Annotated in this window: 51 protein-coding genes, 1 other RNA gene and 1 pseudogene (2 of these 53 running past the window's edge); 32 read left to right on the top strand and 21 right to left on the bottom strand. The window is 62.0% G+C overall.

The window, feature by feature from the left end:
* The 8 genes from ftsA to G6N74_RS07885 all read left to right on the top strand — a co-directional run.
* Positions 1-776, top strand: the 3' portion of a protein-coding gene (gene ftsA / locus G6N74_RS07920; RefSeq protein WP_165116096.1) for a cell division protein FtsA. 535 nt of this gene lie to the left of the window's left edge; only the last 776 of its 1311 coding nucleotides appear in the window; the start codon falls outside the window, past its left edge; its stop codon occupies positions 774-776.
* A 70-nt stretch (positions 777-846) separates the two neighbouring features.
* Positions 847-2517, top strand: a complete 1671-nt coding sequence (gene ftsZ / locus G6N74_RS07915) for a cell division protein FtsZ (RefSeq protein WP_165116094.1) — start codon at positions 847-849, stop codon at positions 2515-2517.
* A gap of 283 nt (positions 2518-2800) precedes the next feature.
* A complete protein-coding gene (gene lpxC, locus G6N74_RS07910; RefSeq protein WP_165116092.1) occupies positions 2801-3751 on the top strand; it encodes a UDP-3-O-acyl-N-acetylglucosamine deacetylase in 951 nt (316 codons plus the stop codon).
* A gap of 203 nt (positions 3752-3954) precedes the next feature.
* Positions 3955-4824 carry an outer membrane protein assembly factor BamD gene (locus G6N74_RS07905; protein ID WP_165116789.1) on the top strand — a complete coding sequence of 290 codons (870 nt, stop codon included), beginning with the start codon at positions 3955-3957 and terminating at the stop codon, positions 4822-4824.
* 15 nt (positions 4825-4839) lie between these two features.
* A complete protein-coding gene (gene recN, locus G6N74_RS07900) occupies positions 4840-6516 on the top strand; it encodes a DNA repair protein RecN (RefSeq protein ID WP_165116089.1) in 1677 nt (558 codons plus the stop codon).
* A gap of 131 nt (positions 6517-6647) precedes the next feature.
* On the top strand, positions 6648-8813 hold the full coding sequence (gene ligA, locus G6N74_RS07895; protein WP_165116087.1) for an NAD-dependent DNA ligase LigA: 2166 nt from the start codon (positions 6648-6650) through the stop codon (positions 8811-8813).
* 227 nt (positions 8814-9040) lie between these two features.
* Positions 9041-9787 carry an AzlC family ABC transporter permease gene (locus G6N74_RS07890; RefSeq protein ID WP_165116085.1) on the top strand — a complete coding sequence of 249 codons (747 nt, stop codon included), beginning with the start codon at positions 9041-9043 and terminating at the stop codon, positions 9785-9787.
* Positions 9784-10080 (top strand): branched-chain amino acid transport AzlD family protein, encoded by a 297-nt coding sequence (locus G6N74_RS07885; protein ID WP_165116083.1) that lies wholly within the window; start codon positions 9784-9786, stop codon positions 10078-10080. Before G6N74_RS07890 ends, G6N74_RS07885 begins: the two co-directional genes overlap by 4 nt.
* Positions 10081-10107: 27 nt before the next feature.
* Here the strand turns inward: G6N74_RS07885 and G6N74_RS07880 are convergent, their stop codons facing one another.
* Positions 10108-11937 (bottom strand): aminopeptidase P family protein, encoded by a 1830-nt coding sequence (locus G6N74_RS07880; RefSeq protein WP_165116081.1) that lies wholly within the window; start codon positions 11935-11937, stop codon positions 10108-10110.
* A gap of 231 nt (positions 11938-12168) precedes the next feature.
* Between G6N74_RS07880 and G6N74_RS07875 the strand changes: the two genes are divergently transcribed.
* Positions 12169-12339 carry a hypothetical protein gene (locus tag G6N74_RS07875; RefSeq protein WP_165116079.1) on the top strand — a complete coding sequence of 57 codons (171 nt, stop codon included), beginning with the start codon at positions 12169-12171 and terminating at the stop codon, positions 12337-12339.
* Between the two features lies 1 nt (position 12340).
* Here G6N74_RS07875 and G6N74_RS07870 read toward each other — a convergent pair whose 3' ends face one another.
* The 3 genes from G6N74_RS07870 to G6N74_RS07860 all read right to left on the bottom strand — a co-directional run bounded on the left by G6N74_RS07870 (position 12341) and on the right by G6N74_RS07860 (position 14075).
* Positions 12341-13213, bottom strand: coding sequence for a 50S ribosomal protein L11 methyltransferase (locus G6N74_RS07870; protein ID WP_165116077.1), 873 nt, complete (start codon positions 13211-13213; stop codon positions 12341-12343).
* A gap of 48 nt (positions 13214-13261) precedes the next feature.
* Positions 13262-13840 (bottom strand): SCO family protein, encoded by a 579-nt coding sequence (locus G6N74_RS07865; protein ID WP_165116075.1) that lies wholly within the window; start codon positions 13838-13840, stop codon positions 13262-13264.
* Between the two features lie 73 nt (positions 13841-13913).
* Entirely contained in the window at positions 13914-14075 is a 162-nt protein-coding gene (locus G6N74_RS07860) for a hypothetical protein (RefSeq protein WP_165116073.1), read from the bottom strand.
* Positions 14076-14229: 154 nt separating this feature from the next.
* Between G6N74_RS07860 and G6N74_RS07855 the strand changes: the two genes are divergently transcribed.
* The 3 genes from G6N74_RS07855 to G6N74_RS07845 all read left to right on the top strand — a co-directional run bounded on the left by G6N74_RS07855 (position 14230) and on the right by G6N74_RS07845 (position 15957).
* Positions 14230-14715: a CreA family protein gene (locus tag G6N74_RS07855; RefSeq protein WP_165116071.1), complete on the top strand. Its 486-nt coding sequence runs from the start codon at positions 14230-14232 to the stop codon at positions 14713-14715.
* Positions 14716-14765: 50 nt separating this feature from the next.
* Positions 14766-15407 carry a DapH/DapD/GlmU-related protein gene (locus tag G6N74_RS07850; RefSeq protein WP_165116069.1) on the top strand — a complete coding sequence of 214 codons (642 nt, stop codon included), beginning with the start codon at positions 14766-14768 and terminating at the stop codon, positions 15405-15407.
* Positions 15408-15636: 229 nt separating this feature from the next.
* A complete protein-coding gene (locus tag G6N74_RS07845) occupies positions 15637-15957 on the top strand; it encodes a hypothetical protein (RefSeq protein WP_165116067.1) in 321 nt (106 codons plus the stop codon).
* A gap of 219 nt (positions 15958-16176) precedes the next feature.
* On the opposite strand, the gene G6N74_RS07840 is transcribed toward G6N74_RS07845, so the two are convergent.
* Positions 16177-17361: a hypothetical protein gene (locus G6N74_RS07840; protein ID WP_165116066.1), complete on the bottom strand. Its 1185-nt coding sequence runs from the start codon at positions 17359-17361 to the stop codon at positions 16177-16179.
* A gap of 256 nt (positions 17362-17617) precedes the next feature.
* Between G6N74_RS07840 and G6N74_RS07835 the strand changes: the two genes are divergently transcribed.
* Complete coding sequence (locus tag G6N74_RS07835; RefSeq protein ID WP_165116065.1) at positions 17618-17899, top strand: hypothetical protein; 282 nt, start codon at positions 17618-17620, stop codon at positions 17897-17899.
* 184 nt (positions 17900-18083) lie between these two features.
* Here the strand turns inward: G6N74_RS07835 and G6N74_RS07830 are convergent, their stop codons facing one another.
* Complete coding sequence (locus G6N74_RS07830) at positions 18084-20612, bottom strand: ATP-dependent helicase (protein ID WP_165116064.1); 2529 nt, start codon at positions 20610-20612, stop codon at positions 18084-18086.
* A gap of 275 nt (positions 20613-20887) precedes the next feature.
* Between G6N74_RS07830 and G6N74_RS07825 the strand changes: the two genes are divergently transcribed.
* The 4 genes from G6N74_RS07825 (at position 20888) to G6N74_RS07810 (ending at position 26393) form a co-directional block, all read left to right on the top strand.
* Positions 20888-23203, top strand: coding sequence for a glucose/quinate/shikimate family membrane-bound PQQ-dependent dehydrogenase (locus G6N74_RS07825; RefSeq protein WP_165116063.1), 2316 nt, complete (start codon positions 20888-20890; stop codon positions 23201-23203).
* A gap of 773 nt (positions 23204-23976) precedes the next feature.
* The gene (locus tag G6N74_RS07820; protein ID WP_165116062.1) at positions 23977-24618 is read left to right on the top strand and encodes a DUF47 domain-containing protein; all 642 of its coding nucleotides are present in this window, start codon (positions 23977-23979) and stop codon (positions 24616-24618) included.
* Positions 24619-24626: 8 nt separating this feature from the next.
* Positions 24627-25631: an inorganic phosphate transporter gene (locus G6N74_RS07815; RefSeq protein ID WP_165116061.1), complete on the top strand. Its 1005-nt coding sequence runs from the start codon at positions 24627-24629 to the stop codon at positions 25629-25631.
* Between the two features lie 204 nt (positions 25632-25835).
* Positions 25836-26393 (top strand): glyoxalase superfamily protein, encoded by a 558-nt coding sequence (locus tag G6N74_RS07810; protein WP_165116060.1) that lies wholly within the window; start codon positions 25836-25838, stop codon positions 26391-26393.
* 23 nt (positions 26394-26416) lie between these two features.
* Here G6N74_RS07810 and G6N74_RS07805 read toward each other — a convergent pair whose 3' ends face one another.
* Positions 26417-26872, bottom strand: a complete 456-nt coding sequence (locus tag G6N74_RS07805) for a hypothetical protein (protein WP_165116059.1) — start codon at positions 26870-26872, stop codon at positions 26417-26419.
* 204 nt (positions 26873-27076) lie between these two features.
* On the opposite strand from G6N74_RS07805, the gene G6N74_RS07800 reads away from it, so the two are divergent.
* Positions 27077-27952, top strand: coding sequence for a dienelactone hydrolase family protein (locus G6N74_RS07800; RefSeq protein WP_165116057.1), 876 nt, complete (start codon positions 27077-27079; stop codon positions 27950-27952).
* Between the two features lie 259 nt (positions 27953-28211).
* On the opposite strand, the gene G6N74_RS07795 is transcribed toward G6N74_RS07800, so the two are convergent.
* Together G6N74_RS07795 and G6N74_RS07790 are read right to left on the bottom strand one after the other, a co-directional pair.
* Positions 28212-28472: a hypothetical protein gene (locus G6N74_RS07795; protein ID WP_246245678.1), complete on the bottom strand. Its 261-nt coding sequence runs from the start codon at positions 28470-28472 to the stop codon at positions 28212-28214.
* Positions 28473-28689: 217 nt separating this feature from the next.
* Positions 28690-29175, bottom strand: a complete 486-nt coding sequence (locus tag G6N74_RS07790) for a thioesterase family protein (RefSeq protein WP_165116055.1) — start codon at positions 29173-29175, stop codon at positions 28690-28692.
* 87 nt (positions 29176-29262) lie between these two features.
* Here G6N74_RS07790 and G6N74_RS07785 point away from each other — a divergent pair, with 87 nt between their 5' ends.
* Positions 29263-30678 carry an FAD-binding oxidoreductase gene (locus tag G6N74_RS07785; RefSeq protein ID WP_165116053.1) on the top strand — a complete coding sequence of 472 codons (1416 nt, stop codon included), beginning with the start codon at positions 29263-29265 and terminating at the stop codon, positions 30676-30678.
* 87 nt (positions 30679-30765) lie between these two features.
* Positions 30766-31287: a hypothetical protein gene (locus G6N74_RS07780; RefSeq protein WP_165116051.1), complete on the top strand. Its 522-nt coding sequence runs from the start codon at positions 30766-30768 to the stop codon at positions 31285-31287.
* Between the two features lie 44 nt (positions 31288-31331).
* Here the strand turns inward: G6N74_RS07780 and G6N74_RS07775 are convergent, their stop codons facing one another.
* Complete coding sequence (locus G6N74_RS07775; protein WP_165116049.1) at positions 31332-32114, bottom strand: DUF2182 domain-containing protein; 783 nt, start codon at positions 32112-32114, stop codon at positions 31332-31334.
* 66 nt (positions 32115-32180) lie between these two features.
* Positions 32181-32813 (bottom strand): DUF1326 domain-containing protein, encoded by a 633-nt coding sequence (locus G6N74_RS07770; RefSeq protein ID WP_165116047.1) that lies wholly within the window; start codon positions 32811-32813, stop codon positions 32181-32183.
* A gap of 253 nt (positions 32814-33066) precedes the next feature.
* Between G6N74_RS07770 and G6N74_RS07765 the strand changes: the two genes are divergently transcribed.
* The gene (locus G6N74_RS07765) at positions 33067-36966 is read left to right on the top strand and encodes an AsmA family protein (protein ID WP_165116045.1); all 3900 of its coding nucleotides are present in this window, start codon (positions 33067-33069) and stop codon (positions 36964-36966) included.
* Positions 36967-37069: 103 nt separating this feature from the next.
* Positions 37070-37552 (top strand): SRPBCC family protein, encoded by a 483-nt coding sequence (locus G6N74_RS07760; protein ID WP_165116043.1) that lies wholly within the window; start codon positions 37070-37072, stop codon positions 37550-37552.
* A gap of 87 nt (positions 37553-37639) precedes the next feature.
* On the opposite strand, the gene G6N74_RS07755 is transcribed toward G6N74_RS07760, so the two are convergent.
* The 6 genes and pseudogenes from G6N74_RS07755 to G6N74_RS07730 form a co-directional block, all read right to left on the bottom strand.
* Positions 37640-38749, bottom strand: a complete 1110-nt coding sequence (locus tag G6N74_RS07755) for a helix-turn-helix transcriptional regulator (protein ID WP_165116041.1) — start codon at positions 38747-38749, stop codon at positions 37640-37642.
* A 103-nt stretch (positions 38750-38852) separates the two neighbouring features.
* The gene (locus tag G6N74_RS07750; RefSeq protein ID WP_165116785.1) at positions 38853-39155 is read right to left on the bottom strand and encodes a putative quinol monooxygenase; all 303 of its coding nucleotides are present in this window, start codon (positions 39153-39155) and stop codon (positions 38853-38855) included.
* Between the two features lie 27 nt (positions 39156-39182).
* A pseudogene (locus tag G6N74_RS07745) lies at positions 39183-39392 on the bottom strand (ribbon-helix-helix domain-containing protein); the annotation flags it as partial.
* Complete coding sequence (locus G6N74_RS07740; RefSeq protein ID WP_165116039.1) at positions 39389-39586, bottom strand: DUF4169 family protein; 198 nt, start codon at positions 39584-39586, stop codon at positions 39389-39391. The pseudogene G6N74_RS07745 and the gene G6N74_RS07740, both read right to left, overlap by 4 nt.
* Positions 39587-39601: 15 nt before the next feature.
* Positions 39602-40159, bottom strand: coding sequence for an SspB family protein (locus tag G6N74_RS07735; protein ID WP_165116037.1), 558 nt, complete (start codon positions 40157-40159; stop codon positions 39602-39604).
* 113 nt (positions 40160-40272) lie between these two features.
* Positions 40273-40950: a TetR/AcrR family transcriptional regulator gene (locus G6N74_RS07730; RefSeq protein WP_165116035.1), complete on the bottom strand. Its 678-nt coding sequence runs from the start codon at positions 40948-40950 to the stop codon at positions 40273-40275.
* A gap of 159 nt (positions 40951-41109) precedes the next feature.
* On the opposite strand from G6N74_RS07730, the gene G6N74_RS07725 reads away from it, so the two are divergent.
* Positions 41110-42315, top strand: a complete 1206-nt coding sequence (locus G6N74_RS07725; protein WP_165116033.1) for a multidrug effflux MFS transporter — start codon at positions 41110-41112, stop codon at positions 42313-42315.
* 166 nt (positions 42316-42481) lie between these two features.
* Positions 42482-43114, top strand: coding sequence for a LysE family translocator (locus tag G6N74_RS07720; protein ID WP_165116031.1), 633 nt, complete (start codon positions 42482-42484; stop codon positions 43112-43114).
* Between the two features lie 38 nt (positions 43115-43152).
* Here the strand turns inward: G6N74_RS07720 and G6N74_RS07715 are convergent, their stop codons facing one another.
* A complete protein-coding gene (locus G6N74_RS07715; RefSeq protein WP_165116029.1) occupies positions 43153-43701 on the bottom strand; it encodes an AAA family ATPase in 549 nt (182 codons plus the stop codon).
* 111 nt (positions 43702-43812) lie between these two features.
* Positions 43813-44172: a transfer-messenger RNA gene (gene ssrA / locus G6N74_RS07710) on the bottom strand.
* Between the two features lie 153 nt (positions 44173-44325).
* On the opposite strand from ssrA, the gene G6N74_RS07705 reads away from it, so the two are divergent.
* Positions 44326-44637 (top strand): DUF2853 family protein, encoded by a 312-nt coding sequence (locus tag G6N74_RS07705; RefSeq protein ID WP_165116027.1) that lies wholly within the window; start codon positions 44326-44328, stop codon positions 44635-44637.
* Positions 44638-44857: 220 nt separating this feature from the next.
* A complete protein-coding gene (locus tag G6N74_RS07700) occupies positions 44858-45652 on the top strand; it encodes a thymidylate synthase (RefSeq protein WP_165116025.1) in 795 nt (264 codons plus the stop codon).
* 16 nt (positions 45653-45668) lie between these two features.
* Here G6N74_RS07700 and G6N74_RS07695 read toward each other — a convergent pair whose 3' ends face one another.
* Complete coding sequence (locus G6N74_RS07695) at positions 45669-46589, bottom strand: alpha/beta fold hydrolase (protein ID WP_165116023.1); 921 nt, start codon at positions 46587-46589, stop codon at positions 45669-45671.
* A 508-nt stretch (positions 46590-47097) separates the two neighbouring features.
* Between G6N74_RS07695 and iolG the strand changes: the two genes are divergently transcribed.
* The 3 genes from iolG (at position 47098) to G6N74_RS07680 (ending at position 50208) form a co-directional block, all read left to right on the top strand.
* Positions 47098-48099 carry an inositol 2-dehydrogenase gene (gene iolG / locus G6N74_RS07690; RefSeq protein ID WP_165116021.1) on the top strand — a complete coding sequence of 334 codons (1002 nt, stop codon included), beginning with the start codon at positions 47098-47100 and terminating at the stop codon, positions 48097-48099.
* 11 nt (positions 48100-48110) lie between these two features.
* Entirely contained in the window at positions 48111-48905 is a 795-nt protein-coding gene (locus tag G6N74_RS07685; protein WP_165116019.1) for an SDR family oxidoreductase, read from the top strand.
* 211 nt (positions 48906-49116) lie between these two features.
* Positions 49117-50208 (top strand): 3-deoxy-7-phosphoheptulonate synthase, encoded by a 1092-nt coding sequence (locus tag G6N74_RS07680; RefSeq protein WP_165116017.1) that lies wholly within the window; start codon positions 49117-49119, stop codon positions 50206-50208.
* Between the two features lie 213 nt (positions 50209-50421).
* On the opposite strand, the gene G6N74_RS07675 is transcribed toward G6N74_RS07680, so the two are convergent.
* Positions 50422-51531, bottom strand: a complete 1110-nt coding sequence (locus G6N74_RS07675; RefSeq protein WP_165116015.1) for a Gfo/Idh/MocA family protein — start codon at positions 51529-51531, stop codon at positions 50422-50424.
* A 149-nt stretch (positions 51532-51680) separates the two neighbouring features.
* On the opposite strand from G6N74_RS07675, the gene G6N74_RS07670 reads away from it, so the two are divergent.
* The 3 genes from G6N74_RS07670 to iolD form a co-directional block, all read left to right on the top strand.
* Positions 51681-52511 carry a MurR/RpiR family transcriptional regulator gene (locus G6N74_RS07670; RefSeq protein ID WP_205826573.1) on the top strand — a complete coding sequence of 277 codons (831 nt, stop codon included), beginning with the start codon at positions 51681-51683 and terminating at the stop codon, positions 52509-52511.
* A 239-nt stretch (positions 52512-52750) separates the two neighbouring features.
* A complete protein-coding gene (locus tag G6N74_RS07665; RefSeq protein ID WP_165116013.1) occupies positions 52751-54685 on the top strand; it encodes a bifunctional 5-dehydro-2-deoxygluconokinase/5-dehydro-2-deoxyphosphogluconate aldolase in 1935 nt (644 codons plus the stop codon).
* A 20-nt stretch (positions 54686-54705) separates the two neighbouring features.
* Positions 54706-55973, top strand: partial view of a 3D-(3,5/4)-trihydroxycyclohexane-1,2-dione acylhydrolase (decyclizing) gene (gene iolD / locus G6N74_RS07660; RefSeq protein ID WP_165116011.1) — the 5' portion only. Its footprint extends 583 nt past the window's final position; 1268 of the gene's 1851 nt are visible here — the first part of the coding sequence; it begins with the start codon at positions 54706-54708; the stop codon falls past the right edge of the window.

The raw sequence follows: 55973 nt of genomic DNA, 5'->3' as shown, positions 1-55973 counted from the left end.
TGACCGGCGATTCCGCGCCGCTGCGCAATCTCGAGCTTTGCATCAACCGCTCGCATCTTTCGGTCGAGCGTATGGTTGCAACGCCCTATGCAAGCGGGCTTGCCGCACTCGTCGATGACGAGCTCGAAATGGGTGCGGCCTGCATCGACATGGGCGGCGGCACGACCACCATCTCGCTCTTTGCCGATGGCAAGTTCGTTTACGCCGACGCCATCCCGGTCGGCGGCAGCCACGTCACCATGGATATGGCCAAGGGCCTCTCGACGCGCCTTGACGATGCCGAGCGGCTGAAGGTGATGCATGGTTCGGCGCTGCCCGGCAGCGCTGACGATCGCGATCTGGTCACCGTCCAGCCGATCGGCGCCGATGATACCGAAGTGCCGCTTCAGGTGCCGCGCTCGGTGATGACGCGCATCATCCGTGCCCGCATCGAAGAGACGCTGGAAATACTGCGCGACCGGCTGAACAAATCAGGCTACGGCAATGCCGCCGGCAAGCGAGTCGTGCTGACGGGTGGCGCAAGCCAGCTTGCCGGTCTGCCGGAAGCGGCGCGCCGCATTCTGGGCCGCAATGTGCGCATCGGCCGGCCGCTCGGCGTGGCCGGGTTGCCGGAGGCGGCAAAAGGACCGGCGTTCGCAACGGCGGTGGGCCTTCTGATCTACCCGCAAGTGGCGGGCTTCGAGATCAATAAGACGAGTGGGATTTCTGGACTACGCATGACCGGGACGGGCGGAAAACTGCATCGCATGAGTCAGTGGTTGAGAGACAGTTTCTAGAGTTTGACGGGGATTGCCCCATAACGGCCGCGGCGGCGAAGCGGCGGGAAAGGCGAAAAGGACAAGGACAATGACGATCAATCTGCAAAAGCCGGACATAACCGAGCTGAAGCCGCGCATCACCGTTTTCGGTGTCGGCGGCGGCGGCGGCAACGCAGTCAACAACATGATCACCGCAGGACTTCGCGGCGTCGAATTCGTCGTGGCCAACACCGATGCCCAGGCGCTTACGATGTCGAAGGCCGATCGCCTGATCCAGCTTGGCGCCCACGTTACCGAGGGTCTCGGCGCGGGTTCCCAGCCTGAGGTCGGTCGCGCCGCCGCCGAAGAGTGCATCGACGAGATCATCGATCATCTGACGAACACCCATATGTGCTTCGTCACCGCCGGCATGGGCGGTGGCACTGGTACGGGTGCTGCTCCTGTCGTTGCCCGCGCAGCGCGCGAAAAGGGCATCCTCACCGTCGGCGTCGTCACCAAGCCGTTCCATTTCGAAGGCCAGCGCCGCATGAAGACGGCGGATATGGGCATCGAGGAACTGCAGAAGTGCGTCGATACCCTGATCGTCATTCCGAACCAGAACCTGTTCCGGCTCGCCAATGACAAGACGACATTCGCCGACGCCTTCGCCATGGCCGACCAGGTGCTCTATTCGGGCGTTGCCTGCATCACCGACCTGATGGTCAAGGAAGGCCTGATCAACCTCGACTTCGCCGACGTCCGTTCGGTGATGCGCGAGATGGGCAAGGCGATGATGGGCACCGGCGAAGCTTCGGGCGAGGGCCGCGCGATGGCCGCTGCCGAGGCTGCGATCGCCAACCCGCTGCTCGACGAGACCTCGATGAAGGGTGCGAAGGGCCTGCTGATCTCGATCACCGGCGGCCGCGACCTCACCCTGTTCGAAGTCGACGAAGCGGCAACCCGTATCCGCGAGGAAGTCGACCAGGATGCCAACATCATCCTTGGTGCGACCTTCGACGAGGAACTCGAAGGCGTCATCCGCGTCTCGGTCGTGGCGACCGGCATCGACAAGACGGCTGCCGAAATCGCAGCCGCCCCGATCGCCATCCGCCCGCCGATGAAGCCGGCGCCGCGTCCGGCGGCAATTGTCGAGCAGCGTCCAGCGGCCCCCGTGCAGCAGGTCGTCCAGGAAGCGCCGCGCGCTGCCGATCCGGTGGCCGATGCGATCCGCATGGCCGAAGCGAATGCCGCCGCAATGGCAGCACCCCGCCCGGTCGCCGTTCAGGACGATTTCCGCCCGCAGAGCAAGCTGTTCCAGGCTCCGCCGCCTGCCGCTCCCCAGCCGCAGCCGGTCCAGCAGCAGCCGATGGCAGCTCCTGTGCAGCTGCGTGAACTGCCTCAGCAGCCGGTGGCCGCCGCTCAGCCCCGGATGCCGCGTGTCGAAGACTTTCCGCCGCTGGTGAAAGCCGAAGTGGAAGCCAAGGCCCGTGCTCCCGAGCAGCATCACGAAAGCGGCCCGATGAGCCTCTTGAAGCGCCTGACCAACGGCCTGACCCGCCGCGAGGAAGAGCCCGCACGCCTGCAGCCGGCACAGCCGCGCGAACCGAAGCTGCGCCAGCAGGCTCCGGAGCTGCGCCGCGCGGCCAGCCAGGACCCGTCGCTCTACGCGCCGCGCCGTGGCCAGCTTGACGAACATGGCCGCCTCGCGCCGCAGCAGCGGGCCGTGCAGGAAGACGATCAGTTGGAGATTCCGGCATTCCTGCGCCGGCAAGCCAACTGAACCGTTAACGGAATGTAACAGATATTAACGGGCAGGCGCGTGAGCGCCTGCCCGTTAACTTTTTAAATTGAATGAAAACAAATGCTTGGTGTGTTAAGGGCCTCTTAATTCGCCGTAACACGGGGTAAAAAACCGTGATTTGGAGTCTTCCCCGCGCGTCACTATCTTCCGTCTCGAATGGAGTCGGTGTGCGCGAATCTGCGGGGAACTGTTCCCGTATGCCGACAGACACGAGAGCAACGCCCCTCTGGACTGGCGTGACAGACACGCGCTAAACGGGCACATGGGGATTCACTTGCACGACTATCAGACGACATTGAAATCGCGCGCGACGCTTTCCGGGGTTGGCGTCCACAGCGGTAAACCGGTCACTCTGCACTTTCTGCCTGCCGATGCGGACACGGGTATCGTGTTCCACCATGTCGGTGAGGGCGAAGCCACGCGCGACCTGCGCGCGCTCGTTTCCGAAGTCGGCAGCACCGATCTATGCACCATGCTCGGCGATCCCGCCGGCTATCATGTCGCCACCGTCGAGCACGTCATGGGCGCGCTGTTCGGTCTGGGCATCGACAATCTCATCATCGAGATCGACGGCAATGAAGTGCCGATCCTCGACGGCAGCGCCATCCGTTTCGTCGAAGCCATCGATCAGGCCGGCATCGAGACGCTTTCTGCCAAGCGCCGCTACGTTCGCATCCTGAAGCCTGTTCGCATCGAGGCGGGGGCCTCCTGGGCCGAATTCCGCCCCTATGCCGGAACGCGCTTCGAGGTCGAGATCGATTTCGAAAACCCGGCCATCGGCCGCCAGTCCTTCGCGGCGGACGTCAATCCGGACATGTTCCGCACCGAGATCGCACGCGCGCGCACCTTCGGTTTCATGAAGGATGTCGAGCGCCTGTGGGCTGCCGGCTATGCGCTCGGCTCTTCGCTGGAAAATTCCGTGGTGATCGGCGACGACAGCCGCATCATCAACGTCGAAGGTCTGCGCTATCCCAACGAATTCGTGCGGCACAAGACGCTGGACGCCATGGGCGACCTGTCGCTTGCCGGCGCGCGCTTCATCGGCTGCTTCCGTTCCTATCGCGGCGGTCACCGGATGAATGCAGCTGCGCTTCGCCGCCTGCTGTCGGATCGTTCGGCCTTCGAGATCGTCGAGACGACTCGCCGCGAACGTGGCCGTTCGGCAGAAATGATCGCCGTAAACGCTCCAGTCTACGCGCCCTGGGTGCTTTGAGGCACGCCGGGGGCTAGCCCCGAGGCCTGAAAAGCAGGACTTGTGTGACGATAACGCATCGTCCACAGGCTGATTATGGCGAAAGCCTGAGCCTGCCACAAAAATGCACCATTGCCGGACGATAGCGTTGCCGTTCAAGGGCAGTTGTGGTCTATGACTGCGGGGCGATGAGTATAATCATGGCGAGAGGGCCGAATCCGATCATGTTTTTCCAGCGAGCTGCACAGTCGAATCAGCCGGCGCGCGCTGCCTTCCTGGCGCTTTCGGTGCTTTCCGCGCCGCTTCTCCTTTCGGCCTGCATGTCTTCCGAAAAGGACCTCGATCTGTCGACCTATGTCGAGCAGACCGAACCAGCCGATGTTCTCTACAATCAGGGCCTGGCCAATCTGAATTCCGGCCGCCTGAAAGAAGCAAGCCGCAAGTTCGATGCGGTCGACCGTCAGCATCCCTATTCGGAATATGCCCGTAAATCGATGGTGATGGGCGCTTTCGCCAATTACCGCCAGGGCAATTATGACGACTCGATCAATTCGGCGAAGCGCTATCTCGCGCTCTACCCGTCGACGCCCGACGCGGCCTATGCCCAGTACATCATCGGTCTGTGCTATTTCCGCCAGATCAAGGACGTGACGCAGGACCAGAAGGAATCGCGCCGCGCCATCGAGGCGATGCAGGAAGTGGTTACCCGCTGGCCTGATTCGGAATATGTCGACGACGCCAAGGAAAAGGTGCGCTTTGCGCGCGACCAGCTCGCCGGCAAGGAGATGCAGGTCGGCCGCTATTATCTCGAACGCCGCGAATATATCGCTGCGGTGAAGCGCTTCCGCTACGTGGTCGAGAATTACTCCAATACCCGTCAGGCCGAAGAAGCGCTCGCGCGTCTGACCGAAGCCTATTACGCGATGGGCCTGACCTCGGAAGCGCAGACAGCAGCCGCCGTTCTTGGGCAGAACTACCCGGACAGCCCGTGGTATCGCGATTCCTACAAGCTGCTGCAGACCAATGGTCTGGAGCCACGTGAAAACGCCGGCTCGTGGATTTCCAAGGCCGGAAAGCTTATAACCGGCGCCTGATCAAAGCGGGCGTCGATGCTTTCCAGACTGTCTATCCGCGATATCGTGCTGATCGAGCGGCTGGACATTGATTTCTCGCCGGGCCTTTCCGTGCTCACCGGCGAGACGGGCGCAGGCAAATCCATTCTTCTCGACGCGCTGTCGCTGGCACTGGGTGCCCGCGGCGACGCATCGCTCGTCCGCCATGGTGCGGCGCAGGGGCAGGTGTCGGCTGTGTTCGACGTGCCGCGCAATCATCCTGCCCGGCAGATTCTGATCGACAACGCGCTGGACGACGACGGCGACATCATCCTGCGCCGGGTGCAGACGGCGGACGGGCGCACGCGCGTCTTCGTCAACGACCAGCCATCCAGCGTCACCTTGATGCGCGATATCGGCCGCGCGCTGGTCGAGATCCACGGCCAGCATGACGAGCGCGCCCTTGTAGACGCGAGCGCTCATCGCGAACTGCTCGATTCCTTTGGCGGCCATATCGGCGAGGCGCGTGCCTGTGGCGAGACCTGGCGGCGCTGGCGTGACTGCGAACAGGAGCTGGCGCGGCATCGCGCGCGCGTCGAGGCTGCCGCGCGCGAGGCTGATTATCTGCGTGCAGCCGTCGCCGAACTCTCCCAACTCGACCCGCAACCGGGCGAGGAAACCGAGCTGGCAGAGATCCGCACGACGATGATGCGGGCTGAAAAGATCGCCGGCGAAATCCAGGACGCGCAGGATGTGCTTTCCGGCCAGAACTCGCCGTTGCCGCAATTGGCAAGTTTGCTCAGGCGCTTGCAGCGCAAGGCATCGGAAGTCCCCGGCCTGCTCGATGATGTCGTGAAATCTCTGGACGAAGCTATGCTGTCGCTGGACGCCGCGCAGTCGGGCGTCGATGCCGCCTTGCGCGCCACAGAATATGATCCGAAGCGTCTGGAGAATGCGGAAGAGCGACTGTTTGCGCTGCGCGCCGCGTCGCGCAAGCACAATGTGCCGGTCGACGATCTGGCGCGCCTGCGCGATACGATGTCGGCCGATCTCGCCGATCTCGATGCCGGCGAAGAGCGCCTGCATGTGCTTGAAAAGCAGGCTGTGGCCGCGCGCGATGCCTACGACGCTGTGGCGGCAAATCTTTCGGAGTTGCGCAAGACGGCGGCGATCGGTCTGCGCAACGCGGTGATGGCCGAATTGCCGGCGCTGAAGCTCGAGCGTGCCGAGTTCATCGTCGAGATGAGCACCGAGGCCGGCAATCGGCTGGAGGAGGGCATCGACCTGATCGAGTTCTGGGTGCGCACCAACCCCGGCACCAAGCCCGGCCCGATGATGAAGATAGCGTCGGGCGGCGAGCTTTCCCGCTTCCTGCTGGCGCTGAAGGTGGCGCTTGCCGATCGCGGCTCTGCACCGACGCTGGTGTTCGACGAAATCGACACGGGCGTGGGCGGTGCCGTGGCCGATGCGATCGGGCAACGCCTGTCGCGGCTGGCCAATCGGGTCCAGGTTCTGTCGGTCACCCATGCGCCGCAGGTTGCCGCGCGCGCCGGCACGCATTTCCTTATCGCCAAGTCCGGCGGCAAAGAGCAGGTCTCGACCAGCATCGCCGAGATGGATCGCGGCTCGCGGCAGGAAGAGATCGCGCGTATGCTGGCTGGGGCGACGATCACCGACGAAGCGCGGGCCGCCGCCGAGCGTCTGTTGCGGGAAAATACGGCCGCCGCATCCTGAGGCCCTTCACGAACTGATTCCGGCGATGTCAGCAGGTTGCTGTTTCGGCACGATCTTTTGCTAAAAAGACTGCCGTCCCTTTGTCTCTTCGGCTAGTGTAGCCACCGCAATATCAGCCGGATTCTCAAGCCATGTCAGTGACCGCCAAGCCCGTCGAGGATTTGACCGAAGCCGAAGCCGAGGCCGAGCTTGCCCGGCTTGCGGCAGAGGTCGCCCACCATGACGAGCGCTATCACGGTCACGACGAGCCGGAAATCTCCGATGCCGCCTACGACGCATTGAAGCGGCGCAACGACGCGATCGAGAAGCTGTTTCCGCAGTTTATCCGCGCCGACAGCCCGTCGATCCGGGTCGGCGCGGCGCCGCTTCCGACCTTTGCGTCGATTACCCATTCGCGGCCGATGCTGTCTCTCGACAACGCCTTTTCCGATGAGGACGTGCGTGATTTCGTCGGCTCCGTCTACCGTTTCCTCGGCCAGTTGCCAGACGGGTCGATCGCCTTCACCGCCGAACCGAAGATCGACGGCCTTTCGATGTCGATCCGCTATGAACGGGGCCGGTTGGTGAATGCCGCGACCCGTGGCGACGGGACGACCGGCGAGAACGTCACCGAAAACATCAAGACCATCCAGGAAATCCCGAACCGCTTGCCGGCCGGCGCCCCCGATGTCGTCGAGGTGCGCGGCGAGGTCTATATGCGCAAGAGCGATTTTCTCGCGCTCAACGCGCAGATGGAAGCGGAAGGCAAGCAGACCTATGTGAACCCGCGCAACACGGCGGCGGGATCGCTGCGCCAGCTCGACGCCAAGGTGACGGCCAGCCGCAACCTGAAATTCTTCGCCTATGCCTGGGGGGAGATGTCCGAAATGCCCGCCGACACCCAGATGGGCATGGTGGAAAAGTTCAGGGAATGGGGCTTTCCGGTCAATCCGCTGATGAAGCGGCTGAATGCGGTCGAAGACATCATTGCCCACTATAACGAGATCGGTCTCCAGCGCCCGGATCTCGACTATGAGATCGATGGCGTCGTCTACAAGGTCGACAGGCTGGACCTGCAGGAGCGTCTCGGCTTTCGCTCGCGTTCGCCACGCTGGGCGACGGCGCATAAATTCCCCGCCGAGCAGGCTTTTACCCATGTGGAGAAGATCGACATCCAGGTCGGCCGCACCGGCGCGTTGACGCCGGTGGCGCGGCTGACGCCGGTCACGGTCGGCGGCGTCGTCGTTACCAATGCGACGCTGCACAATGAGGACTACATCAGGGGTATCGGCAATTCGGGCGAGCGCATCCGCGAGGAGGAGCACGATATCCGCATCGGCGACACGGTGATCGTCCAGCGGGCCGGCGACGTCATTCCGCAGGTGCTCGACGTCATCATGGAGAAGCGCCCGGCGGATGCCGTGCCCTATGAATTCCCGAAGAAATGCCCGATCTGCGGCAGCCATGCGGTGCGCGAGAAGAACGAGAAAACCGGCAAGCTGGACTCCGTCACCCGCTGCACCGGCGGTTTCGTCTGCCGCGCGCAGGCGGTCGAGCATCTGAAGCATTTCGTCTCGCGCGCGGCCTACGATATCGAGGGGCTTGGCGCGAAGCAGATCGACTTCTTTTTCGAAAGCGAGGACGAGGCGCTGAAGGTGCGCACTGCGCCCGACATTTTCACGCTGAAGCAGCGGCAGGAAACGTCGCAGCTCACCAAGCTCGAGAACATCGATGGTTTCGGCAAGGTGAGCGTCAAAAAGCTGTTCGACGCCATCGACGAGCGGCGGAGCATTGCGCTCAACCGCTTCATCTACGCGCTCGGCATCCGCCATATCGGCGAGACGAACGCGAAGCTGCTCGCCCGCGCTTACGGCACCTACGAAGCCTTCGAGGCGGCGATGAAGCAGGCCGCTGCCCTCTCGGGGGATGCCTGGGAAGACCTCAACAACATCGAGGGTATCGGCGAGGTCGTGGCGCGCGCGCTCGTCGAGTTCTTCAAGGAGCCGCGCAATGTCGAGGTTATCGACAGGCTGCTGAAGGAAGTGACGCCGCAGGCCATGGAAGCGCCGGTGGCGAGTTCCAGTCCCGTCGCCGGCAAGACGGTCGTCTTCACCGGCTCGCTCGAAAAGATGTCGCGCGACGAGGCCAAGGCGATGGCCGAAAGGCTCGGCGCGAAGGTCTCGGGCTCCGTTTCGAAGAAGACCGATCTGGTCGTTGCCGGGCCGGGCGCGGGGTCGAAACTGAAGCAGGCGACCGAGTTCGGCATTGAGGTTATCGACGAGGATGGGTGGTTCGAAAGGGTAGGGCAGCGGCCCTAACCCGTTCGAATTAACTAATCCTCGCCGGCAGGAGCATCATTTTCCCTGATCGCTGGCTCAAGCGAATTCATATGACTTGCGGGTCCTGCCGACCTAAATAGACTTTCTTTCCTAGATCGCCGTGCGCCCCTTCGGACGCACAAAGGACGATCTGACACTTTGAATGAGCATCCGAATATTCCGAAAACGGGTACCCACTTTTCGGTCCGATGCTTTAGGGAGTAGCCATGTCCAGCGAAGCCATTTCCGAGGGCGCTCGTGCGAGCGGGTTTTGGCGCGGTTTTCAAATGGGCGTTCCCATTGTGGTGGCTTCTGCGCCGTTCGGCCTTCTTTTCGGGGCGCTTGCCGCCGAACAGGGTTTCAGCGTCTTCGAAGCCGTGCTGATGAGCGCGACCGTCTATGCCGGCGCGAGCCAGATGGTCGGTATCGAGCTTTTCGGCCAGAAGCTGGCGCCGGCTCTCATCGTGTTTTCGATCTTTGCGGTGAACTTCCGTCATGTGCTTTATTCGGCAGCACTCGGGCGGCGCATTCGCCATTGGCCACTCGCCCAGAAGGCGATCGGCTTTTTCTTTCTCACCGATCCGCAATATGCCGGCGCGGAAGCGAAGGGCGAACGTGGCGAAGACGTTTCCTTCGCCTGGTATATGGGCATGGCATTGCCGGTCTATGTTTGCTGGGTTGCGGAAGCAGCGCTCGGCGCGCAGTTCGGCAAGCTGATACCCGACACGCACGCCTTCGGGCTCGATTTCCTGCTGCCGATTTATTTCCTCGGCCTTGTCATGGGCTTTCGCAAGCGGCCCTTGTGGCTGCCGATCGTCATTACCAGCGCGATCGTTTCGATCATTGCCTACAAGACGGTCGGGTCGCCCTGGCATGTCTCTATCGGCGCGGTTGCCGGCATCCTGCTTGCCGCGGTGATGCCGATCAAGAAATCCGATCAGTCCGAAACCTCCGAGCGGAGTGAAACCCTGTGAGCACGACAGTCTGGATCATCCTTGCCGGTGCTGCGATGACCTATCTCACGCGCATTGGCGGCCACCTCGTTCTGTCGCGCTTCGAACGCGTCCATCCGCGCATCGAGGCCGGGTTGGATGCCGTGCCTGCTGCTGTGTTGACGACGCTGGTGGCGCCTGCCGCCATTTCGGCAGGGCCGGCGGAACTGGCAGCACTTTTGGTCGCAGGCATCGTTTCGCTGCGGAGCGGGCTGATGCCGATGTTCCTGGCGGGTGCTGCGGTTCTGATCGCGCTGCGCCATTTCATGGGCTGAAGCGCTATTTGTTTTTGATGATCGCGCCTATGAAATCGGCGCGGTCGCCTGTTCCAGCCATTTCAGCGTTTCGCCATCCACCATCGGTCCGATCTCGGCCAGCACGCGGGCGTGATAGGCGTTCAGCCAGACAAGCTCCTCGTGCGCCAGCAGGTCAGGCCTGACCAGCCGGCGGTCGATCGGGGCGAGCGTCAGCGTCTCGAATTCATGCACCGGCAGGTCACCACCTTCGACCGGTTTGGCGGCGGTCACGAGAATAAGATTCTCGATGCGGATGCCGTAGTGGCCTTCCTTGTAGTAGCCGGGCTCGTTGGACAGGATCATGCCTTCCAGGAACTTTTCCGTGCCGGTTCGCGAAATGCGCTGCGGCCCCTCATGGACGGCCAGATAAGAGCCGACGCCGTGACCGGTGCCATGGGCATAATCAAGGCCGTGCTTCCACAGCGCCATGCGTGCCACCGCGTCGATTTCCGAACCGCGAGTCCCGACCGGAAAGCGCAAAGTCGAAATGCCGATCATACCCTTCAGGACGAGGGTGAAGCGTTCGCGCATCTCGTCGGTCGACTGGCCGATGGCCACGGTGCGGGTGATGTCGGTGGTGCCGTCCTGATATTGCGCGCCTGAATCGAGCAGGAAAAGTTCGCCGTCGCCAAGCTTGCGGTTGGTCGCTTTCGAAACGCGGTAGTGCATGATGGCGCCGTTCGGACCGGCGCCCGAGATCGTGTCGAATGACACGTCGCGAAGCGGCATCTGCGTTTCCTCGCCGACTGTCCGCCTGGCTTCCTCAAGCTGGGTGACCAGCTTGATCTCATCCATCGTGCCGGGCTTTTGCGCATCGAGCCAGCAGAGCAGTTTTGCCACAGCGGCCCCGTCGCGGCGGTGCGCTGCGCGCGCGCCCTGCAGTTCGGCCTGGTTCTTGGTGGCGCGGGGCAGGCGGGCGGGATCGGCTTCCGAGACGACGGTGCCGCCATTCTCCTCGATGATCGCACGCAGCTTTTCGGCGGCCAAAGCGGGATCGAGAGCGATTTTCGCGCCGGATTTCGCGAGTTTGGCGAGGTCGCCCGTGAGTGCGTCGGGGGCGCGGAGGTCGCAAAGCTGGGTCAGATAGGCCTGCACCTTCCGCGGCAACTTGCGCTTGTCGATGAAGAGCAGGTGCTTGCCGTCCGCCGCCAGAATGGCGAAGCCCAGCACCAGCGGCGTGTGCGGCACGTCATTGCCGCGAATGTTGAAGGCCCAGGCAATCGACGAAGGGTCGGTCAGCACGCAGTGGGTGGCGCCCTGTTTTGAAAGGGCTTCGGCGAGGCGGGCGAGCTTTTCCTTGGCCAGTTCACCCGCGAATTCGATGGGGTGAATGTCGACCGCCGCCATGGGCTGCTCGGGCTGGTCCGCCCAGATTTCGTCGATTGGATTGACGTCGAGCGCCACAAGGGTTGCGCCGTTTTTCTCGGCAGCTTTCTTGAGCGCCTGAACCTCGCCGACGGTGTGCAGCCATGGGTCGAAGCCCAGCCGCGCGCCCTTGCCGAGATTGTCCTTGATCCAGGCGGCGGGCGGATTGTCGATCAGGCTTTCGATGGCGAAGATGCCGAGATCGACCTGTTCGCGCACCTGCAACTGATAGCGTCCATCGACGAAGATGAAGGCGCGATCCTTAAGAATCAGCGCTACTCCGGCGGAGCCGCTGAAGCCAGTCAGCCAGCGCAGCCTCTCCGAGCGAACGGCAACATATTCGCCCTGATGTTCGTCGGCGCGGGGCACCAGAAAGCCGTCGAGATCGTGGCTCGCGAGCCATTCGCGCAATTTCGCCACGCGCGCGGGCGCGCTGGTCGGATCTCCGGCGGTCTCAAACGTCTGGAACATGACTTTCGTGCCTTCCGGTGCTCAATGCTTCGCGTCGCGCAAACCTATCCGGGTGGGTTGATGCTTGCAACGCGTCCGGTTTGATCCGGGGCTTGCCGGAATGGTGCGATGCACAATTCTGTTCGCACATGCAAAAATGTATGGGTGCAATGCAAAATCGTGTCTGTAAGTCAGCCGCGACCAGTCCTACCTTGGTTGTCGGGAGGTTGATGTTTCAACCAGGGGAATAAGATGTCCGGATTTTTCAAAGCTGCAATCAACGCCTTGATGGAAGCGCGCCAGCGCGAAGCTGCGCGCTATGTCAATGGCGCGCTTCTGTCGCTTGACGACGATACGCTGAAGGCTAATGGCTTTACCCGCGAAGACCTGAAGAAGCGCGGCAGCTCCTACTCGTTCGTGTAACTCACCGCTTCAGGTGAAGCGTCACCCAGCCTTCGCGGGCCAGGGTGCGCACATGGCGAAAGTTCTGGCCGATGTAAGCGGCCAGAACTGCATTGCGCTGCCGCTCCAGAATGCCTGAAAGGACGATCGAACCGCCGGGAACGAGGTGATGCGCCATCTGCGGCGCGAGCTTCATCAGTGGCCGCGCCAGGATATTGGCGACGATCAGGTCGAAGGGGCCGCGCGCGGCGAAGATCGGGTGGTGAAAGCCCGGCGCGGTGTACGCTTCGACATAGGCCGAGACACCATTCAGCCGCGCATTGTCCGCCGCGACTTTTGTCGCAATCGGATCGATGTCTGTCGCCAGCACCGGAATATGTGCGAATTTCGCCAAGCCAATAGCGAGAACTGCGCTGCCGGTGCCGAGGTCGAGCGCATTCCTTGGCCGCTCGCGCCGCGCCACGGTCTCCAGAACGTCCAGACAGCCGGATGTCGTGCCGTGATGGCCGGTGCCGAAGGCAAGCCCGGCCTCGATTTCAATCGACAGTTCGCCGGGCCGCTGCTTGTCTCGGTCATGCGCGCCGTGGACGAAAAAGCGTCCGGCGCGAACCGGTTTCAAGCCTTCGAGTGACAGCGCAACCCAGTCCGTATCGGGCAGGATTTCGCGCTCGATCGTCTTTTGCAGCGACAGGCCCTCGAGCACCTGGCGCATGCGGCGCTCGGCATCATCGATATCGCCATCGGCGTAGATCGACACTTCCTGAATGTCGCGCTCCTCGTCCTGTTCCAGCACGGCGATCGGGAAGCCGTCCTCCTCGAACTCGGTTTCGAAAGCAACGAAGATGCGGTTGGCTTCGGCGCGCCCGGCCGTCAGATGGAGGCGTGTCTGGGTCATGGAATTTCGCGATCGGAAGAGAGGAAGCGTCGCCCGCTTTTGAACGTTTCAGCCCTTGCCCGCAAGCCGTTTCAGCTTGGCTACAGCCGTGTCGCCGCTTTCCCCGTAAGCGATTGTGCCGAAGAAGTCGCCCTTGCCGTCGAGCAGCAGCACGGAAGCGGTATGATCCATCGTGTAGTCGCTGCCTTCGAGCGGCACTTTTTTCGAGTAGATGCCGAATGCCTTGGCCATGGCCGCAACCTTGTCCGGCGCGCCGGTGATGCCGGTTACGCGGTCGGAGACGTTGCTGACATAGGAATTCATGATTTCGGGTGTATCGCGCTCCGGATCGATGGAGATGAAGTAGACCTTGATGTCCTTGCCTTCGTTGCCGATCTTCTTCAGCCAGCCGTCCATTTCGAACAGTGTCGTCGGGCAGACCTCCGGGCAATGCGTGAAGCCGAAGAACAGCGCCGTCGGCTGGCCGCGGAACGCCGCCTCGGTAATCGGCTGGCCCTTCTGGTCGGTAAGCGTGAACGGCGCGCCATAGGGCTCGCCGCCGTGGCGGGTCTGGTACCAGTCGAAGGTGAGCCAGCCGATGCCGGCAGCCATGAGAACCAGTATGCCAACGAGGATTGCACGCATCATGATATGGAATTTCCGCCCGTAAACCTGAATCTATCGTTTTTTTGTTCGACTGCGATCTTTCCCGGGGCGCGATCTAGAAACACCAGGCAAGCCCGGCTTCCACCGTGGCCATGAAGATCGCTGCCCCGTTCTCCATCCACGCGGCAAAGGCCACGCCAGCCAGAGCGGCAAAAGCCGCCGTGCCGAGGATGATCTTTGCGGTCGTCGCCACCGGAGCCGAAAGGCGCTGTCTCATTGGCGGTAACATAGTCTTTGTGGCGAGCTCGAAAAAGAGGCCATGATGCCGCTGGCGGTGGGCGCAGAGGCCGGCACTTTCGGCCTTGGGCTTGCAAGCTGGCTTGCGCTGCCCCAATTGTTGCGAACGGAATTTTTCCTTGCAGGAGGTTTTCATGCGTCTGGCTTTGTACGGTGCTGTTGCTCTTCTCGTTGGCGCGGTCGCGCCAGCGTCCGCGCAGGAGGTCGGCAGGGTCGGCGTCGACTGGCTCGGCAACGACATCATCGTCGAGGCGGTGAAGGACCCCGCAGTCGAAGGCGTGACCTGCCACATCTCCTATTTCGACCGCGGCGTCGTCGACCGGCTGCAGAAGGGCAACTGGTTCGAAAACCCGTCCGATTCCTCCATCTCCTGCCGCCAGACCGGGCCGATCACCATCGGCAAGATCGACATGAGCGAGGAAGGCGAGGAGGTGTTCAAGCAGGGCATCAGCCTGATCTGGAAGAAGCAGGTGGTGAACCGTATCTACGACAAGAAGAACGATACGCTGATCTATCTCTCCCATTCCCGCCAGGTGCAGGACGGTTCGGCGAAGATGGCGGTGACAACGGTCCCGCTCTACGACCAGAACGTCGTCTGGTCCGACGGCAAGCCGCAGTAAGCCAATTCGACCGGCTTGCGGGGCAAAGCGAGGCGGCGTAAAGCGCCAGCATGGACCCGAACCCCGCCCTGCGCTTCAAGGATGCCGAGCCGCGCATCCATCCGACAGCCGAGCTGAAAAGCTCCAAGCTCGGCCGCTATGCCGCGATCGGCGAGCGCGTCATCCTGCGCGAGGTGACGGTCGGCGACTTTTCCTATTTCGAGCGGCATGCCGAAGCGATCTACACGACGATCGGCAAGTTCTGCTCCATCGCTGCCAACACCCGCATCAATGCGCTTGAACATCCCATTGAGCGCCTCACCACGCACAAGGTGAGCTACCGGCCGAACGAATATTTCCGCTATCTCGGCGTCGATGGCGACTTCAAGGCGCGCCGGCAGGGCAAGGCCGTGACCATCGGCCATGATGTCTGGATCGGCCATGGCGCGGTCATCATGCCGGGTGTCAGCATCGGCAATGGCGCGGTGATAGGCGCCAATGCGGTGGTGACGCGCGATGTCGGCGCCTATGAGATCGTCACCGGCGTGCCGGCAAAGCCGCTGCGCCGCCGTTTTCCCATCGAGATTGCCAGTCGCATCGAGGCGCTGGCCTGGTGGGACTGGCCGCTCGGGCATCTTGCCGACGCCATCCCCGACATGCAGTCGATGCCGATCGAAGCTTTTCTCGATCGCTGGGAAGCGCGCAAACCCTGAGTTTTCCAGGGTTATCATCCGCTCCAAGATGATCTGATGCGGCTTTCAGGCTGCGACGGTAACCATTTTCCTTAAGGTAAAAGATTAAAGTTAAAAAATGGAAAACAGGTTGTATTAATGAAATACTACAATTCAAGATTGCATGATTTGATTGCGTGTGAATAATCAAACTCGGAGAACAAGACGGGAAGCAGAGGGAAACACTGTAAGCAACAAAGGAGAGTACATCATGAAGACGATCATCTATGCACTTACTGCTACTATTGTTTCCTTCTCGGCTGTTTCGGCACATGCCGGCGGCTGGGGCTCCAACACCGGCAACTTCAGCCAGTCGAGCGGCCTCATCAACGTGTCGCCGTCGATCGGCCTCGGCAATATCGGCCTTGGCGTCAACCTGCTGAACGGCTCGCCGATCCTCAGCGGAAACAACATCCTCAGCGGCAACAGCACCGGCATCCTGAACGGGAACACCGTCGGCGTGCTGAACGGCGTCCTCAATGGCGTCGGTATCAATCTCCTGGGCGGCAACAGCTACAAGCTGAAGAAGTAATTCCCGGCCAGCAATCATGAGCATGCATGCAGGGCAGGAGGGAGTTGCGCCCCTCCTGCCTGAAAACCTGCTCATAACCTCTACTCCGGCGGCCATCTGCCGGCGTTTTCTGCGCTTCCGGTGCTCACGTACCCAAACGTACGCTCCGTTCCGGTTCTCGAAACCGCCACCATCTGACTCGCCGGAGCGAGTTTCTGAACAGGTTTTGGACCGGCAGCTTCAGATCTTCGTCCGGATGCCGATGAAGGCATCGACGGTCTTCTTCTCGACATCGATCACCGTCAGGAAGCGCTGCGTGTAGTCGACACGGACGACCAGCGAGACAGCCTTGGTCGCCTGGAAGCTGGCTTCGCCATAGAGGCCGTGGGCGCGTTCCTTGTTTTCGTAGAGCAGGTTTTCCTTCAGTTCAGCGAAGGCACCGGAGGCAAGCGCCAGGCGTTCATTGAGCAGAAACCGCGCCTCGATCTCGCCGCGCTGCAGCCATGAGGCCAGCGGGTCGTCGCTGTCGATGGTCTCGAAGCGGCCGAAATAGGCGCCGCGCAATTCGAAGCCATGCGGCAGGGGCTGCGCGACGGCTACCCGCCACGTCGGGCGCACGCTCTGATAGATGTCCTGTGCGCCGCGTAGCATCTGGACGCCGAGCGCGCCGGTGATGCTGGCTCCGGTCTGGCGCTTGTAGCCGGCCTCGGCCTGCAGCGTGTATTCGGCGAGCGACAGGCCGACGGGCGGCGAGCCGAGCTTTTCCACCGAGACGAATTGCGCCGAAGACGAAACGCCGTAGGCTGCCTGACCGACCGTGCGCATGAGTTTTGCGCCGACCTGCGTGCGGTTCTTGTCGGGATCGAGTTTCGTGCGCGGCAGCACATCGTCCTGGAAGCGGGATTCGCCGAGCAGTTCATAAGCGTTGGCCAGTTCGAGGATGAGGGCTGTGCCGCCGCCGAGATCGATGCCGGCCTGTCCCTGTGCGCCGAACACCTGCTTGGGCGCGCGCGTGCCTATGATGAAGGGGCCAATGGTAAAATCGTCGCCTTCCGTCGAAAGCCGGTAGGTGAGGGTGCCGCGCAGTTCCAGCGCGGGGCTGACGCGCTTGGTCACGTCGAGCAGAAGCGCGCCGGCGCGGTCGTCCTCGATCTTGACCGTGTCGTAGCGGGTCGCCTGGATTTCCGCGCCGAATTTCACCGTCCCGTCGTCGATCTGCCATTCGTGCTGCAGCGAGCCGCGGATCAGCGAATACCAGTCGGGAATGGCAAATTCGCTGTCGAGCGCATTGCTGGTCCAGTGGCGCTCGACGCTGGTGACAATCTTTGGTGCTGGTGGGGCAGTTGGTGCAGCCGGCGCAAGATCGGCTGCCGCCGATGGCGTTGCCAGAAGAGCCAGCATGAGAGAGGCACGTTTGACCCGCACGGCGCGCTCCGGGTTCGGCTTCGAAAAACCCCTTCCGCCTGCGGGGGTGTCGAGGCGGAAGGGGCTGGAGTACCCCGCCGGGAAGCGGAGGGTACGGGCTCTTGCCCGCCCCGAAACATTTGCATGCATTCGGCAAACTTCGCGTTATGGTTGTATGTATCCTGTGGTTGTGGCGGGTTGTGGTTTGCCCGACCGCCCTTGCGAGTTGACGGCGCGGGAAGCGGGCGGGCATGGTGCCCGCGAACGGAGAGATGATTTGACCGACTGGCTTGAGATACTGAAAGAGCAGACCGAGGCGGGCGCCCGTATGGGCAAGGAAGTGCCGAAAATGCTCTCCGACCCCGAAATCAGCGCCGAACAGGTCGGTTCACTGTTCCATGCGCTGGAGGAGCAGGCCCAGTTCGTCGAGAAACTGACCAAGATCCTCGAAAAATACGGCTACGATTTCGATATCATCAAAGCCGCCGAGACGCTGGAAGAACGCTATGTCGACCTCGCAGCGGAAGCGGCGGAGAAGTTGAGGGCGATGCGGGGGTAGGCTAGACACCTCTCCTTCTCCCCTTGTGGGAGAAGGTGGCCGAGCCCGGACTTGTTCCGGGGGAGGTCGGATGAGGGGTGTTGGACGGGATGCAGACGCTGGAGTTTCTTCCAGCACCCCGCATCCGTCTTGGCGCTGCGCGCCAATCCACCTTCTCCCACAAGGGGAGAAGGAATGGCGCTCCTCAAATCCCCGTCACAAACCCGTCCAGCACCCGCTTCTGCCCGGCCTTGTCGAAATCGATCGTCAGCTTGTTGCCATCGACGACCGAGACATTGCCGTTGCCGAATTTCTGGTGGAAGACGCGGTCGCCGACCTTGAAGGGCGAGGGGGTGTCGGAGACGGATTTGGCGACGAGTTCGCCTTCTATCGTGCGGCTTTTGACCGAGCCGCGGCCGGCGCCATAGCCTGAATCGGTCTCGCCATAGCCGATGCGTTCTACCGCGTGGCCGCTGCGCGAGCCCCAGTTGCGGTCGGTTGCCTCGTTGCGGTTCGCCTGCGCGCGCTGCCAGCCCGGCGTCGCATAGGTGTTGGAGAACGAGCCGGAGTCCTGGCCGACATTGTCGAAGCGCGATGCGCCATAGGGGTTCTGCCGCCCGCCACGGCCGCCGGCGAAGGAGCCGCCGCCATAGCCGCCATAGCTGTTGCCGGCCTCAGCCACTTCGACATGAGCCTCGGGCAGTTCGTCGAGAAAGCGCGACGGGATGGTCGATTGCCACAGGCCGTGGATGCGGCGATTGGAAACGAACCAGATATGCAGGTTCTTCTTGGCGCGGGTGACGCCGACATAGGCAAGCCGGCGCTCTTCCTCCAGCCCCGATCGGCCGCCTTCGTCGAGCGAGCGCTGGTGCGGGAACAGCCCTTCCTCCCAGCCGGGGAGAAAGACAGTCTCGAATTCCAGCCCCTTGGCCGAATGCAGCGTCATGATGTTGACGGCGTCGAGGTCTTCGTTCTTCTCGCTGTCCATGACAAGGGCGACGTGCTCGAGGAAAGAGCGCAGCGACTCATATTCCTCCATGGAGCGGATCAGCTCCTTGAGGTTTTCGAGCCGGCCCGGGGCTTCGGCCGAGCGGTCGTTCTTCCACATGTCGGTGTAGCCGGACTCCTCGAGGATCGTCTCGGCAAGCTCAGTGTGCGGCGTGTTGTCGAGCGCTTTCTGCCAGCGCTCGAAATTGGCCGCGACCTCGCGCAAGGCGGCGCGCGGCTTGGGTTTCAGCTCGTCGCTTTCGGCGAGGTTGCTGGCGGCCTCCAGCATCGGGATGCGCAGCGCGCGCGCGGTGTCGTGGACCTGTCTTACGGCAGCCTCGCCAAGACCGCGCTTGGGCACGTTGACGATGCGCTCGAAGGCTAGGTCGTCGGCGGGCTGGGCGACGACGCGGAAATAGGCCATGGCATCGCGGATTTCCTGGCGCTCATAAAAGCGCGGGCCGCCGATGACGCGGTAATTCAGGCCGAGGGTAACGAAGCGGTCTTCGAACTCGCGCATCTGGAAGGAGGCGCGCACAAGGATCGCCATGTCGTTGAGCTTGTGGCCCTTGCGCTGGGCGGTTTCGATCTCCTCGCCGACGGCGCGGGCTTCTTCTTCAGAATCCCAGGCGGCGTGGACATTGACCCGGGAGTCGTCGTCCTCGACCTTTTCGGTGAACAGCGTCTTGCCCAACCGACCCTCATTGTGGGCGATGAGGTGGGAGGCGGCGCCGAGGATATGGGCCGTGGAGCGGTAGTTGCGCTCCAGCCGTATCACTACGGCGCCGGGAAAATCCTTGTCGAAGCGCAGGATGTTGTCGACCTCGGCACCGCGCCAGCCGTAGATCGACTGGTCGTCGTCGCCGACGCAGCAGACATTCTTCTGGCCGGGCGCGCCGGTTTCCTGCGCCAGCAGCCGCAGCCACATATATTGGGCGGTGTTGGTGTCCTGATACTCGTCGACGAGAATGTATTTGAAGCGCTTGTGATATTCCTTCAGGACATCCGGGTTGCCGCGAAAAATGCGGATGGGATGGCAGAGCAGGTCGCCGAAGTCGCAGGCGTTCAGCGTCTTCAGCCGGTCCTGATAGGCCTGATAGAGCTGGCGGCCCTTGCCGTTGGCGAAGGCGCGGGCATCGCCCTCGGGAATTTCGGAGGGGCCGAGGCCCTTGTTCTTCCAGCCGTCGATCATCATGGCGAACTGGCGCGCCGGCCAGCGCTTGTCGTCCAGCCCCTCGGCCTGGATGAGCTGCTTGATCAGGCGGATGACGTCGTCGGTGTCCAAAATGGTGAAGTCGGAGCGCAGGCCGGCCAGCTCGGCATGGCGGCGCAGCATTTTCACGCCGATGGAGTGGAAGGTGCCGAGCCACGGCATGCCTTCGACGGCTTCGCCGACCAGCAGGCCGACGCGCTGCTTCATTTCGCGCGCGGCCTTGTTGGTGAAGGTCACGGCGAGAATCTGCGAGGGGAAGGCGCGGCCGAGGCTGAGAATGTGGGCGATGCGGGTGGTCAGCACGCGCGTCTTGCCAGTGCCGGCGCCGGCCAGCACAAGCACCGGGCCGTCGATGGTTTCCACCGCCAGCCGCTGCTCTTCGTTGAGGCCTTTCAGGTAATCGGGAGCCGAGCCCTGGCGGGCCGCCATGGCGCGCGCGGCAATGCCGCCGCCTTGCGCCGGCGCGCGCGCAGGGGTGGCGCGAGGCGAGGGGGCCTCGTCGAAGAAGGGCATGTCGTCTGGAAAGTCTGACATTTGCACCGAATGTAGTGATTCGGACCAGAAAGGCCAGAAGAAGCGCTAAAACAAAGCGCGAACAGCCCTTATCCCCTGTATTCGGCGCATAAGGCGTCTATTTCAGCAGCTTGCGGCGGTTGTGGACAGGAAGCCGTTGCGATCTGCGATGCTCCCATATCCGTCATTTGACAGTGTTTGCGGTTCGGCGGAAAACTTGGCGCCTGACGACTCAACGCTCGGCTGTCGAGGCTCATTTCGCCTCAACGGTCCCCGAAATCACAGGGGCAACGATCTTGGCAACGGTTCTCACGGCGCTCGTCTTCCTCATTCTCGGACTTTTCCTCGCCGGCGGCGGCATATGGCTCGCGGCGATCGGCGGCAGTTTCTACTACGTCATTGTAGGCCTCGGCTTCCTGCTGACGGCATGGCTGCTGTTCAGGCGCTCAGGCGCAGCACTTTGGGTCTTCGCGCTGGTGCTGATCGGAACGCTGGCCTGGGCGATCTGGGAGGTCGGGCTCGACTGGTGGCAGCTCGGCCCGCGCGGTGGTGTTGTCGTGCTTTTGGCGCTGTGGCTGCTGACGCCTTGGGTGCGGCGCCGCCTGAGCGCTTCGGGCGGCGTGATTCCACTGGCAGCCGGTGTTCTTGCCGCGCTGATTGCGGCGGGCGCGTCGATGACGATCGATCCGCTGGACATCGCCGGCGAGCTGCCCACCGACAAGGTTGCCGCTACACCGGATCTCGGCGGCGGCGACGTGCCGGCGGGCGAATGGCACTTCTATGGCCGCACACAATATGGCCAGCGCTATTCGCCGCTTGACCAGATAACGCCTGAGAATGTCGCGAAGCTCACGCCGGCATGGACCTTCCAGACCGGCGACGTGCGCACATCGGCGGACGTGCCGGAGACGACTTATCAGGTGACACCGCTGAAGATTGGCGACACGCTTTATATCTGCACCCCGCACAATTGGGCGATAGCCATCGACGCGGCGACCGGCAAGGAAAAGTGGCGCTTCGATCCCAAGATCGCCGAGGATAGCGATCGCCAGCACCAGACCTGCCGGGGCGTGTCCTACTACAACGACACAAAGGTCGCCGCCGGACAGCCCTGCGCGCTGCGCATCTACCTGCCGACCTCGGATGCACGGCTGATCGCGCTCGATGCGGCCAACGGGCAGGTTTGCCCGGGCTTCGCCGAAGGCGGCACGCTGAACCTGATGACCAATATGCCTTATCCGAAATCCGGCTACTATTATTCGACCTCGGCGCCCCTGATCGCCGGCGGCAAAATCATCGTCGGTGGCGCGGTCAACGACAATTACTCGACCGAGGAACCGTCCGGCGTCATCCGGGCCTATGATGCCGACACCGGCGCGCTGGTCTGGAACTGGGATTCGGGCAATCCGGATTCCACGACGCCGATCGGGCCGGGTGAAGAATATACGCACAACTCACCCAACATGTGGTCGACGGCCAGTGCCGATGAGAAGCTCGGCCTCGTCTATGTGCCGCTCGGCAACCAGACGCCCGACCAGCTTGGCGCAGGCCGCAGCGAGAATGTCGAAAAGTTCTCGTCGTCGATAACCGCGCTGGACCTCAATACCGGGCAGATGCGCTGGGTGCGCCAGACGGTGCATCACGATTTGTGGGACATGGACGTGCCGGCACAGCCGAGCCTCGTCGACATTACCACCGATAAGGGCGTGGTGCCGGGGCTCGTCGGTCCGACCAAGCAGGGCGACATCTATGTGCTCGACCGCCGCACCGGCGAGCCGATCATCCCGGTCACCGAGGTTCCGGCTCCGGGTGGGGCGATCGAAGGCGATCATACGTCGCCGACGCAGCCGGTCTCGGGGCTGACCTTCATGCCACCGCCGCTGACCGGCAAGAGCATGTGGGGCATCACCATGTTCGACCAGCTTGCCTGCCGCATCGAGTTCCAGAACCTGCGCTACGAGGGCCGTTATACGCCACCTTCCCTGCAGGGATCGCTCATCTATCCGGGCAACTTCGGCACGTTCAACTGGGGCGGTGTCGCTGTCGACCCCGTGCGGCAGGTGATGTTCGGCATGCCGACCTATCTCGCCTTCAAGTCGACGCTGGTGCCGCGCGACCAGGTGCCGCCGCCAGATGGCGGCAGGGGCAGCGAGCAGGGCCTGAACCGCAACGAGGGCGCACCCTATGCGGTGGTGATGGGGCCTTTCCTGTCGCCGCTCGGCATTCCCTGCCAGTCGCCGCCATGGGGTTATGTCGCCGGCGCCGATCTCAGAACCGGCAAGATCGCCTACAAGCACAGGAATGGCACGGTCTACGACATGACGCCGCTGCCGCTGCCCTTCAAGGTCGGCGTGCCGGGCATCGGCGGGCCGATGATCACTGCCGGCGGCGTTGCTTTCCTGGGTGCTGCGGTCGACGACTATCTGCGCGCCTATGACGTGACGACGGGCCGACAGCTTTGGGAGACGCGGCTCCCGGCAGGCGGCCAGTCGACGCCGATGACCTATACGGTTGCCGATGGACGGCAGTTCGTGGTGATCGTCGCCGGCGGGCATGGTTCGGTCGGTACCAAGCCGGGCGATTACGTGATGGCCTACACACTGCCGAAATAGACGCAGGAGAGCTGGATGAGAGCGGGAAAGGTAGCTCGTCCCGCTCTCAGCGATACCGAAGCCCTGCTGCCGCGATCGGCTTTCTGTCTCAGTGTTCCTCCATACACGCAAAAAAGCCGTACTCGGCGCGGTCAATTGCGGAAATCAAGGCGCGGAATAACAAGCGCTTCAAAGACAGGGGACAGCACGATGAAAGTCTCTTACGACGACGTCAGGCGCACGAAAACGGCAAGACTTGTCATGATCGACGGCCACAGGGTGCGCGTTGATCAGCGAGCCATCAAGGTCTGGAGAAAGAACCCCGACGCGGTTTTCAACGCCGTTCTGGATTCCCATACGAGGGAATACCGGATGTCAGGGCACGAGACCTTGCGATCAGGCGAGTAGGATAGCGGATGCGAGGGTTGCTCGCATCCGGCAGCGACCCTCATCCCTTCCGAGATAATCTATTTCTTCAGGCGGCACTCCTTGGAAATACCGGCAGCTTGGCGATGTCGTCGGCATTATGCTGGATGATCAGCGTGACCTCCCAGGCGAACAGTCTGCGAGGAGGCCATAGGCGCCGGCCGGGCTCCTTATTCCGCCTTTCATGGAGCTGCGCCTGTCCAGTTGCAGTGGAAAGCGTATTTTCAAGCCGGCTAAACGGGTAGCGCCACAGCTTTCCCGCTGATAAGGGTGCCTTCTGAACGGGCAGGGGTTTCCTGCCTGCATCGCGACCTCGGCATTTTAAGGCCTGGCGCAATCACGGCAAGAAAACCGGAGCACGGCACGCGATGATGGGATGGTTCCGCAAGCTTCTCCCGCGCGAGGATCGTTTCTTTGATCTGTTCGCAAGGCATTCCGAAACGCTGGTTCTCGGCGCGAAGGCGCTTGAGCGGCTTTTGGCTGGCGACGACATCGAGGCGCGTGGCAAGGAGATCATCGCGCTGGAAGACCGCGCCGACGCCATCACCGGCGAGGTGCTTCTGGCCGTGCGCAAGAGCTTCATCACGCCGTTCGATCGTGGCGACATCAAGGATCTCATCCAGTCCATGGACGACGCCATCGACATGATGCGCAAGACGGTAAAGACCGTGACGCTGTTCGAACAGCGCGAGTTCGATCCGCTGATGCAGCAGATGGGCACGCTCTGCGTGGAAGCGGCAAATCTCATCGCGCAGGCCGTTCCGCTGCTCGACCGCGTCAACGCCAACGCCGCCCGTCTCAACGAGCTGACCGAACAGGTGGTACGTGTCGAGGAACAGTCGGACGAGCTGCACGACCGCGGGCTCAAGGAGCTTTTCAAGCGATATGGCCGCTCCGATCCTATGGCTTACATGATCGGCAGCGAGATCTATTCCGAGCTGGAAAAGGTGGTCGACCGCTTCGAGGATGTTGCCAATGAGATCAGCGGCATCGTCATCGAGAACGTCTAGGAAAATCGATGGACGCCACCCTTGCGTTTCCGCTGCTGGTCGGTCTGATCGGCGTCGCCCTATTTTTTGATTTCCTCAACGGTCTTCATGATGCCGCGAACTCCATCGCGACTATCGTTTCGACGCGCGTGCTGCGTCCGCAATATGCGGTGCTGTGGGCAGCGTTCTTCAACTTCATCGCCTTCCTGTTCTTCGGGCTGCATGTCGCTGAGACGCTGGGAACCGGCATCATCAGCGCCGATGTCGTCGATCCGCGCGTGGTGTTCTCGGCCCTGATGGGCGCGATCGCCTGGAACCTGCTGACCTGGGCCTTCGGTATTCCGTCCAGCAGCTCGCACGCGCTTGTCGGCGGCCTGGTCGGGGCGGGCGTGGCGAAGGCCGGCGGCGGCGCGATCGTCTGGACCGGGCTGGCGAAGACGACTGCGGCCATCGTTCTTTCGCCGGCTACAGGCTTCATCCTGGCGCTGATGCTGGTGCTCGCGGTGTCGTGGATCTTCGTGCGCAGCACGCCTTTCGCGGTCGATCGCACCTTCCGCATCATGCAGTTCATTTCCGCCTCGCTCTATTCGCTCGGCCATGGCGGCAACGATGCCCAGAAGACGATGGGCATCATCGCGGTGCTGCTTTATTCGCAGGGCATGCTCGGGCCGGACTTTTACGTGCCGTTCTGGGTGGTGATTTCCTGTCAGCTCGTGCTGGCGCTGGGCACGCTGTTCGGTGGCTGGCGCATCGTGCACACGATGGGGTCGAAGATCACGCGGCTTAACCCGATGCAGGGCTTCTGTGCCGAAACCGGCGGCGCGATCACGCTGTTTGCCGCAACTTGGCTCGGCATTCCGGTTTCGACCACGCATACCATCACCGGCGCGATCATCGGCGTAGGGGCTGCGCGCCGTGTGTCTGCGGTGCGGTGGGGCATTGCCGGCAATATCGTCGTTGCCTGGATCATCACGATCCCGATCACGGCTGCGATTTCCGCGCTCTGCTACGTCGCCACAGGGCTTTTTGTGTAACCCTGCCAGGGCCGCGCCGTTCTTGACGTCCGAGAAGGGCTTGAATAGCTTTCCTGTCGGCCGGATGCGGCCGGCAGCCCGCGCTCGGCAATGAGCATGGCGAACGCATCCCGAGATTTTTTCACCTGATCCCACGGACGGTGAGAGCGTCAGCAATGCGGGCACTGATGAGCTTCCTCACCGTTTTGGAAGGATCGGAAGACCATGCGAAGTTTTCACGATGCAAAGGCGATGGCGAAAGCCATGCGCGAAACCCTTGCTGCCAAGGGCCTGACGATTTCCCACAGCGAGGCGCTGGAGATCGTTGCCCACCAGTTCGGCCTCGACAACTGGAATATCCTGTCAGCAAAGATAGAGGCAGGTGAAGCTGGCCGCGAGCCGTCGGCAAACGCCATCGCCTTCGAGCAGGCCGTGCCGATCGTGCGTATCTTCGACATAGCCAAGGCGCACGAATTCTATCTCGATTTCCTTGGCTTCAAGGTCGATTGGGAACATCGCTTCGGCGAGAACTCTCCGCTCTACGAGCAGGTCTCGCGGGACGGTTTGCGGCTGCATCTCTCGGAACATGCGGGTGATGCGACGCCCGGCGGCAATATGGTCGTTTACACGAAGGGCATCGAAGCCTTTCACAAGGAACTGATCGCCAAGAACTACCGTTATCTGCGGCCGGGGCTGGAGAACGAGGAGTGGGGCCTGGAGATGCAGGTGATCGATCCGTTCAACAACCGCATCCGCTTCATGGAAGCGCAGAGCACCGCTTGATTTGGGCGGCGCGTTCGAACGGCTTACTGGACGGCAGGAAGCGTTTGCCGTCTTGCCGATAAGGCAAGACCGTCGCGGATGTTGAAGCCCATCATGGTAAGGTTGATCAATCCCGCGGCGAGTTCGATTGCCTGTACCGTCATGAAGGCGGTGCCGAAGTCGCCGGCTGCTGCCTCGGCGTTGAGGAACAGCGCCGAGGGCAGGAGCACCAGCATGCCGTTGAGTGCAATGAAGGGCATGCGCTTCTTCTTGGCTGCAACCATCGGCAGCCTCATGCCCTTGTCGAGGCGAAAGCCGGTGGCGCCGGTTGCGGCGAGCGCCGGTACAAGCACGAGCATGGCCCAGACGATCGCCTGCTTGACGGAAGCGATTGCGGCCGGCGTGCCGAAAAGTTCGCTGATTGCGGTAGACAGCCAGAAGCTGGCGATCAGGATGAAGGCGAGGATGCCGGCGGCGGCATGCAGTCGGTGAAGAGGCATGATAGTTCTCCATGAACATAGCAAGCTATGTAATATTGCATAGTATGCTGTTTAATGCAAGCTGCGGCGTGACCTGGACGGATCGACTGAAGAGACGCAGACCTCCGGCCCTCATCACGCCCACTTCACCGATGCGTTACTGGACCGGCTTCGCCTGCCGCCTATCTTGGTTTTATCACTTCAATCGATGCAGGGGAGAGAGTCATGACCAAGCCGGCCATCACGCAGGCGATGATCGACGCCTATGACGAATACACGCATCTGACATTGGATCGGCGCAGCTTCATGGAGAAGCTGACCAAACTTGCCGGCTCGGGGGCGGCAGCGGCAGCAATAGCGCCTATGCTTGCCGCCAACTCAGCGCAGGCCGCCGTGATTCCCGAAAATGACGAGCGGCTGAAAGCCGAAGACATCACCTATCCCGGCTCGAAAGGCGACATGAGGGGCTATCTCGTTCGCCCGGCCGCTCAAAGTGGCAAGCTTGGCACGGTCATCGTCATCCATGAGAACCGTGGCCTCAACGCGCATATCCAGGATGTCGCACGCCGCGTTGCACTCGAAGGCTTCGTTGCGCTGGCGCCGGATTTCCTGTCTCTGCTGGGCGGCACGCCGGCCGACGAGGAAAAGGCGCGAGAAATGTTCGGACAGCTTTCGCCCGAACAGACCATCAGCGACGGTGTGGCGACGGTGGCGTTCCTGAAAAAGCATGAAGAGAGCAACGGCAAGACCGGTGCTGTCGGCTTCTGCTGGGGCGGTGGCGCGGTCAACGATCTGGCGGTCAATGCGCCCGACCTCGATGCCGGCGTCGCCTATTACGGGCGCCAGCCGAAGGCGGAAGACGTCGCCAAGATAAAGGCGCCGCTGCTGCTTCAATATGCGGGGCAGGACGAGCGCATCAATGCAGGCATCGAAGCCTACGAGAAGGCACTCAAGGCGGACGGCAAGGAATACACCGTCTATGTCTATGACGGCGTCCAGCACGCCTTCAACAACGACACGTCCGAAGCCCGCTACAACAAGGAAGCGGCGGATCTTGCCTGGGGCAGGACTATCGCCTTCTTCAAGCAGAAGCTGTCCTAGCGGCAACCCGTCCTGCGGGGAATCAGTCGCGGCCAGGAGTGCGCTCACGCTTCCGGCCGCGCCCGGGAAAGCGTGAGCGTTGAGCACACCGTGGCATTTTCGGGTTAAAGCTGGTTAACGAAAGCGGTTAAAATTCAAGCATCTACACCGGCTTCCGGAAGCCGTTTTAGACTTGTGCGAGAGTGGGTTCGCAAGCCGTCAAGACCGGCGTCAAGCGCCCTTTCAGGGCCGCTGCCGCCGGTATGTTCCAAGTAAAAAATCAAGCTCTTCCGGGTCGTCGCTTGCGCCTTGCAGTCTTCAGAATCTCGCGAGCGTAGATCATCTTCATCGGGATAGGTAAATGAAGACGTTCGATGCGGTAAAGCTCGTTGTTTATTGTCTTCAGCGCGCGCCAGAAGTCATAATCACTTATCGTGTTATCGGATGCGAGGCGGCTCGACATCTGCGCAACATCTATCTTCATGCCAGTCTCCCGAACGGCGCCGCCCGTCACCATTCCGATCGTGAGTCGCTCCAGCATCGATTTTCACCCAGTGGCAGGCTGGATCAACCCGCCGCAACAGATCAAACTGTGCAAAAACCCTTAAGGTTAATGCTTCATTCACCATTAAAATTTTAACGACTTCCGCAAAACCCTCGCCCGGCGATCGCCGTGCGACGCTTTGTGAGCGTGGGTCTCACCACGCCCCCATCATTCGACCGGGGGAGGTAAGTTTCAATTCGGCCTTCGGGAGAGGTCACACGGCCTTTCGTTTGATGCCGATAGACCGTCCGGCGCGCTCCGGCATCGGCAATCCGCCATGGGCGGCACGCATGGCATCCACCTTTGCCATGATATCCTCGGGGAAGGCTGAGACCTTCGGCCCGGACATGTCGATATGCAGCGACAGCGTTTCCGAAGTGGCGGCAAGCCAGCCTTCGACATGGTGGATTTCCTGATAGGCGCGGATGCGCTTATCGTCATGATCGATGAGCTGGAAGGTGACTTTGACCTTGTCGGCAAGGTGGAGCTCGCGGACGTAGCAGAGGTGAACCTCGGCCGTATAGATCGTCAGCTTCCGGTCGCGCACATAATCCGCCCCCATGCCCATGATTTCAAAGGCTTCGTCGGAGCAGCGGTCGAAGATGACATTGTAATAGGCCATGTTGAGATGGCCGTTGTAGTCGATCCAGTCTTTCTCGACCTCCATGATGCGCGAGACGAAAGGGGCCGGAATGGTCATTGACAGCGTCCTCATTTGGCGGTTTGCACGGTACCCACTCTTAAATGCTACACGAGGGCCGCTCATGGTCCAATTGCGGAGGATTTCATGGCTCTTAGCGACGTCGCAAAGGTCGAACGCAACGAGGCGGGCATCGCGACGGTGCTGGGCATACTGAAACAGCGCTTTGGCGAGCGGTTCCAGACCGGTCAGTCGCTTCGCGAGCAGCATGGGCACACCACCACCTACATCCCGAATCAGGCGCCGGACGGCGTCGTCTTCCCCGAATCGACGGCGGAAGTACAGGAGATCGTGAAGGCCTGCGCCGAGCATCGCGTCCCGGTCATCGCCTTTGGCACGGGCACGTCGCTTGAAGGTCATGTCAATGCGCCGGGCGGCGGCATTTCGTTGGATACGTCGCGGATGAACCGGGTGCTTGCGGTCAATGCCGAGGACCTGGATGTCACCATCGAGCCGGGCATCACGCGCGAAGACCTGAACGCCTATCTGCGCGACACCGGCCTGTTTTTCCCGATCGATCCCGGCGCCAATGCCAGCCTCGGCGGCATGGCAGCGACGCGCGCTTCCGGCACCAATGCCGTGCGCTATGGCACGATGCGCGAAAACGTGCTGGCTCTGACGGCAGTGATGGCCGACGGCCGCGCGATAACAACGGCCAAGCGCGCCAAGAAAAGCTCGGCCGGTTACGACCTGACGCGGCTTCTGGTCGGTTCGGAAGGCACGCTCGGCATCATCACCGCGCTGACGCTCAAGCTGCAGGGCATTCCGCAGGCGATTTCGGGCGGTGTCTGCCCGTTTCCGAGCGTCGAGGCGGCCTGCCAGGCAACGATCGCGACGATCCAGATGGGCATTCCGGTGGCACGCATCGAACTGGTCAACGCGCTGCAGATGCGGGCGCTGAAGAACTATTCCAATCTCGACTATGCCGAGACCCCGTGCCTGTTCGTCGAATTCCACGGCAGTGATGCAGGGGTGGCCGAGCAGGCCGAGACCTTTGGCGAGATCGCCACCGAATATGGCGGCGGACCATTCCTGTGGACTGCGGTCGCCGAAGAGCGCGCCAAGCTGTGGAAGGCGCGGCACGACGCCTATTGGGCCTCGCTAACCTTGCGCCCGGGCGCCAAGGCGCTTTCGACCGATGTCTGCGTGCCGATCTCGCGGCTTGCCGAATGCATTGCCGAAACCGAGGCCGATATCGCGCAATCCGGGCTGATCGCGCCCATCGTCGGCCATGTCGGCGACGGCAATTTCCATGTGCTGGTGCTGATGGACGTGAATGACCCGGCCGAAATCGAGCGGGCGGAAAAGTTCGTCGGCCGTCTCAACATGCGGGCAATCGGCATGGACGGCACCTGTACCGGCGAGCATGGCATCGGCCAGGGCAAGATGGGTTTTCTCGAGCGCGAACTGGGCGATGCGGTGGACTTCATGCGCACGATCAAGACTGCGCTCGACCCGCAGAACATCCTCAATCCGGGGAAGGTGCTGCCCGCGGCGCATTGAATTGCCGTGCAATTCCGTCGGCCTTGACCCTGCCACCCTTTGGTCGGAGGCTCGTCAGCTGCTGTTGTAGCCGGAGGAGAATTCATCATGGCGATTTCGCGCAAGGAAGAAGCTCGCGCACTCAGCGCTGACGAGCATGAGCTGGTGGAAAAATCTCACCATCCTGCCGTGCAGGAGCTGTCCGACACCGAGCTTGCCGGTCTGGTCAAACTCTTGCGCGAACGGCGCGACAAGGCACAGACCGAGGCGCATCGCCGCCGCCGCGAGATCCGTGGCAAGGGCGCTGCCAAGGGCGCGTCTCCTTCGAAGGCCGATGCTGGTTCGCAACGAAAACTCGCCGTTCTGGCAATGACGATGCGGCGGCTAAACGGCGAGGTCGAGCGCCGCCGGCGTTTGGAAGCGGATCTGTCGCAGGTCGCGAATGCCCACAGAGCGTTGGAGATGAAACAGGCGGCGAAGGCCAAGGGCGCGGATTTCAACACACGCCATGCCCACAAGGGCATGCGCGCGGTGGCAAACCAGCGCGCGCAAAATCTGGTGCGGCCGATGGAGCTTGGCCGGCAAAGACAGGCGGCAAAGGTGGCTCAGGCCAAACGCGACGCACGCTGATTTTACCATCACCTGCGATTATCGCGGGTGACTCTAAGGCGCTGCTATGAAGCGGCAGCAAGCGACGTCAGCACGAAGCCGCCCCATGCCATGAACGCCACGCCAGCGATCTTGCCGATCCAATGACCGGCGGGCGCCAGTTTCTCGACCAATACGAACACGGCAAGTGCTGCGATCCAGGCGAAATTCATCACGCCGCCGACGAACAGGAGCAGCATCAGCATCCAGCAGCAGCCGACACAGAAGACGCCGTGGCGAAGCCCCATGGCGAAAGCGCCGCTCTTGCCGTTGCGCCAATAGGCCAGCACGAAGGACAAGGGCGAGCGGCAATTGCGCAGGCAGGCCTGCTTGAGCGGCGTCCATTGATAGATGCCGGTGGCGACCAGAAGCGCGCCGGCGAGCGCGATGCTGGTCGTTTCCAGCATCGGTGACAGCAGGCTGGCCCGATCCAGCGCAAACTGGAGCGCCACCGCAGCAACGCTGAAGCCGAGCCAGACCGCCAGATAGCCGAGCCCGAAAAGGCTCGTCGAACCGACAGCTGCATTGCCGGAGCTGCGCTTCCTGGCGATCGAGTCGTAGAAGAGAAGCATGGGGACTGCGCTGGGCAGCATCATCGCCGCCATCATGGCCGACCACATGGCGATGGTGAGTGCGGCATAGCCGACCGTCCAGTCGGGAGCCACCATCGGCATCGCCATGCCTTCCATCGCCGGCATCGGCATTTCCACGCCGAACAGAAGGTAGCCCCAGGAGATCAGGACGACCCCGAGGACAATGGCTATGACGGCTTCCCGGTCATGCCGGTGGAGATTCACCAACAGCGTCATGGTTCATCACCGGTTTGGTCAGCCAGGTCCGAACCGCACACAGGCGCGCGGTTCGTCGTGTCGGCGTCAGGCGGCGACGCCCATGGGGGTATGCACCACATGCGCAAGTGAGCTGTGCATGCCCTTCGTTTCGAATTTTATCGCGGCCAGGCTGCGAATGTTGGATGAGGCGATCTCTGCCATCCGGTGTTCGAAGCCTTCGGGCATGACGACTTGAACCCGGTGCGGCTCGCCGGTCACCGGGTTTTTGATCGGCTCCACCTCTGTCTCCAGTACACCTGGAATGACCATCCGCGCGGTGCGGGCGTCGCGGTCGAAGCTGAATTCGAACGACGCAAGTATCGGGTCGTGGAAAGTGGTGACGATCAGGCTCACGATGTGAAACAGCGTTCCCTCCGCCGAGTCCTGGCCCGACAGGATGGCTCCCAATGCGTCGCGCTGCTCAGGGCTTGCCCGCTCGTCGAGGATAGGCTGGGCCTGTCCGTTGCCCTCGTGAAGCGCGCCGGGGAAATGAACGGTCACGCAGAAACTTAGGCCGTCGAGTTTCACGTCCTTGTAGTGACCCTTGGTGATGTGCATCGCCACGAGGCCTTCGCAGTAGCCCTGGGTCGGCCTTGCGTTGAAGTCGCAGGGGCAGCCGAAGGCGCAACTGCAGTTCTTGATCCACTCGCCTTCCAGTCTCCAATCAGCCAATGCCATAGTTTCCTCCATGGATTGTCCGGAGTGCCGCAAAGTCTGCAGCAGGCAGGATCAAGCATTCTACCACGACGCGCCGCTCCTCAAAATTACATATGAGAGGAGTTGGCCTAGTCCGTATGGAGGTGGCAGCGTGCAAGCAGGCCGGGATCGGCATCTATCGAAGCGCAATCAGGCAGTTAATTCCAATTGCCATTTTATCAACACGCCGATGCGGGTACAGTGAGTCTCGTCTGGGGCGGTTTGCTGAAGTGAGATGCTGGCGCGGCTTTTTGTAATCATCGGTGGAATGATCGTACTGGCGCTGACCGCGGCGCTGGTGGTTCCCTATTTTATCGACTGGACAGGCTACCGCGCCGATTTCGAGCGCGAGGCAAGCGCAATCCTCGGACGCAAGGTCACGGTGCAGGGGTCGGCGACGGCGCGGCTGCTGCCGTTCCCTTCCGTGACGTTCTCTGACGTTGCCGTAGGCGGCGGCAATGGCGGCCAGCCGGCGATGACGGTGGAGAATTTCTCCATGGATGCCGAACTCGCGCCTTTCATGCGCGGCGAATTGCTTATCTTCGACATGCGCATCGTGCGCCCCAAGGCGACGATCGATGTCGCGGAAGACGGCACTGTGGACTGGGCCATGCGGCCGTCCTCGCCCTTCGATCCGCGGCGCATCGCGCTCGAAAAACTGACCGTTACCGAAGGACAGATCACGATCCGCCACGCCGTGGGCGGTCGTCAGCATGTCCTGTCGGAGATCAACACCGAGATCTCGGCCAAATCGCTGGCCGGGCCATGGCGGGCGAACGGCACTTTGCGCGTCGACGGCATGAAAACGACGCTTGCGGCATCGACCGGCACCGCCGACGAAAACGGCCAGATGCGGCTGCGGGTGAAGGTCAATCCGGAAGCCTATCCGCTGGTGATCGAGGCGGACGGAAATGCGCGCATCGAAAATGGCGCCGCACTCTACGCCGGACAGTTCAAGATCATCGGCAATGAAAAGCCGGCCGAGAAACTGCGCGGAGGCGACGGTGAGACGGTCAAGGCGGAGGCGTTGAAGCCTGAGCCGGGCAACCGCGTGAATGGCGAGTTCGCCCTCGACCATAAAAAGCTTTCCATCGACAATTTCCGCTTCGAGACCGGCCCGCTGGACAATCCCTACACGGCAGACGGCACCGCCTTCATCGAACTGGGCGAAACGCCGCGCTTTTCCATCGAGGCCAAGGGCGCGCAGGTGCGCTTCGACGAGGCGATTGCCGGCGAAACGAGCACCGGGCTGACGCTCGCCAACCGCATCTCGGCGCTGGAAAAGGCGCTTGCCAGCCTGCCCAAGCCGACCATTCCTGGCAGTGTCGAGGTCGATCTGCCTGCGGTGGTGGCTGGCGACACGACGGTGCGCGACGTGCGGCTTTCGGCCGAACCTGCCGAGGGCGGCTGGGCGGTGAAATCGCTTGCCGCAACGCTTCCCGGCCGCACCACGCTGGAAGCGGATGGGTTCCTGCGCACGGACAATGATTTCGGGTTTACGGGATCGCTGCTGTTGGCCGTGGCGCAACCTTCCGGCTTTGCAGCCTGGGTGTCGTCGGATGTCGACGAAGCGATCAGGCGGTTGCCGGCGGCCGGCTTCAAAGCCAGCATCGACATGACCGAGCAGCGCCAGACCTTCAAGAACCTCGAACTCATACTGGGCAACGCGAAGTTTTCGGGCGAAATCGACAGCCAGCAACCGGCTGATGTTCGCCCGTCAATGTTGCTTAAGCTCAACGGCGAAGCGCTGGATGTCGACGGGCTTGCGGCCTTTGCCTCGCTGTTCGTCAGCGACAAGGGCGCTAATCGCTTCGCCGATCGCGATCTCGATTTCCAGATCAAGGCCGGGCCGGTTTCGGCGGCCGGTCTGACTGCCGAGACGATCGACACCGCACTTCGCCTGCGCAACGGGCTGCTGGAGATCGACAGGCTGTCGATAGGCGGACTGGAGGGCGCTTCGCTGAGCGCGACCGGCACCATCAAGGATTTTCCGCAGAGCCCGACCGGCAAGCTCGATGCGTCGGTCGTTGCCGTCGATCTCGCGCCTCTGGTGAAGCTCGCGGCCGCGCGCTACCCGAACAGCGCTTTCCTCAAAGGGCTGAACGAGCGGGCGATGGACTATCCGAACCTGCTGCAGGACGCGCAGATCGACTTCCTGGCGAATGCCGCCGCCAATGACGACGGCACGACCGACCTCTCGTTGAGCGCGAAGGGGGAGGCCGGCGGATCGGCGGTTTCGGCAAGCCTTTCGGGCAAGGGCAAGCTCGACGCCCTGAGTGACTCCCCGCTGGAACTGTCGTTTTCAGCACGCAACGACGATGCCACCACACTTTTGGCGCTAACCGGTTTGCCGGCGCTGCCGCTCGGCGTCACCGGGGGCGGCGAACTTACCTTGTCGGCCAAGGGCGCGGTCGCGAGCGGGCTGGAGACGGCCTTCGCTTTGACCGGCGAGGGTTTCGCGGCGAAGTTCGACGGCACGACGGGTCTTGGCGAACAGGGGCCGACCGCAAAGGGCAAGATCAGCCTGGAGGCCGCGGATATCGAGCCCTGGCTGATGACCACAGCCGTGCACCTGCCCGGATTGGGCATGGGCACGCCGCTGGCCCTTGCCGCCGATGGCGACTACGAAAACAGCCTGCTTGTGCTCGACAATCTCGACGGCACGATCAACGAAGGCGCGGTTTCCGGCGGCATCAATGTCGAGATCAAGGATGGCCTTCCTTACCTAACTGGCGCATTGTCGCTCGACGAGATGAGCCTTGACCCGGCGGTTGCGATGGTTCTCGGCGAACAGGCCGCAGCACCCGCGGAAAGCGGCTGGTCGTCAGTGCCGTTCCAGCCGAAGGTGACGGCACCCTTTGCCGCCGATCTCGATATTTCGGCGGCGACCGTTTCGATCGGCTCGGCGACCAGCGCCTATGATGCGACCATGGCGCTCAAACTCGACGGGGAGGGAATGCGCCTCTCCGACATCAAGGCAAAGCTGTTCGGCGGGGCCTTCTCCGGCCTGCTGGAGCTTAAGAACGACGGCGGAAGCGGTTTGGTCTCAGGCCAGGCAAAGCTTGAGGGAGCCGATCTTGCCACGGCTCTTCCGGGAGCCGGCCTGACCGGCAGAACCGATTTTTCGACCGCGATTACGGCCAGCGGCAAGTCGGTCGGTGGCCTTGTTGCAGCACTTTCCGGTTCCGGCACGGCGACGCTGAACGGCGTCGTCATCCCGGGGATCAATCCCAGCGCGCTCGGCCCGCTTCTGGCCAAGGCCGATGCGGTCGGGCGCGACATCGATGCGGCGCGGACGGGCCAATTCGCACCTGAGATCGTCAATGCCGGCGCGCTTTCAGCCGGCAATGCCGATATCGCCTTCACCGTTGCCGGCGGCGTGCTGCGCGCTCCGCCGGTCAGTTTCGTGACGTCTGCTGTGACGGTCACAAGCGACCTGCGCGCCGACCTCAATGCCGATACCATCGCCGCCGACGGCACGATTGCCTATGCGCCGGGCGACGAGGCGCTTGTCGGCTCCGAGCCGAGCCTGCGCTTCAGCCTGTCCGGCTCGCCTGCAGCACCCGAGCGGACGCTCGACAGCGACCCGCTGGCGCAATTCCTGACCCAGCGCGCGCTGGAGCGCGAGCAGGCGCGGGTGGAGGCAATGCAGGCGGCGGTGCTGGAAAAGCAGCGCCTGCGCCGCGAGGTCCGCTACTACGCCGCCCTGCAGCAGGAGCGCGAGCGCGCCGCCGAGGAGCTTCGGCGCAAGCAGGAAGAAGAGGCGCGGGCCAAGGCCGAGGAAGAAGCACGGCTGGCAGCGGAAGCCAAGGCGCGCGAGGAAGCGGCCGCCGCGGCAAAGGCGCTGGAAGAGGCCGCCGCGCAGGCCAAGGCCAACGAGCAAGCCAGGCAGGCGGCCGACGAAGCCGCACTCAGATTGCAGGAAGCGGCAAGGCAATCGGCGCGCGAAGCTGAACAGGCTGCCGAGGCTGAAAGAGCACGGCAGGAGGCCGAGAAGAAGGCGCAGCCACCGGCGCCGGAGATCCAGCGCGCGCCGCTGCCGCCGGCTCCATCTGAAGGCTCGACGGGTTCGACCCAGAATTTCGAGCAGTCGATCCGCGATTTCCTGAACTCGTTGGACAATAAGCCCGAGTAGGCTTCGTTTTCGCGCCTATATCGATCAAAAAATCCCCGGCCATGTCGGATTGCTGCGGCTTCGTTCGTCCTTGAATCGGAACTGATTGAATAGGAGAAGACGAATGACTGCCAAAACCGACGCCACCCCGGCCAACGACCGCGAACTGGTGCTGACGCGCCTGATCGATGCGCCACGCGAGAAGGTGTTCAAGGCCTGGACCGACGCCGAACTGCTCAAGCAATGGTTCGCGCCACTGCCCTGGACGACGCCAGCCGTCGAGGTCGATGTCCGGCCGGGCGGCTCCAGCATGTTCGTCATGCGCGACCCGGACGGCAATGATTATCCGAACAAGGGCGTCTATCTCGAAGTCGTCGAGAGCGAGAAGCTGGTGTTCACCGACGCTTTCACCGAGGCCTGGCTGCCTTCGGAAAAGCCGTTTTTCACCGGCGTCCTGACCTTCGAGGACGAGGGCGGCAAGACGCGCTACACGGCCCGCGCTCGCCACTGGACGAAGGAAGACCGCGACGCCCACGAGAAGATGGGTTTTCATGAGGGCTGGGGGCAATGCGCCGACCAGCTTGAGGCGCTGGTGAAGAAGATCTGACCCGCAAGGGTACGTTGTTGCGACCCGATTTAATCGTGACGCACGGAATACCGAGGCCATCCCGAACCATCCGGGATGGCTAAAAATCTACGATAATCTGGACAGCAGAAGCATCAATTCGCTTTGGCGATGCGTGTCGGTCTTGGCGAAGATCGACTTCAGGCGATGGCGGGCTGTTTCGCGCACGATGCCCAGTGCATCGGCTGCCTCGAAGAGCGAAGCACCGCTTTCAAGCTCCTTGCAGAGTTTGACTTCCGCCGGGGTGAGGCCGAAGCCGGCGGCCAAATGGTCGAGTTTCGGTTTGCCCCGGTCTTCCGGGTCGGTGAGAAGAAGAACGGCCTGCGCCGTCGATGACATCGTTCTTACGAGACTGGGCAGGGAAGCTGCTTCAACGACGATCGGGTGCCGATCCAGCCTTGCGACATAGACCGGCAAGGCTTCCACGCTTTCGGCGTTTGAAAGCCTGCGGCTGGTCGCCGACGCGATCAGTACTTGCAGGGCATTGTTGCTGCGCGGGTGATGGGCGCACAGATAGCCTTTTCGCACGAAGAGAGCCTCGGTGTTTCGCTCCAGCAGCGCTTCCGCCTTCGCATTCATCTGGCCGACCTGCCTGTTGGGACTGATGAGGACGGCAGCCTGGCCGGTTCGGTCGAAAGCTTCCAGGCTGGAGCGGCCGCGCGAAAGGCCGAACTGGGACGATAGCTTCACCATGCGTCTCAGGTGGGGGCTCAATGCGGAGAGGGACACGGCTTCCTCCCTCGTGAAAAACCCTTCCTTTTTGGCCCTCAGGAGCGGCAGACACCATGAGGCGCCATCGACAGAGAAGCCGATCGCCGCATATCCCGGGAAACCCCATTTAAGATACAGGTCGTTATAGTCTGGAAGTTTCCTGCGCTCATCGTCAGTCGCAAGATCGTGCTCGATAATTACCTTTTGTTTCGACAGCAGCGGCCAGCCTCTCATGGCCCGGTAGTCATTTTCGTACCACTGACCGCCTACGTATTCTTCAAGTAGGCGGTTGTTCCGGGTCGACGAAGGAATCCTGATCAAATCCTGATTGAAGTCCTTCGGGTAGAACATGGCGGCTGTCGCACCCAGCGACGAGGCCAGCTCGTCCAGCGCCTCAGGCCAAAGCTCAGGCGTGGCGACGGCGGCATAACACGCGTCTATCGCCCGCTCTTGCTGCTCGGAAAACACGCTTAGCCCCCAGATTGCCCTAGGGAAGGGTGCCTGCCGGGATGATATCTGTCAATCAGGGATAGAAATGGCCAAGCGAGCGTTCGCGCATGTGCGCCTTCAATCAGCGCTTGCCGGCGAGGCCGTATCCCGAAACCGGCTTCGTCTCCGTCCGATTGTCGAAGCCGGCGATGAGCGGGCGTGCCTTGCCGATCGCGGCCTGGACGGCGGGCAGGGACAGCGACGCCTTGTGGCTGGCCTCGCTGTCCCACACCTCGGTGATCCAGATCGCATCGTCATTGGCGGGGTCGAGGGCGATGATGTAGCTCAGGCAGCCGGGCATTGCATCGCTGCTTTCCGTCAGGATGGATAGCAGTTCGTCGCGTTTTCCGGGCTGCGCGGTCATCCGGCCGATCAATCCGTACATGGCTTGTCCTCCTCGGCTTTTCGTCCGCTGCTTGGCCCATTCCAGCACATGAAGCCTGAGTGCCGACGACAAATTTGCTTCGCGTGGACGGCTTTCGTCTACTTCCGCAACAAGGGCGGCGAGTGCGATGCCGCGCTCCGTGGCGATCGTCAGCAGGTCGTCATAGAAAGGCTTTTCGAGCGAATAGCTGGTGCGGTGACCGCGTATGGTCACGGAGCGCTTCTCGACAAGACTCACTTGCCGCTGTTCCCGTCGGGGCGCTCGCGCTTGTGGCCATCAATGAAGCGTACCGCCTTTTCGGACGACTGCTTTGCCTCGGTCTTCTCGGACTTGGTGCGGCCATGCAACACGCGGTTCTGTTCAGCCGCGCGTTCCTTGTCGGCGCGCGCCTTGTGTTTGCGGGCCTGGCGAAGATTAACGATTTCCGCCATTTAAAACCCGCGGCGTTATTTCTTGCGGAAGGCGTCGAGCGAAACGACCTCGGCGCCCTTGCCGGGCGCGGAATCGGCGTCGGCGGGCTCCGTGACTTCCTTTTCCTTATCCTTCTTCTTGCCTTCGCTTTTTGCGGAAGCGGCAGGCTGAAGCCGGGCAGGGGCCTTTTTCTCGACCGGAGCGGGCTCTTCTTCGGCGATTTCGGCCAGACCGTCGGTCTTGACGTCGAATTCAAGCTCGAAATTGACGGACGGGTCATAGAAGCCGCGCACGGCGGAGAAGGGAATCTCCAGCTTTTCCGGCACGTCGGAGAAGGAGAGGCCGATCTCAAAACCGGTGTCGGTGACTTTAAGGTCCCAATACTGGAACTGCACCACGATCGTCATCTGTTCGGGATAGCGTTCGCGCAGGCGGCTCGAAATGCGAACGCCCGGCGCGCCGGTCAGGAAGGTGATGAAAAAGTGGTGGCTGCCCGGCAGACCGGTGCGCGCGACTTCCGCCAGAACCTTGCGCATGACGCCGCGCAATGCCTCCTGGGCGAGAATATCATAGCGGATGTGGTCTTCGGCCATGTGCAAATGCAGTTCCGGTGAATCGACTGCATAGCTGTAATCAAGCTTGCGGCTGTCGTAAACCGCATATAGCGCCGATCTATCTGGGCCAGCCGAAGTTGCGACTGTGGAATCTATGCTGAAACGTGTGCCGGCGCAGGCTTTTCTACCCGTGGACGATAAGCGCGCAGGAAAGTCCGCACCGCATTGGTGGCGGCACTGCGGATCTGCTCGTCGGTCGCGATTTCGCCGAACATGGCCTGCAGCTGCAGATCGGCGTTGATGAGGGCGAGAAACTGGCGGGCGGCGACATCGGGATCGTCGATCTCGAGATGGCCGGAGTAAGCCAGCCGGGCAAAGCGGGCGGCAAGGGCCGACCAGGTTTTCAGCGGGCCTTCGTCGCGCCAGCCGGCAAACAGTTCGGGATTGCGCTCGCCTTCGCTCTCGATCAGCTTGCGCAGGAATTTTCCGTCCTTGCTGCAGATGCAGTTCTGGTTCAGCCGCACGGCAAAGGCGATCAGCTCCGCTTCCAGATCCTTGGGCTGGTCGGGAAAGGTCGCCAGTGTCGCGAAAAGCCCGGCATTGGACCGGTCGGTGATGTCCTTGATGACGGCGAGCAGCAAATTTTCCTTGTCGCCGTGATGATTATAGACCGTCTGGCGCGATACGCCGGCTTCTGCCGCGATCAGGTCGATATTGGCACCCGTAAAACCCTCCCGGCAAAAAACACGTGCTGCAGCTTCCAATATGGATGTCCGCTTGGCGGAGTGGCCGCGCGCGGCGGGGAAATGGGGAAACGGGTTCTCTTTCATTGAAAAAAGAATATAGGTGTGGTTGACGAATTAGACAAGCGTGTCTAAATTTATGGACAGATACCGTCAACGCCGTTCCATGGGAGGAGTGGCGGCGTGATTGGCGGGATGAGACGGCGCCGGATCATCCGATGCCTACACTCCGAAAGCAGCAAGCAGATGACACCCAAATTCCTCCGCCTCGCGGTCGTGCTCGGACTTTTGTCAGCGATCGGCCCTTTCGCGATCGACATGTATCTTCCCGCTCTGCCCTCCATCGGCGCGGATCTGAACGCCGGCACCAGTGCGGTGCAGATGAGCCTGCTGATCTTCTTTCTCTCCATGGGCTTCGGCCAGCTCATCGTCGGCCCGATATCCGACATGGTCGGCCGCAAGCTGCCGCTCTATGGCGGCCTCGTGCTATTCATAATCGGCGGCGTCGGTTCCGCACTCGCCCCCAGCATAGAATGGCTGATCGCTTTCCGTTTCCTGCAGGGCCTCGGCGCCAGCGCCGGCATGGCGGTACCACGCGCCATCGTGCGCGATCTGTACACCGGCACCGAAGCGGCCAAGCTGATGTCGCTGCTGATGCTGGTGTTTTCGGTATCACCTATCCTGGCGCCGCTGACCGGCAGCCTCGTGATAGAAAGCCTTGGCTGGCGCGCCGTGTTCTGGACGGTGACAGGTGCCGCAGTGCTGGCAATGGTGCTTCTGGCAACCTCGCTCACGGAGACCCGGCCGGCAGAAGAGCGCGCCGGCAGTTCCTTCGGCACGGCGCTTTCGGCCTATCGGTTCCTGATGGGCGAGCGCAATTTCCTTGGGCTGACGGCGATTGCCGGTTTCGCGATATCGAGCTTCTTCGTCTATCTGTCGAGCTCGTCCTTCATCCTAATCGACCATTACGGGCTGTCGCCGTCGGTCTACAGCCTGTTCTTCTCGATCAACGCGGTCGCTTTCATCGGCATGTCGCAGCTGACGGGAATCCTGTCGGAGCGGTTCGGGCTGCGGCGTGTGGTGCGTGTCGCGGTGACCGGCTACGCTACGACCATGGTCGTTCTGCTGGCGATCATGTCGACCGGCGTCGACCGTCTCGACGTGATGGCAGCACTCCTGTTCGTCGGTTACGGCTTCGTCGGCCTGGTCATCCCGAGTACTTCGGTGCTGGCCATGGAAGAGCATGGCACGATCGCCGGCACGGCCTCGGCCCTGATGGGCACGCTTCACTTCGCCATCGGTGCAGCCGCCATGGGGGTTGCCGGCCTCTTCTTCGACGGCACGCCTTTGCCGATGGTTTTCGGTATCGCCATCTGCGCGGTGATAGCGCTCGGCCTGACCCAACTGACGCTCGGCCGTGGCCGGACGGTGGCGGAAGCGCCGGCGGAATAGTTCGGATCACATACGAGCAAAGAAAAAGGCCGGGATTGTTCCCGGCCTTTTTCATGTCGCGTAAGAGTGCCGATGTCCGTGACCATCGACTTTTGCCGCAATACGCGTCAAAGCGTTACCTATAGTCAGCGCCTACCGTCGTGACCTGGCAGCCGGGAGCAGGAAAATGCCATCGACCGAACTGCTGATCGCTTTCTTTGTGACCACGGCGATCTTCGCCTACATACCCGGTCCGGCTATGCTCTATGCCGCGGCGCAGACATTGGCACGCGGCCGATGGGCGGGCCTGATGGCTGCTTTCGGCATCCACCTTGGCGGCTACATCCATGTCATTGCGGCCGCTGCCGGGCTGTCCGTTCTCTTCCACGCCGTCCCGGTGCTTTATTTGGCGGTCAAATTCACCGGCGCCGCCTATCTGGTCTGGCTCGGCATATCGCTGTTCCGCGCCAAGTCGCAAGACGAGGCCGCTATGCCCGGCATCGAACCGAAATCCGGGCGGCGCGCCTTTATGGAGAGCATTGCCGTCGAGGTTCTCAATCCCAAGACAGCGCTCTTCTTCCTGGCGTTCCTGCCGCAGTTCATCGATGCTTCAGCCGCGTTCCCCATCTGGGTGCAGTTCATTCTTCTCGGCACGATCGTCAATGTGATGTTTTCGTCGGCTGATGTCATGTGCGTGCTTCTGGCGGGCGCGGCGATAACGCGGCTAAGGCGCTCGAGCCGTGCGCAGCGCCTCATGCAGCGCGCGGGCGGTGCATTGCTCGTCGGACTTGGCGCGCATCTCGCTCTGCAAAGGAGCTGAGGCTTTGGGCCTGCGATCGCCCGGCGAGCCGTTGCTGGTCAAAATCCAGCTTTAGCGAGCACGAAGCTTAGCCGCTCCTGAACCGGCGCCGGCGGTACGGTGATCAGTTCATAGCCGTATTCGGCATAGGTCTCGACCATCGCTTCATAGGTGCGCCGCGCCTCATCCAGATCCTGCTTGCGCTCCGCATCCTGATGGAAAATCTCCGGCCAGGGCGGGAGAACAAAAACCTTGCGGTTGTAGCGGAAGGCTTCCGCCGCCTTTTCGATATGGGCCGGCACCGGCAGTCCGGTGAGCCGGAGATAGCCGATGACGTCCGGTACGCCGCGGTCGAAGAAGACCGGGCCGGTTTCCTGCATGGCGATGGCATGGGAGCGCATTTCCCAGGACAGCATCAGTTCGGCGAAAAGGGCGGGATCGTTCCACGGTAGGCCAGGCCCGGAAATCGCCATATGGTCCTGGATGATGACGCGCCCGGCCTCGACGGAGGATCGATAACCGGCTGCGCGCAGCGCTTCGATGAGCGTCGTCTTGCCCGAGCCGGGTCCGCCGGTGAGGACGAAAAAGCGGTCGCAATCTGTCTGCATGGTCGAAACTCTCTTTTGCAAAGGGGAATGCCCGCACAGCGTGGCGATGCAAAGGGCGAGTGCATGCGACGACGAGCCGGGCAGGCGAGGGATGTTTGAAAAAGGGGGAGAAGTGGAGGCTTCTGTTGCCAGGTGCCTCCGGACCCCGCCTAGAAGTGCGAACCTCTAGGGCTTAATTTGAAGCTATCGCACTGCTTACGCAGCGAGACGTGCTTCCGCATAGTTGTCGTTTGCAACTACAAGTTTAGCCCGATAACGGTGGTACAATGCCGGGCAAAAGTACGATCTTTACACCTTCGTCGATCCTATTTCGCCCCCAGCAAAAACCGCTCCTATCTGAGCAGCGGTTTTTGGTGGAGGCGCCGGGTACCGCCCCCGGGTCCGAACGGCTTATTGCATCGCCTGTTTATCACCATAGTCAGTCAAGCTGACGGGCCGAATATAGGGAGGGATCGCGGCAAAGGGAAGGCCGCATTCGCCGGAATCCACTTACATTCAAAGTGCTTGACAGGCGCGCGCGTTAAAACCAAGCTTTTCGACGGTGAGGAAAGTGCCGGAAACGCAAGGTTGTGATTCTGCGACCTCATCGAGCGAAGTCCTGTTGTTCGACGAGGGGAATATTTCATGGCCGATTACCTTGCAGACGTGAAGAAGTATGATGCCGGCGCCGATGCCGCCGTGGTCGAAAAGATCGTGAAGCATCTGGGCATTGCGCTTCGAAACCGCGATTCGTCGCTGGTGTCGTGCACCGACCCCAAGGAACTGGACCGCGTCAAGGCGAACTGGATCGCCAAGAAGCTCGGTGTAACCGACGATGCCAAGGCAAGCGCTGCCGTGGAAAAGGTCTGCAAGGCGATGTCCGCCGACAACACCAAGAGCCGCGTGACCTTTTACTACCTCGCCGCCAAGGATCTCGGAAAGCTCGGCTCTCTTTAAGGCCGAGCTTCTTTCTTCTCCCCGTTTACGGGGAGAAGATGCCGGCAGGCAGATGAGGGGCAGCACCTAGCTGCGAAGCTCGCGATATCCCATCGAAACAGCGTTGTTTTTTCTTTCGATGCGTTTTTGCTGCATAAGCGAAAATGCCTAGTGCTTTTGCGTTCTCGCATAACCGGGCTTGCGCTATGATCGGGAAAAGTCCCGAATCGATGCGGAAGCGATGCGCCAGTATCTTGATCTCCTGAAGCATGTTCTCGAAACCGGCGTGGACCGTGGCGACCGCACCGGCACCGGCACGCGTTCGGTGTTCGGCTACCAGATGCGTTTCGACCTGGCGAAGGGCTTTCCCGTCACCACGACGAAAAAGCTGCATCTGAAGTCGATCATCCACGAGCTTCTGTGGTTCCTGGCCGGCGACACGAACACCAAGTATCTGACCGATAACGGCGTTTCGATCTGGGACGAATGGGCCGACGAGAACGGCGATCTTGGTCCGGTCTATGGCGCGCAGTGGCGGTCATGGCCGGCGCCGAATGGCGAACATATCGACCAGATCGCCAATCTCTTGACCCAGATACGCAAGAATCCCAATTCACGCCGGTTGATCGTTTCGGCCTGGAACCCGGCCGAGGTGGACGCCATGGCGCTGCCGCCGTGCCACTGCCTGTTTCAGTTCTATGTCTCGGAGGGCAAGCTTTCCTGCCAGCTCTACCAGCGCTCGGCCGACATCTTTCTCGGTGTGCCGTTCAACATAGCCTCCTACGCACTGCTGACGCTGATGGTGGCGCAGGTGACCGGGCTGAAGCCCGGCGACTTTGTCCACACGCTGGGTGACGCGCATCTCTATTCCAACCATTTCGAGCAGGCGCGCGAGCAGTTGGCACGCACGCCCAAGGCGCTGCCGACGATGTGGATCAACCCGGACGTGACCGACCTGTTTGCCTTCCGCTTCGAGGATTTCCGGCTTGAGAATTACGTCGCCGACGCGAGCATTCGCGCGCCGATCGCGGTTTGAGCCGAGGGGCTTCGGGTCATTGTTTCTTTGACAGGAAGGCCGTCACCATCTCGATGGTGGCGTCCGGGTTTTCTTCCATGATCCAGTGTCCCGAGTTCGGGATAATGCCCTCCGTTACGTCGCTCGCGGCGAAACGCATTATCGTCGCCATCATCGGGCCGAAGGATTTCTCGCCGCCGATCGCCAGCACGGGCATGCTCAGCTTGCCGCCCTTTTCAAGAAACGCCTTGTCGTCGATGGCGTCCTGATCGAAGGCAGCGAATTGCGAGAAGCCGGCATGCATCGCGCCCGGCAGCGCGTAAAGTTCGGCATAGTGAACGCGCGACGCTTCATCGAATTTGGCAGGGTCGGCGGAAAATTCGTTCCAGAACCGGTCGAGATAGATGCGCTCGCGCCCGGCAACCAGCCGTTCCATGTCCGGGCCGCCGAAGCGGAAATGCCAAAGGAGCGGATTTTTGAGAACTTCCTCCCACGGGCCGATGCCGGGCAGGGGCGCGTCGATCAGCACGAACCGCGTCACCCGCTGCGGGTTCTCGGCGGCGAAGGCGTAACCGACCATGTTGCCGATGTCGTGCGTGACCACGTCGGCCTTGTCGATGTGCAGGGCGTCGAGCACGCCGGCGACGTCGGTGCCTTGCGTCTTCTTGTCATATCCTCCGGCAGGCTTGGACGACAGGCCGAGCCCTCTCAGGTCGGGCACGACCACCGTGTGATCGCGCGCCAGAACGGCAGCCAGCGGAGCCCACATGTCGCCGGTCTCGCCGTAGCCATGCAGCAGCACGACCGCAGGGCCGCTTCCGCCGACACGGACATGAATGGTCGCGCCGTTCGTTGCGATCTCCTCGATCTTGAAGTTGGCCGGGAAGGGCTGGATCTCGGCCTTGGCCGAACAGGCTAAAGTCAGCAAAACAGAAATTGCAAAAAGGACACGAAACATTGCCGTCACTCCTTAAAGAACTGAGGTGATTTTCGACGAGTGAGAACGCCAAGAATTCAAGGAATTTCTGCTGATCTTCCGTCGCGCGGTGGATTGAATGAGCCGCGCGGAAATATCAGAGTAATGCAAGCGGAATTGGCCTGCAACAGGAGGTAAATCACCTAAAGCTGATAGTTAAATCACGTTGAAGGCGCCGTCGGTTGTCAATAATTCCGCCGGAAATACTTTCGACTGCACTTTGGGAAGGCCAAGGACGCGGCGTCGAACCGGGTGTGCATGGCGATCTGGAACAGCTTGACGGACATGGACGAACATGGAATAAAAATTTCAATGATGATCATGAATGGTCTTTACGTTCCGCTCTTGAGCGTAAGCCGCCGCCAGGGAGAAGCATAGGGCGCGACCATCCCGATCATTGACCGCGTGATGCCATGTGAGGAACCATGCGGCTCTTTCCATTTCCTACGGCCCGGATGATCCGGGCCGCACTTCAAGATGAGGCGTTATCATGACAGTTCGCTTTGGCCTGCTCGGTGCGGGCCGTATCGGCAAGGTTCACGCCAAGGCCGTGGCTTCCAACCCGCAGGCGCAGCTGGTTGCCGTTGCCGACGCTTTTGAAAAGGCGGCGAAGGAACTCGCCGGCGCTTATGGCTGCGCCATCCGTACGATCGACGAGATCGAGAAAGCCGACGATATCGACGCCGTCATCATCTGCACGCCGACGGACACCCATGCCGACCTGATCGAGCGCTTCGCCAAGGCCGGCAAGGCGATCTTCTGCGAAAAGCCGATCGACCTCGACGTCAAGCGCGTGGAAAAATGCCTGGCCGTGGTCGAAAAGACTGGCGCTACCCTGATGGTCGGCTTCAACCGCCGCTTCGATCCGCATTTCGCCGCCGTGCGCAAGGCGATCGACGACGGCGCAATCGGCGATGTCGAGATGGTGACGATCACCTCGCGCGATCCCGGCGCGCCGCCGGTCGATTACATCAAGCGCTCCGGCGGTATTTTTCGCGACATGACTATTCATGATTTCGACATGGCGCGTTTTCTGCTCGGTGAGGAGCCTGTTTCGGTCAGCGCCCATGCCTCGGTGCTGGTCGACAAGAAGATTGGCGAGGCCGGCGATTTCGACAGCGTCAGCGTCATCCTCGAAACCGCCTCTGGCAAGCAAGCCGTCATCTCCAATTCGCGCCGCGCAACCTATGGCTACGACCAGCGCATCGAAGTGCATGGCTCGAAGGGCATGGTGGCGGCGGAAAACCAGCGGCCCGTTTCCATCGAGATCGCCAATGGCAAGGGCTATACGCGCCCGCCGCTGCATGACTTCTTCATGACCCGCTACACCGAAGCCTATGCCAATGAGATCACCGCCTTCATCGAGGCGATGAGCAAGGGCAAGAAGGCTTCGCCCAGCGGCCGCGACGGGTTGATCGCACTGTCGCTGGCCGATGCGGCGCTGAAATCGGCCAAGGAAGGCAAGATGATCCGCCTGAAAAGCAAGGATTGAAGGGAACCGTGATGTCCGACCTGACAATGCGTAATGCCGGCACGAACGCCCTGATCACCGGCGGCGCGCAGGGCGTCGGGCTGGCGGTGGCGCGGCAACTGGTGGAGGAGGGCTGCAAGGCGCTCGTGCTGCTTGGCCGCTCCGAAGACAAGGGCAGGGTGGCAGTTGCCGAACTTGAAAAGCGCGGCGCGGAAGCGATCTTCGTCAGCGCCGATCTTGCCGATCCGGCTGCCTGCCTGGCCGCCGTCGAGACCGGCGTGAAGCGGTTCGGCAGCCTCAACGCGCTGGTCAATGCGGCCGCCTCGGCGGCGCGCGGTTCGCTGGTCGAAACCACGCCGGCAATGTTCGACGAGATGTTCGCCATCAATGTGCGCGGCCCTTTCTTCCTGATGCAGGGTTTGGTCAAACATCTTCTCGAAACCAGCCAGCCCGGCTCGATGGTCAATGTCTTGTCAGTGAATGTGCATGGCGGCCAGTCGTTCCTGTCGTCTTACTCCGCCAGCAAGGGCGCGCTGGCGACGCTGACCAAGAACGTCGCCAACGCCTATCGCCGCAACCGCATCCGCTGCAACGCGGTGATGCCGGGCTGGATGGACACGCCGGGCGAGGCGATGACGCAGGCGAAGTTTCACGATGCGGCGCCGGACTGGCTGGCGAAAGCCGAGGCTGCCGCGCCAATGGGCCAGCTCGTCAAGACGCATGAGATGGCCGGCCTGATCACCTATATGCTGTCGCCTCAATCCGGCGTCATGACCGGCGCTTTGGTCGACTACGACCAGAATGTGCCGGGTATTATCGGCGAGTAATCATCGTGCGTGACAAATCCCGCGGCTTCGGTTAAATAGCGCGCATGATCCACCTGGCCGCCTCGTTTTGGTACTTTAGCTACTGCAGCTCGCTGGCGGCGGGAGGATTGCGCTCGATCTAAGATTGCAGCATCAAAATCCGAACAGCCGCCAGACCTGGCGGCTTTTTTGTTTTTGCCGGCAGGTCTCCTAAAATCAGGAGCAGAAAGCCGTGTTGACCACCACAGACGACCTCCGGGTCAAGGAAATCAAGGAACTGAGCACACCAGACGAGGTGATGCAGGAGATACCGCGCACGTTGACGGCGACGAAGACCGTCACCGCGTCGCGCAATGCCATCCATGCCGCGCTGACGGGCACTGACGATAGGCTCGTCGTGGTCGTCGGTCCGTGCTCGATCCACGACCCGGTTGCTGCGGTCGATTATGCCAGTCGCCTAGTGGCGCTGCGCGAGGAATTGTCAGACCGGCTCGAGATCGTGATGCGGGTCTATTTCGAGAAGCCGCGCACGACGGTCGGCTGGAAGGGTCTGATCAACGATCCCGATCTCGACGGCAGTTTTCAGATCGACAAGGGGCTGAGGCTGGCGCGCAACGTGTTGGCCGCCGTTAATAATCTCGGCCTTCCGGCAGCCACCGAATTCCTCGACATGACGACGCCGCAATATATCGCCGACCTCGTCTCCTGGGGCGCGATCGGCGCGCGCACGACCGAAAGCCAGATACATCGCGAGCTGGCGTCCGGACTTTCCTGCCCCGTCGGCTTCAAGAACGGCACCGACGGCAATCTGCGGATCGCCGCCGAAGCCGTCAAATCGGCAGCCCAGCCGCATCATTTCATGGCGGTGACCAAGGGCGGGCGCAGTGCCATTGCCGCGACCACCGGCAATGAGGACTGCCATGTCATCCTGCGCGGCGGGCTTGCACCCAACTATGATGCGGCCAGCGTCGAGGCTGCCAGCGTGGAACTCTCGCGCATCGGCGTTGCGCCGAAGCTGATGATCGATGTCAGCCACGCCAACAGCGGCAAGAAGCCGGAAAACCAGCCGAAGGTCGCAGCCGACGTGGCGGCCCAGGTCGCCGCCGGCGACGATCGCATCATCGGGCTGATGATCGAGAGCAATCTGGTCGCTGGCCGCCAGGATGTGGTCGAGGGCAAGCCGCTTGTCTATGGGCAGAGCATCACCGACGGCTGCATCGACTGGGAAACGACGGAAACGGTTCTGCGTGGTCTGGCTGACGCCGTCGAGCAGCGCCGGCAGGTGCGGGGCGATATGATAGCCATGCGTTCGGGAGCAGCGTGATCGGGGTTTAATATTCTCCTTCAAGCACACGCGAGAGATTCCCCCTCTCCGTCGCGCTTCGCGCGCCACCTCTCCCCCGCTTTGCGGGGGCGAGGAACCCAGGTTCTGCTATGCGTCGACCTAGGAAGTGTCGCGACATCGGCGGGTAGCGGTTCCTCGCCCCGCTTGCGGGGAGAGGTGGCTCGGCGAAGCCGAGACGGAGAGGGGCTCTAACTACCGCACCGCCACCCATCGACCTTCCTCGAAGGATCGCGCCATGGCATGCACGGTGCGCTCGATCTCCAGCCCCTCGTCAAACTCGATGATATTGGCCGGCCTGCCGCCAATGCGAGCAATAAGCTCGTGGCATTCGATGATCTTGAGATCGTTGAAGCCCAGCCCATGACCGGGGGCGGGCACGAAGCGGTCGTAGGGTGAGTGAACGGGTGCGGCGAGGATGGTGCGGTAGCCTTGTTCAGTCGGACGATCCGAGGTCACATAAAGCTGGAATTCGTTGAAGCGCTCCTGGTCGAACAGGATCGAACCTTTTGAGCCGAAAATCTGCACGGCGATGCGGCCCTTGCGGCCCCAGGCCGAACGGTTGACCAGCAAGGTGCCAGATACGCCGTTTTCGAGATGCATCAAGGCACTGGCTATGTCGTAGGTCTCGACCGCGCGACTTCCACCACCTTCGACGCGCCGCTCGGCATAGGGTTTTGCCATGTCGCACATGACTCGGCTGACGCGCCCGAACAGGGTCTGGACCAGCGACAGCGGATGGACGGCGAAATCGTCGAGCGCGCCATAGCCGGAGGTCGCGGCGTGCTTCCAGCCGAAGGCCGTGTCGGCGTCGGCCATGAAATCCTCGTCCATTTCGATACGCAGATGGTTGACCGCGCCGATGGTGTTTTCGGAGAGCAGCGTGCGGATCTGGCGTATCGCTGGGCTCTGGATGTAGTTGTAGCCGAGCACTGCAACCTTGCCGGATTTGCGCGCGGCGGCAAGCATCGCTTCGGCTTCCGCGAAGGATGGCGCCATCGGCTTTTCGCACCACAGGTGCTTGCCGGCTTCAAGTGCGGCGATCGCCATTTCCGGGTGGAATTGGTTGGGCGTGGCCAGTGAAACGACCTCCACCTCAGGGTCCGCGATGACGGCACGCCAGTCGCCCGAGCCTTTTTCGAAGCCGAACTCATCGGCGCGGCGCGTGGCAAGTTCGGCATTGGCCTCGCCGAGATGGACGAGCCGCACGGGTGCGACATCGCCGAACACCGTGCGCACCGAGTTCCAGGCGATCGCGTGGCATTTGCCCATGAAGCCCGTTCCGATAAGACCGACGCCTGTCATGATCGCGCTTTCCTCCCTTTGTGTGCTTGTGGCGTATGGATTAATCTAAATTTTCCCGCAGTGGAATGGATGATCCATTTTTTATGACTTTCTTCGCCGGCTCCATTATGCTCTTGCGAGAGGGACGGGGACCAAGCAGTGTGAAACGCATGAACATCGAACCAGACCTGCCGCGCGACTATGAAACACTGAGGGCAAAAATCCTCGACCAGAGGCAATCGCTGCCCAAGCGCATCGCGCAGGTCGCCGCCTATTCGCTCGACAATCCCGACGAGATCGCTTTCGGTACGGCGGCCAGCATCGCCGCTTCCGCAGGCGTGCAGCCCTCGACGCTGATCCGCTTTTCCCAGCATCTCGGCTTCGACGGTTTCACCAGCCTTCAATCGGTGTTTCGCGAGCGGCTGCGCGAGCGTACGACCTCTTATGAAGACCGGCTGACGACGCTGCGCGGCTCGGCGCCAGAAGGGGGCAGGAACCGGGCGATTTTCGATGGGTTTGTTGCTGCGGCGAGCAATTCGCTGGATCAAATATCGCGCTCCATCGACGATGGCGTGCTTGAGCGGGCTGTGACCATTCTTGCGAGGGCCGAGACGATCTACCTGCTCGCCCGGCGTCGCTCCTATCCGATCGCCAGCTATATGGCTTACGCCTTCGGCAAGCTGAAAATCCGCAGCCAGCTGATCGAATCGGCTGCCGGGCTCGATCCCGAGATCATATCCTTTGCCGGCCCGAAGGATGCCGTTCTGGCGGTCAGCTTCTCGCCCTACGCGTCTGCGACCGTAGATCAGGCCAGGCTGCTTTTCGAGCAGGGTGTGCCGGTGGTGGCCATCACCGACAGCGCGTTCTCGCCGCTGGCGCAGTCGGCTGCTGAGTGGTTCGAGGTCGCCGAATCGGATTGCGCCGGCTTCCGCTCCATGTCGGCGACAATGGCGCTGGCCATGACGCTGACGGTGGCGGTGGCCGAAAAGCGCCGTGACTGATGGAATACGGTCATTCCACGGGAAGAATATACATTCCATATTGACTAGAGTGTGGAATTAATATTTCGTATTTTTATCAGCGGCTGTTGACCAGAATGCGCTGAACAAGCAATCCCTGGATCGCCATGCGTCGCGCTTGCGTGCGCAAAGGTCGATCTGACATTTTTGAATGAGCATCGAAATGGTCCGAAAGCCGGATTTCGGTTTTCGGTTCGATGCTCCGGTTTCGGGAGGAAGCCATGGCAGGGTCTCGTGGCGCCGAAAAAGTGCTGCTCGACGTCATCACCATCGGCCGCGCATCGGTCGATCTCTATGGCCAGCAGATCGGTTCGCGGCTGGAGGATATCGCCTCCTTCGCCAAATCGGTGGGCGGCTGCCCGACCAACATCGCCGTCGGCACGGCGCGGCTGGGCCTGAAATCGGCGCTGGTCACCCGCGTCGGCGACGAGCAGATGGGCCGCTTCATTCGCGAACAGTTGCAGCGCGAGGGCGTTGCCATAGACGGCATCGCCACCGATCCCGAGCGGCTGACTGCGCTGGTGCTGCTGGCGGTGGAGGAAGAGGGCGTTTCGCCGATGATCTTCTATCGCTCCGACTGCGCCGACATGGCGCTTTCGGAAGGCGATATCGACGAAGCTTTCATCGCTTCGGCAAGCGCCATCGTGGTCACCGGCACGCATTTTTCGCGCGAAAACAGCGCCGCCGCGCAGCGTAAGGCAATCCGCATCGCCAAGCAGAATGGCGGCAAGGTCGCGTTCGACATTGACTATCGCCCCAACCTCTGGGGCCTTGCCGGCCATGCCGAGGGCTTTGGGCGCTACGTGAAATCCGACCGCGTCTCGGCGCAGTTGAAGGCCGTGCTGCCGGATTGCGACCTGATCGTCGGTACCGAGGAAGAGATCATGATCGCATCGGGCGCGGACGATGTGCTCGGCGCGCTGAGGGCGACCCGTGCGGTCTCAAGCGCCACGATCGTGCTCAAGCGCGGCGCGATGGGCTGCATCGTCTATGATGGCGAGATCAGCGACGATCTTGAAGACGGCATCGTCGGCAAGGGTTTCCCCATCGAGGTCTACAATGTGCTCGGCGCAGGCGATGCCTTCCTGTCGGGCCTGCTGCGCGGCTGGCTCGGTGGAGAGGATTGGCAGACCACTGCCACCTGGGCCAATGCCTGCGGCGCATTCGCCGTCTCGCGCCTGCTCTGCGCGCCGGAATATCCGACGTGGGAAGAGCTGCAGTTCTTCCTGAAGAACGGCAGCAAGCAGCATGCACTCCGCAAGGACGAGGCGATCAACCACATCCATTGGGCAACCAACCGCCGGCGCGAAATCCCGTCGCTGATGGCGTTGGCGATCGACCATCGCTCGCAACTCGAGGATGTTGCGGCAAGGCTCGGCGTCGATGCGGCGCGGATCGGCGATTTCAAGGTGCTGGCGGTGAAGGCTGCAGCGCGAGTTGCGAACGGCCGCGAAGGCTACGGCATGCTGCTGGACGAAAAGCATGGCCGCGACGCCATGTTCGAATTCGCCCGCCATCCGTTTGCATGGCTGGGGCGGCCGGTCGAGCTTCCGGGTTCGCGGCCGCTGCGTTTCGAGTTCTCGCAGGACATCGGCTCGCAGCTTGTCGATTGGCCGGTCGACCACTGCATCAAATGCCTGAGCTTTTACCACCCCGACGATCCGGCTGCCCTGAAGGAAGAACAGCAGCAGAAGCTGCGCGCACTGTTCGAGGCATCGCGGCGGGTGGGGCGCGAGTTGCTGGTCGAGATCATCGCCGGCAAGCATGGCAAGCTCGATGACGAGACGATCCCGCGCGCCTTGCAGGAGCTTTACGATCTCGGCATCAAACCGGACTGGTGGAAGCTGGAGCCGCAGGCCTCGGCGGAGGCGTGGCGCAAAGTCGAGGCGGTGATTTCGAAGAACGATCCGTGGTGCCGCGGCGTCGTGCTGCTCGGCCTGGAAGCGCCGCAAGCCGAACTGGAGGCCGCTTTCGCCGCGACCGCCGATGCGCCGGTGGTGAAAGGCTTTGCCGTCGGCCGCACCATATTCGTGGACGCCGCCGAAAAGTGGCTGGCCGGGAAAATCTCGGACGAGGAGGCGATCGCCGACATGGCGTCGCGTTTCGAAAAGCTCACCGAAGCGTGGCTTGCCGCGCGCGGACGCAAGGCGGCATAAAGGGCTGGGAGGAATAAGCGATGACAAAGACAATCCGCCTGACCATGGCGCAGGCGCTGACGCGCTTTCTCGCCCGCCAGATGACCGAGATTGACGGCGAGAAACTGCCGTTGTTCGGCGGTGTCTGGGCGATCTTCGGGCATGGCAATGTCGCCGGCATGGGCGAGGCGCTCTACCAGGTCCGCGAGGACCTGCCGACTTTCCGCGCCCATAACGAGCAGGCGATGGCCCATGCGGCGATTGCCTATGGCAAGGCGCATTTCCGCCGCCGCATCATGGCGGTGACCTCCTCGATCGGCCCCGGTGCCACCAATCTGGTCACGGCCTGCGCGCTGGCCCATGTCAACCGGCTGCCGCTGCTGCTTTTGCCGGGCGATGTCTTCGCTAACCGCATTCCCGACCCGGTTTTGCAGCAGGTGGAGAGTTTTGGTGACGGCACCGTTTCGGCCAATGACTGTTTCCGCCCGGTATCGCGCTATTTCGACCGCATCACGCGGCCCGAGCAGATCATCCCGGCTTTGGCGCGGGCCATGCAAGTGCTCACCGATCCGGCCGAATGCGGGCCTGTGACACTTTCGCTATGCCAGGATGTGCAGGCCGAGGCTTACGATTATCCCGAGAGCTTCTTCGAGGAGCGGCTGTGGACGCAGCGCCGGCCACGCCCGGACCGCACCGAACTGGCGGCGGCGGTGGCAGCACTTAAGGACGCGAAGAAGCCGCTGATCATCGCAGGCGGTGGCGTGCTCTATTCGCAGGCATCCGGCGATCTCGCCCGGCTGGTCGAGGCGACCGGCATTCCGGTCTGCGAGACGCAAGGCGGCAAATCCTCGCTGCCGGACGATCATCCGCTCAACATGGCCGCGGTCGGTGTCACCGGCACTTCGGCTGCCAACCGGCTGGCGGAGGAGGCCGATGTGATCCTGGCGGTCGGCACGCGTTTGCAGGATTTCACCACCGGCTCCTGGGCGCTGTTCCGGAATTCGGAAAAGACTTTTGTCGGGTTGAATGTGCAGGCGTTCGATGCGGGAAAACATCGCGCGCTGCCGCTGGTGGCGGATGCTGCGGAAGGGTTGGCGGAACTGGGCGCAGGGCTGAAGGGCTACAAAGCGCCGGCAGCGTGGACGCAAAACGCCAAGGCGGGCAAGGCCGAATGGCAGGCGGCGGCTGCCAAGGTCACCGCTTCGACCAATGCCGCGCTGCCTTCGGATGCGCAGGTGATCGGCGCGGTGCAGCGGGCGATGGGTTCGGGCGTCACGGTGCTTCATGCGGCGGGCGGGCTGCCCGGCGA

The sequence above is a fragment of the Mesorhizobium zhangyense genome, from assembly GCF_011045115.1.
GTDB lineage: Bacteria > Pseudomonadota > Alphaproteobacteria > Rhizobiales > Rhizobiaceae > Mesorhizobium_M > Mesorhizobium_M zhangyense.
Note: the sequence above shows the minus strand (reverse complement) of the source record. Positions and strands in the feature narration are given on the sequence as shown.

Bases quoted from the DNA above. Each gene is read 5' to 3' on its own strand.
- G6N74_RS07820 (WP_165116062.1), top strand. From the start codon at position 23,977: ATGATGGGATGGTTCCGCAAGCTTCTCCCGCGCGAGGATCGTTTCTTT.
- G6N74_RS07865 (WP_165116075.1), bottom strand. From the start codon at position 13,840: ATGATGCGTGCAATCCTCGTTGGCATACTGGTTCTCATGGCTGCCGGC.
- G6N74_RS07695 (WP_165116023.1), bottom strand. From the start codon at position 46,589: ATGTTTCGTGTCCTTTTTGCAATTTCTGTTTTGCTGACTTTAGCCTGT.
- G6N74_RS07815 (WP_165116061.1), top strand. From the start codon at position 24,627: ATGGACGCCACCCTTGCGTTTCCGCTGCTGGTCGGTCTGATCGGCGTC.
- G6N74_RS07760 (WP_165116043.1), top strand. From the start codon at position 37,070: ATGACTGCCAAAACCGACGCCACCCCGGCCAACGACCGCGAACTGGTG.
- iolG (WP_165116021.1), top strand. From the start codon at position 47,098: ATGACAGTTCGCTTTGGCCTGCTCGGTGCGGGCCGTATCGGCAAGGTT.
- lpxC (WP_165116092.1), top strand. From the start codon at position 2,801: ATGGGGATTCACTTGCACGACTATCAGACGACATTGAAATCGCGCGCG.
- G6N74_RS07725 (WP_165116033.1), top strand. From the start codon at position 41,110: ATGACACCCAAATTCCTCCGCCTCGCGGTCGTGCTCGGACTTTTGTCA.
- G6N74_RS07700 (WP_165116025.1), top strand. From the start codon at position 44,858: ATGCGCCAGTATCTTGATCTCCTGAAGCATGTTCTCGAAACCGGCGTG.
- G6N74_RS07795 (WP_246245678.1), bottom strand. From the start codon at position 28,472: ATGCTGGAGCGACTCACGATCGGAATGGTGACGGGCGGCGCCGTTCGG.
- G6N74_RS07780 (WP_165116051.1), top strand. From the start codon at position 30,766: ATGGCGATTTCGCGCAAGGAAGAAGCTCGCGCACTCAGCGCTGACGAG.
- G6N74_RS07670 (WP_205826573.1), top strand. From the start codon at position 51,681: ATGAACATCGAACCAGACCTGCCGCGCGACTATGAAACACTGAGGGCA.
- ftsZ (WP_165116094.1), top strand. From the start codon at position 847: ATGACGATCAATCTGCAAAAGCCGGACATAACCGAGCTGAAGCCGCGC.
- G6N74_RS07685 (WP_165116019.1), top strand. From the start codon at position 48,111: ATGTCCGACCTGACAATGCGTAATGCCGGCACGAACGCCCTGATCACC.
- G6N74_RS07830 (WP_165116064.1), bottom strand. From the start codon at position 20,612: ATGTCAGACTTTCCAGACGACATGCCCTTCTTCGACGAGGCCCCCTCG.
- G6N74_RS07675 (WP_165116015.1), bottom strand. From the start codon at position 51,531: ATGACAGGCGTCGGTCTTATCGGAACGGGCTTCATGGGCAAATGCCAC.
- G6N74_RS07715 (WP_165116029.1), bottom strand. From the start codon at position 43,701: ATGCAGACAGATTGCGACCGCTTTTTCGTCCTCACCGGCGGACCCGGC.
- ligA (WP_165116087.1), top strand. From the start codon at position 6,648: ATGTCAGTGACCGCCAAGCCCGTCGAGGATTTGACCGAAGCCGAAGCC.
- G6N74_RS07800 (WP_165116057.1), top strand. From the start codon at position 27,077: ATGACCAAGCCGGCCATCACGCAGGCGATGATCGACGCCTATGACGAA.
- G6N74_RS07730 (WP_165116035.1), bottom strand. From the start codon at position 40,950: ATGAAAGAGAACCCGTTTCCCCATTTCCCCGCCGCGCGCGGCCACTCC.
- G6N74_RS07870 (WP_165116077.1), bottom strand. From the start codon at position 13,213: ATGACCCAGACACGCCTCCATCTGACGGCCGGGCGCGCCGAAGCCAAC.
- G6N74_RS07805 (WP_165116059.1), bottom strand. From the start codon at position 26,872: ATGCCTCTTCACCGACTGCATGCCGCCGCCGGCATCCTCGCCTTCATC.
- G6N74_RS07890 (WP_165116085.1), top strand. From the start codon at position 9,041: ATGTCCAGCGAAGCCATTTCCGAGGGCGCTCGTGCGAGCGGGTTTTGG.
- G6N74_RS07665 (WP_165116013.1), top strand. From the start codon at position 52,751: ATGGCAGGGTCTCGTGGCGCCGAAAAAGTGCTGCTCGACGTCATCACC.
- G6N74_RS07775 (WP_165116049.1), bottom strand. From the start codon at position 32,114: ATGACGCTGTTGGTGAATCTCCACCGGCATGACCGGGAAGCCGTCATA.
- G6N74_RS07880 (WP_165116081.1), bottom strand. From the start codon at position 11,937: ATGTTCCAGACGTTTGAGACCGCCGGAGATCCGACCAGCGCGCCCGCG.
- G6N74_RS07750 (WP_165116785.1), bottom strand. From the start codon at position 39,155: ATGTACGGATTGATCGGCCGGATGACCGCGCAGCCCGGAAAACGCGAC.
- G6N74_RS07875 (WP_165116079.1), top strand. From the start codon at position 12,169: ATGTCCGGATTTTTCAAAGCTGCAATCAACGCCTTGATGGAAGCGCGC.
- G6N74_RS07855 (WP_165116071.1), top strand. From the start codon at position 14,230: ATGCGTCTGGCTTTGTACGGTGCTGTTGCTCTTCTCGTTGGCGCGGTC.
- G6N74_RS07860 (WP_165116073.1), bottom strand. From the start codon at position 14,075: ATGAGACAGCGCCTTTCGGCTCCGGTGGCGACGACCGCAAAGATCATC.
- G6N74_RS07765 (WP_165116045.1), top strand. From the start codon at position 33,067: ATGCTGGCGCGGCTTTTTGTAATCATCGGTGGAATGATCGTACTGGCG.
- G6N74_RS07790 (WP_165116055.1), bottom strand. From the start codon at position 29,175: ATGACCATTCCGGCCCCTTTCGTCTCGCGCATCATGGAGGTCGAGAAA.
- G6N74_RS07735 (WP_165116037.1), bottom strand. From the start codon at position 40,159: ATGGCCGAAGACCACATCCGCTATGATATTCTCGCCCAGGAGGCATTG.
- G6N74_RS07770 (WP_165116047.1), bottom strand. From the start codon at position 32,813: ATGGCATTGGCTGATTGGAGACTGGAAGGCGAGTGGATCAAGAACTGC.
- G6N74_RS07785 (WP_165116053.1), top strand. From the start codon at position 29,263: ATGGCTCTTAGCGACGTCGCAAAGGTCGAACGCAACGAGGCGGGCATC.
- G6N74_RS07705 (WP_165116027.1), top strand. From the start codon at position 44,326: ATGGCCGATTACCTTGCAGACGTGAAGAAGTATGATGCCGGCGCCGAT.
- G6N74_RS07720 (WP_165116031.1), top strand. From the start codon at position 42,482: ATGCCATCGACCGAACTGCTGATCGCTTTCTTTGTGACCACGGCGATC.
- recN (WP_165116089.1), top strand. From the start codon at position 4,840: ATGCTTTCCAGACTGTCTATCCGCGATATCGTGCTGATCGAGCGGCTG.
- G6N74_RS07850 (WP_165116069.1), top strand. From the start codon at position 14,766: ATGGACCCGAACCCCGCCCTGCGCTTCAAGGATGCCGAGCCGCGCATC.
- G6N74_RS07810 (WP_165116060.1), top strand. From the start codon at position 25,836: ATGCGAAGTTTTCACGATGCAAAGGCGATGGCGAAAGCCATGCGCGAA.
- G6N74_RS07845 (WP_165116067.1), top strand. From the start codon at position 15,637: ATGAAGACGATCATCTATGCACTTACTGCTACTATTGTTTCCTTCTCG.
- G6N74_RS07905 (WP_165116789.1), top strand. From the start codon at position 3,955: ATGTTTTTCCAGCGAGCTGCACAGTCGAATCAGCCGGCGCGCGCTGCC.
- G6N74_RS07740 (WP_165116039.1), bottom strand. From the start codon at position 39,586: ATGGCGGAAATCGTTAATCTTCGCCAGGCCCGCAAACACAAGGCGCGC.